Annotated in this window: 58 protein-coding genes, 2 pseudogenes and 1 riboswitch (1 of these 61 cut by a window edge); of the genes and pseudogenes, 53 read left to right on the top strand and 7 right to left on the bottom strand. The window is 61.9% G+C overall.

Annotated features, from left to right (window positions below; genetic code table 11):
- The 5 genes from LB555_RS27420 to LB555_RS27440 form a co-directional block, all read left to right on the top strand.
- Positions 1 to 553 (top strand): terminase (locus LB555_RS27420; RefSeq protein ID WP_224684197.1); only part of this gene is annotated, 553 nt, incomplete at its 5' end.
- A 344-nt stretch (positions 554 to 897) separates the two neighbouring features.
- Positions 898 to 1,758 carry a hypothetical protein gene (locus tag LB555_RS27425; protein ID WP_224684198.1) on the top strand — a complete coding sequence of 287 codons (861 nt, stop codon included), beginning with the start codon at positions 898 to 900 and terminating at the stop codon, positions 1,756 to 1,758.
- Positions 1,759 to 2,099: 341 nt separating this feature from the next.
- A complete protein-coding gene (locus LB555_RS27430) occupies positions 2,100 to 2,384 on the top strand; it encodes a hypothetical protein (RefSeq protein ID WP_224684199.1) in 285 nt (94 codons plus the stop codon).
- 708 nt (positions 2,385 to 3,092) lie between these two features.
- Complete coding sequence (locus LB555_RS27435) at positions 3,093 to 5,546, top strand: hypothetical protein (RefSeq protein WP_224684200.1); 2,454 nt, start codon at positions 3,093 to 3,095, stop codon at positions 5,544 to 5,546.
- Entirely contained in the window at positions 5,546 to 5,974 is a 429-nt protein-coding gene (locus LB555_RS27440) for a hypothetical protein (RefSeq protein ID WP_224684201.1), read from the top strand. Before LB555_RS27435 ends, LB555_RS27440 begins: the two co-directional genes overlap by 1 nt.
- Before the next feature lie 161 nt (positions 5,975 to 6,135).
- Here the strand turns inward: LB555_RS27440 and LB555_RS27445 are convergent, their stop codons facing one another.
- Positions 6,136 to 6,549: a hypothetical protein gene (locus LB555_RS27445; RefSeq protein ID WP_224684202.1), complete on the bottom strand. Its 414-nt coding sequence runs from the start codon at positions 6,547 to 6,549 to the stop codon at positions 6,136 to 6,138.
- A gap of 59 nt (positions 6,550 to 6,608) precedes the next feature.
- Here LB555_RS27445 and LB555_RS27450 point away from each other — a divergent pair, with 59 nt between their 5' ends.
- Positions 6,609 to 7,178, top strand: a complete 570-nt coding sequence (locus LB555_RS27450) for a hypothetical protein (RefSeq protein ID WP_224684203.1) — start codon at positions 6,609 to 6,611, stop codon at positions 7,176 to 7,178.
- Positions 7,179 to 7,394: 216 nt separating this feature from the next.
- Here the strand turns inward: LB555_RS27450 and LB555_RS27455 are convergent, their stop codons facing one another.
- The gene (locus tag LB555_RS27455) at positions 7,395 to 8,015 is read right to left on the bottom strand and encodes a class I SAM-dependent methyltransferase (RefSeq protein ID WP_224684204.1); all 621 of its coding nucleotides are present in this window, start codon (positions 8,013 to 8,015) and stop codon (positions 7,395 to 7,397) included.
- 300 nt (positions 8,016 to 8,315) lie between these two features.
- On the opposite strand from LB555_RS27455, the gene LB555_RS27460 reads away from it, so the two are divergent.
- The 4 genes from LB555_RS27460 to LB555_RS27475 all read left to right on the top strand — a co-directional run bounded on the left by LB555_RS27460 (position 8,316) and on the right by LB555_RS27475 (position 13,602).
- Entirely contained in the window at positions 8,316 to 10,091 is a 1,776-nt protein-coding gene (locus LB555_RS27460; protein WP_224684205.1) for a portal protein, read from the top strand.
- On the top strand, positions 10,088 to 10,411 hold the full coding sequence (locus tag LB555_RS27465; protein ID WP_224684206.1) for a hypothetical protein: 324 nt from the start codon (positions 10,088 to 10,090) through the stop codon (positions 10,409 to 10,411). The genes LB555_RS27460 and LB555_RS27465 overlap by 4 nt, the downstream gene beginning before the upstream one ends.
- A gap of 264 nt (positions 10,412 to 10,675) precedes the next feature.
- A complete protein-coding gene (locus tag LB555_RS27470) occupies positions 10,676 to 13,177 on the top strand; it encodes a hypothetical protein (RefSeq protein ID WP_224684207.1) in 2,502 nt (833 codons plus the stop codon).
- Entirely contained in the window at positions 13,177 to 13,602 is a 426-nt protein-coding gene (locus LB555_RS27475; RefSeq protein ID WP_224684208.1) for a hypothetical protein, read from the top strand. Before LB555_RS27470 ends, LB555_RS27475 begins: the two co-directional genes overlap by 1 nt.
- Before the next feature lie 454 nt (positions 13,603 to 14,056).
- On the opposite strand, the gene LB555_RS27480 is transcribed toward LB555_RS27475, so the two are convergent.
- Positions 14,057 to 14,371, bottom strand: coding sequence for a YMGG-like glycine zipper-containing protein (locus LB555_RS27480; RefSeq protein WP_224684209.1), 315 nt, complete (start codon positions 14,369 to 14,371; stop codon positions 14,057 to 14,059).
- Between the two features lie 311 nt (positions 14,372 to 14,682).
- Between LB555_RS27480 and LB555_RS27485 the strand changes: the two genes are divergently transcribed.
- The 15 genes from LB555_RS27485 (at position 14,683) to LB555_RS27555 (ending at position 27,440) form a co-directional block, all read left to right on the top strand.
- Positions 14,683 to 15,255, top strand: coding sequence for a hypothetical protein (locus LB555_RS27485; protein WP_224684210.1), 573 nt, complete (start codon positions 14,683 to 14,685; stop codon positions 15,253 to 15,255).
- A 72-nt stretch (positions 15,256 to 15,327) separates the two neighbouring features.
- Positions 15,328 to 16,239 (top strand): hypothetical protein, encoded by a 912-nt coding sequence (locus tag LB555_RS27490; RefSeq protein ID WP_224684211.1) that lies wholly within the window; start codon positions 15,328 to 15,330, stop codon positions 16,237 to 16,239.
- Between the two features lie 84 nt (positions 16,240 to 16,323).
- Positions 16,324 to 17,313 carry a Coat protein gene (locus LB555_RS27495; protein WP_224684212.1) on the top strand — a complete coding sequence of 330 codons (990 nt, stop codon included), beginning with the start codon at positions 16,324 to 16,326 and terminating at the stop codon, positions 17,311 to 17,313.
- Positions 17,314 to 17,557: 244 nt separating this feature from the next.
- Positions 17,558 to 18,391 carry a hypothetical protein gene (locus LB555_RS27500; protein ID WP_224684213.1) on the top strand — a complete coding sequence of 278 codons (834 nt, stop codon included), beginning with the start codon at positions 17,558 to 17,560 and terminating at the stop codon, positions 18,389 to 18,391.
- Complete coding sequence (locus LB555_RS27505; RefSeq protein WP_224684214.1) at positions 18,384 to 18,959, top strand: hypothetical protein; 576 nt, start codon at positions 18,384 to 18,386, stop codon at positions 18,957 to 18,959. Before LB555_RS27500 ends, LB555_RS27505 begins: the two co-directional genes overlap by 8 nt.
- Entirely contained in the window at positions 18,949 to 19,554 is a 606-nt protein-coding gene (locus LB555_RS27510; RefSeq protein WP_224684215.1) for a hypothetical protein, read from the top strand. The genes LB555_RS27505 and LB555_RS27510 overlap by 11 nt, the downstream gene beginning before the upstream one ends.
- A gap of 394 nt (positions 19,555 to 19,948) precedes the next feature.
- On the top strand, positions 19,949 to 20,548 hold the full coding sequence (locus LB555_RS27515) for a hypothetical protein (RefSeq protein WP_224684216.1): 600 nt from the start codon (positions 19,949 to 19,951) through the stop codon (positions 20,546 to 20,548).
- Positions 20,548 to 23,016, top strand: a complete 2,469-nt coding sequence (locus LB555_RS27520) for a hypothetical protein (protein ID WP_224684217.1) — start codon at positions 20,548 to 20,550, stop codon at positions 23,014 to 23,016. Before LB555_RS27515 ends, LB555_RS27520 begins: the two co-directional genes overlap by 1 nt.
- 88 nt (positions 23,017 to 23,104) lie before the next feature.
- On the top strand, positions 23,105 to 23,803 hold the full coding sequence (locus LB555_RS27525) for a hypothetical protein (protein WP_224684218.1): 699 nt from the start codon (positions 23,105 to 23,107) through the stop codon (positions 23,801 to 23,803).
- Between the two features lie 3 nt (positions 23,804 to 23,806).
- Positions 23,807 to 24,322, top strand: a complete 516-nt coding sequence (locus LB555_RS27530; protein WP_224684219.1) for a hypothetical protein — start codon at positions 23,807 to 23,809, stop codon at positions 24,320 to 24,322.
- A gap of 14 nt (positions 24,323 to 24,336) precedes the next feature.
- Positions 24,337 to 25,320 carry a hypothetical protein gene (locus LB555_RS27535; protein ID WP_224684220.1) on the top strand — a complete coding sequence of 328 codons (984 nt, stop codon included), beginning with the start codon at positions 24,337 to 24,339 and terminating at the stop codon, positions 25,318 to 25,320.
- A 113-nt stretch (positions 25,321 to 25,433) separates the two neighbouring features.
- Positions 25,434 to 26,588, top strand: a complete 1,155-nt coding sequence (locus tag LB555_RS27540; RefSeq protein WP_224684221.1) for a hypothetical protein — start codon at positions 25,434 to 25,436, stop codon at positions 26,586 to 26,588.
- Positions 26,588 to 26,818: an HNH endonuclease gene (locus LB555_RS29510; protein ID WP_411970820.1), complete on the top strand. Its 231-nt coding sequence runs from the start codon at positions 26,588 to 26,590 to the stop codon at positions 26,816 to 26,818. The genes LB555_RS27540 and LB555_RS29510 overlap by 1 nt, the downstream gene beginning before the upstream one ends.
- Positions 26,815 to 27,117: a hypothetical protein gene (locus LB555_RS27550; protein WP_224684222.1), complete on the top strand. Its 303-nt coding sequence runs from the start codon at positions 26,815 to 26,817 to the stop codon at positions 27,115 to 27,117. The genes LB555_RS29510 and LB555_RS27550 overlap by 4 nt, the downstream gene beginning before the upstream one ends.
- Before the next feature lie 8 nt (positions 27,118 to 27,125).
- Positions 27,126 to 27,440, top strand: coding sequence for a hypothetical protein (locus tag LB555_RS27555; RefSeq protein WP_224684223.1), 315 nt, complete (start codon positions 27,126 to 27,128; stop codon positions 27,438 to 27,440).
- 154 nt (positions 27,441 to 27,594) lie between these two features.
- Here LB555_RS27555 and LB555_RS27560 read toward each other — a convergent pair whose 3' ends face one another.
- Positions 27,595 to 27,933, bottom strand: coding sequence for a hypothetical protein (locus tag LB555_RS27560; RefSeq protein ID WP_224684224.1), 339 nt, complete (start codon positions 27,931 to 27,933; stop codon positions 27,595 to 27,597).
- A gap of 83 nt (positions 27,934 to 28,016) precedes the next feature.
- Between LB555_RS27560 and LB555_RS27565 the strand changes: the two genes are divergently transcribed.
- The 6 genes from LB555_RS27565 to LB555_RS27590 all read left to right on the top strand — a co-directional run bounded on the left by LB555_RS27565 (position 28,017) and on the right by LB555_RS27590 (position 32,546).
- Positions 28,017 to 30,602, top strand: a complete 2,586-nt coding sequence (locus LB555_RS27565; RefSeq protein WP_224684225.1) for a hypothetical protein — start codon at positions 28,017 to 28,019, stop codon at positions 30,600 to 30,602.
- A 248-nt stretch (positions 30,603 to 30,850) separates the two neighbouring features.
- Positions 30,851 to 31,585 carry a glycoside hydrolase family 108 protein gene (locus tag LB555_RS27570; RefSeq protein ID WP_224684226.1) on the top strand — a complete coding sequence of 245 codons (735 nt, stop codon included), beginning with the start codon at positions 30,851 to 30,853 and terminating at the stop codon, positions 31,583 to 31,585.
- A gap of 2 nt (positions 31,586 to 31,587) precedes the next feature.
- A complete protein-coding gene (locus LB555_RS27575) occupies positions 31,588 to 31,788 on the top strand; it encodes a hypothetical protein (protein ID WP_224684227.1) in 201 nt (66 codons plus the stop codon).
- The gene (locus LB555_RS27580; RefSeq protein ID WP_224684228.1) at positions 31,785 to 32,024 is read left to right on the top strand and encodes an ABC transporter permease; all 240 of its coding nucleotides are present in this window, start codon (positions 31,785 to 31,787) and stop codon (positions 32,022 to 32,024) included. The genes LB555_RS27575 and LB555_RS27580 overlap by 4 nt, the downstream gene beginning before the upstream one ends.
- Complete coding sequence (locus tag LB555_RS27585) at positions 32,009 to 32,203, top strand: hypothetical protein (RefSeq protein ID WP_224684229.1); 195 nt, start codon at positions 32,009 to 32,011, stop codon at positions 32,201 to 32,203. The genes LB555_RS27580 and LB555_RS27585 overlap by 16 nt, the downstream gene beginning before the upstream one ends.
- 25 nt (positions 32,204 to 32,228) lie before the next feature.
- A complete protein-coding gene (locus tag LB555_RS27590; protein WP_140620677.1) occupies positions 32,229 to 32,546 on the top strand; it encodes a hypothetical protein in 318 nt (105 codons plus the stop codon).
- A gap of 157 nt (positions 32,547 to 32,703) precedes the next feature.
- On the opposite strand, the gene LB555_RS27595 is transcribed toward LB555_RS27590, so the two are convergent.
- Positions 32,704 to 33,411, bottom strand: a complete 708-nt coding sequence (locus LB555_RS27595) for a hypothetical protein (protein ID WP_140876260.1) — start codon at positions 33,409 to 33,411, stop codon at positions 32,704 to 32,706.
- Between the two features lie 199 nt (positions 33,412 to 33,610).
- Between LB555_RS27595 and LB555_RS27600 the strand changes: the two genes are divergently transcribed.
- From LB555_RS27600 to LB555_RS27610, 3 genes are all read left to right on the top strand, one after another.
- On the top strand, positions 33,611 to 35,158 hold the full coding sequence (locus LB555_RS27600; RefSeq protein WP_224684230.1) for a glycosyltransferase family 39 protein: 1,548 nt from the start codon (positions 33,611 to 33,613) through the stop codon (positions 35,156 to 35,158).
- Positions 35,159 to 35,325: 167 nt separating this feature from the next.
- Positions 35,326 to 35,844, top strand: a complete 519-nt coding sequence (gene msrA / locus LB555_RS27605; RefSeq protein ID WP_140620653.1) for a peptide-methionine (S)-S-oxide reductase MsrA — start codon at positions 35,326 to 35,328, stop codon at positions 35,842 to 35,844.
- A gap of 338 nt (positions 35,845 to 36,182) precedes the next feature.
- The gene (locus LB555_RS27610; RefSeq protein WP_224684231.1) at positions 36,183 to 37,235 is read left to right on the top strand and encodes a formyltransferase family protein; all 1,053 of its coding nucleotides are present in this window, start codon (positions 36,183 to 36,185) and stop codon (positions 37,233 to 37,235) included.
- Positions 37,236 to 37,293: 58 nt separating this feature from the next.
- On the opposite strand, the gene LB555_RS27615 is transcribed toward LB555_RS27610, so the two are convergent.
- Positions 37,294 to 37,602 carry a hypothetical protein gene (locus tag LB555_RS27615; protein ID WP_140718388.1) on the bottom strand — a complete coding sequence of 103 codons (309 nt, stop codon included), beginning with the start codon at positions 37,600 to 37,602 and terminating at the stop codon, positions 37,294 to 37,296.
- Positions 37,603 to 37,876: 274 nt separating this feature from the next.
- Positions 37,877 to 37,990, top strand: a riboswitch (TPP riboswitch).
- Between LB555_RS27615 and LB555_RS27620 the strand changes: the two genes are divergently transcribed.
- The 17 genes and pseudogenes from LB555_RS27620 to LB555_RS27695 all read left to right on the top strand — a co-directional run bounded on the left by LB555_RS27620 (position 37,981) and on the right by LB555_RS27695 (position 51,505).
- Positions 37,981 to 38,589, top strand: a complete 609-nt coding sequence (locus tag LB555_RS27620; RefSeq protein ID WP_015317050.1) for a YkoF family thiamine/hydroxymethylpyrimidine-binding protein — start codon at positions 37,981 to 37,983, stop codon at positions 38,587 to 38,589. Its footprint overlaps the riboswitch before it by 10 nt.
- Positions 38,552 to 39,415: an ABC transporter permease gene (locus LB555_RS27625; RefSeq protein WP_181173088.1), complete on the top strand. Its 864-nt coding sequence runs from the start codon at positions 38,552 to 38,554 to the stop codon at positions 39,413 to 39,415. Before LB555_RS27620 ends, LB555_RS27625 begins: the two co-directional genes overlap by 38 nt.
- The gene (locus LB555_RS27630) at positions 39,412 to 40,179 is read left to right on the top strand and encodes an ABC transporter ATP-binding protein (protein ID WP_224587967.1); all 768 of its coding nucleotides are present in this window, start codon (positions 39,412 to 39,414) and stop codon (positions 40,177 to 40,179) included. The genes LB555_RS27625 and LB555_RS27630 overlap by 4 nt, the downstream gene beginning before the upstream one ends.
- Positions 40,172 to 41,188, top strand: coding sequence for an ABC transporter substrate-binding protein (locus LB555_RS27635; protein WP_224684232.1), 1,017 nt, complete (start codon positions 40,172 to 40,174; stop codon positions 41,186 to 41,188). Before LB555_RS27630 ends, LB555_RS27635 begins: the two co-directional genes overlap by 8 nt.
- A gap of 252 nt (positions 41,189 to 41,440) precedes the next feature.
- Positions 41,441 to 42,079, top strand: a complete 639-nt coding sequence (locus LB555_RS27640) for a methyltransferase family protein (protein WP_224587972.1) — start codon at positions 41,441 to 41,443, stop codon at positions 42,077 to 42,079.
- A gap of 405 nt (positions 42,080 to 42,484) precedes the next feature.
- The gene (locus LB555_RS27645; RefSeq protein WP_015317055.1) at positions 42,485 to 43,129 is read left to right on the top strand and encodes a hypothetical protein; all 645 of its coding nucleotides are present in this window, start codon (positions 42,485 to 42,487) and stop codon (positions 43,127 to 43,129) included.
- Positions 43,130 to 43,359: 230 nt separating this feature from the next.
- Complete coding sequence (locus LB555_RS27650) at positions 43,360 to 43,524, top strand: DUF3309 family protein (RefSeq protein WP_023769518.1); 165 nt, start codon at positions 43,360 to 43,362, stop codon at positions 43,522 to 43,524.
- A 231-nt stretch (positions 43,525 to 43,755) separates the two neighbouring features.
- Positions 43,756 to 43,930: pseudogene (locus LB555_RS29405) on the top strand (ABC transporter permease); the annotation flags it as partial.
- 57 nt (positions 43,931 to 43,987) lie between these two features.
- Positions 43,988 to 44,104: pseudogene (locus LB555_RS29410) on the top strand (spermidine/putrescine ABC transporter ATP-binding protein); the annotation flags it as partial.
- A gap of 77 nt (positions 44,105 to 44,181) precedes the next feature.
- Complete coding sequence (locus tag LB555_RS27660) at positions 44,182 to 45,432, top strand: aconitase X (RefSeq protein WP_015317058.1); 1,251 nt, start codon at positions 44,182 to 44,184, stop codon at positions 45,430 to 45,432.
- The gene (locus LB555_RS27665; protein WP_015317059.1) at positions 45,429 to 45,869 is read left to right on the top strand and encodes an aconitase X swivel domain-containing protein; all 441 of its coding nucleotides are present in this window, start codon (positions 45,429 to 45,431) and stop codon (positions 45,867 to 45,869) included. Before LB555_RS27660 ends, LB555_RS27665 begins: the two co-directional genes overlap by 4 nt.
- A 246-nt stretch (positions 45,870 to 46,115) precedes the next feature.
- Positions 46,116 to 46,712 (top strand): thioredoxin family protein, encoded by a 597-nt coding sequence (locus LB555_RS27670; protein WP_224622483.1) that lies wholly within the window; start codon positions 46,116 to 46,118, stop codon positions 46,710 to 46,712.
- Between the two features lie 34 nt (positions 46,713 to 46,746).
- Positions 46,747 to 48,372 (top strand): FAD-binding protein, encoded by a 1,626-nt coding sequence (locus tag LB555_RS27675; RefSeq protein WP_140876247.1) that lies wholly within the window; start codon positions 46,747 to 46,749, stop codon positions 48,370 to 48,372.
- Entirely contained in the window at positions 48,369 to 48,695 is a 327-nt protein-coding gene (locus tag LB555_RS27680; protein WP_015317062.1) for a ferredoxin family protein, read from the top strand. Before LB555_RS27675 ends, LB555_RS27680 begins: the two co-directional genes overlap by 4 nt.
- A gap of 13 nt (positions 48,696 to 48,708) precedes the next feature.
- A complete protein-coding gene (locus LB555_RS27685) occupies positions 48,709 to 49,545 on the top strand; it encodes an ABC transporter ATP-binding protein (protein WP_015317063.1) in 837 nt (278 codons plus the stop codon).
- 12 nt (positions 49,546 to 49,557) lie between these two features.
- Entirely contained in the window at positions 49,558 to 50,454 is an 897-nt protein-coding gene (locus tag LB555_RS27690) for an ABC transporter permease (RefSeq protein WP_140876245.1), read from the top strand.
- A gap of 31 nt (positions 50,455 to 50,485) precedes the next feature.
- Positions 50,486 to 51,505 carry an aliphatic sulfonate ABC transporter substrate-binding protein gene (locus LB555_RS27695; RefSeq protein ID WP_140876243.1) on the top strand — a complete coding sequence of 340 codons (1,020 nt, stop codon included), beginning with the start codon at positions 50,486 to 50,488 and terminating at the stop codon, positions 51,503 to 51,505.
- 56 nt (positions 51,506 to 51,561) lie between these two features.
- Here the strand turns inward: LB555_RS27695 and LB555_RS27700 are convergent, their stop codons facing one another.
- A complete protein-coding gene (locus LB555_RS27700; RefSeq protein WP_224684233.1) occupies positions 51,562 to 52,590 on the bottom strand; it encodes a LacI family DNA-binding transcriptional regulator in 1,029 nt (342 codons plus the stop codon).
- A gap of 355 nt (positions 52,591 to 52,945) precedes the next feature.
- On the opposite strand from LB555_RS27700, the gene LB555_RS27705 reads away from it, so the two are divergent.
- The gene (locus LB555_RS27705) at positions 52,946 to 54,559 is read left to right on the top strand and encodes an extracellular solute-binding protein (protein WP_140620628.1); all 1,614 of its coding nucleotides are present in this window, start codon (positions 52,946 to 52,948) and stop codon (positions 54,557 to 54,559) included.
- Positions 54,560 to 54,641: 82 nt separating this feature from the next.
- On the top strand, positions 54,642 to 55,264 hold the 5' portion of the coding sequence (locus LB555_RS27710) for a carbohydrate ABC transporter permease (RefSeq protein ID WP_224684234.1). 238 nt of this gene lie beyond the right edge of the window; the window shows 623 of its 861 coding nt (coding positions 1–623); it begins with the start codon at positions 54,642 to 54,644; its stop codon lies off the right edge, out of view.

The following is a 55,264-nucleotide window of genomic DNA, read 5'->3' on the forward strand; positions in this document are numbered from 1 at the left end:
GCGCCTCGGGGCGCTCGATTTCGGTTGGGACCATCCTTCGGCCGCCGTCGAGCTCGCCTGGGATACGGAGGCCGATGTCGTCTATGTCACCAAAGCCGCCCGCGCCTCGCAGCAGACGCCGGCGATGCAGGCGCTGACGCTGAAACCCTGGGGCGAATGGCTGCCCTGGGCATGGCCGCGCGACGGCCGCCGCGAGACGCTGGAAGGGGCGGGCACGGCCCTCGCCAAGCAATATGCCGCGCATGGGCTGAACATGCTGCCCGGCCACGCCCGCTTCGCCGACGGTTCGGTCTCGGTCGAGGCCGGGCTGATGGAGATGCTGGACCGCATGCAGAGCGGCCGCTTCAAGGTGTTTTCCACGCTCTTGCCCTGGTTCGAGGAATTCAGGCATTTTCACCGAAAGAACGGCCAGGTTGTAAAACTGCGCGACGATTTGATGGCCGCGACCCGCTACGGCGTGATGATGCTCAGGGAAGCGATGGTGGATCCGGCGGAGTTCAAGGCGGTGCGGCGCAAGGCGGGGCAGAGCGATCCGCTGGGGGCTTTCAGGTAGGGGCGGGCTCTCCACACATGGTCGTTCTCTAGCTCGACCCGAGGGGCGTCTCCTCAGGTCGCGCCATGAATCCTATCGTCCGCGCGCACCGCTTCGCTCCTTGCTGTGCTCGGGACTGACGAAGGACTGACGAAGGCAATGCGCCGCTGACTTTGTCATCCCGGCACGCGCTTCGCCGCTCTCTCCAAATCCTCAGTCGAACAAGAGTCCAGAACGCAGCGTCGGCCTGCACGATTTCGCGGCAATACGAAAGCCGCTAGTCGGGAACGATCCACTGCAGACGTTGGGACAATTCAGCGACAACCGCTAACTCTTCCGCAATCGGCATCATGTAGAGGCGAAGAATGATACGACGTTCCTTGTCTTCGTTCGTTTTTCTCACTTGCCTCGTGATGCTTGGCACCATCTTGGAATCGTGCTCGCCCTCGCCAAAACATGTCTCGGATGCTGACATCGATTTTCTCGCGTCCGATGCTCATGTCGTTGTCGGCGGCGTGCCTCTCGTCTTGCCCTTTATTTCGCTCACCGGTTATGTCGCCGCGAAGCCGTCATTCTCGCTCAACAGACAGCAAGATCGCCAGTCGGCGACAGATCGCCTGGAGGCGTTTCGCAAGGCTGCCAGCAACCCGCAAGCCGCGCCGACGATCGATCAGCTTGAGATTGAGGTGTATGCATATGGATGGAATGACCTCGACCCGCAGCCGTTCAAAAGGATCTGTGCTCGCTTAAGCCGGCAATGGTCCAAATCCGTTTGCGACGACCCGTGGGCGGCGCTTAAACAGGCGATGCCCGGTAATGGCTTTTATGTTGTCGACGACAGGAAATTCGATGCGTTCGACAACCATTTCACCGTCGGCGGCGAACGCGTCTCCGACCAACTCCATTCGATGCAACTGAATGCTAATGAAGCATCTGTCGTTTGTGATCGGACCCTCGAGCCCTCTAAAATCACTTTTTGTACGGCAGCAATACCAATCAAGCAGCATCTTGCCGCGGTATGGACGGTTTGGGATAGCACTGGTGAGACGCATTCTCGGCAGGCTGAGCGGGAAGGCAAAGCCATCACGGCATTTGTGCGCCACGCTATCGGGCCGTCGGAGGACTTCCCGGCTCTTGTCGCCGAGGTATGCGAACTGAGGAAACCGAAGAGCAGTGTCGGGCCGGGTGGCAACCCTTGCGGTAGTCCTATTTCAAAATCGCACTAAGTCCGTTTCGACTCAATCTCTCGGTCAATCCGCATTTATGCGTTCACGGCCTAAGTGATCTTTTGGCGGCAGCGCCCGGATGCCGGAGGCAATTCGCGATATGTGGCAAGGAATCTCAAAATCGCCCGCGACAACAATGTAACGCTCACGCCTCAGCAATTTGCGGAGATGTTTGTGGATAACAACTTCGCAAGTTGAGCCGCCTCAAACTTTTATAATATGTTCTGTGGAAATGGCGGTGCGGGACCAACGTGTGACAAATGCGTGGGGGTGGTACCGAAGAGCTGACTGTTCGGAAATTTTGGATGTTATTCTTCGATAAACAAGGGTAGGGGGATTAGATGGGTGCAGGTTCTGCTGCGATGCTGCTCGGGGCGTTGGTTCCGACATTTTTGCTGAGCCGTTTGTTGCTTTGGATTACAAAGCGTTGGAACGGCGGCGTGGCGCGCCTGTTGCTCGTGCATGTCATTTGCGGAGCGCTCGCCGTTATCGCCGCGGCTTACGGCTACGCGGATACCGGGGCGCCGGACTGGTCTCGCGGCCCGGTCTATATCGTTGCGCAGTTGATCTGGCTGGTGGTCGATTTTGTGCGCGGCCGCCGTGGGCAAAGCCAGCCTGCGAACTGATGGCTCGCAAGCGCTGAAGACCAAACATTGCAATGCGCGGCGCTGAGGCCTGGATTGTGCTTGTGCAAATGGCTAACCACGTTCTATCCGGGGCCGGCTGAATTCCGTCGGTGACCGCAACCGCAGACGTGCTCGATGAACGAGAATGGGCCAATTCGGCAATGAGTAGGTGAACTCGACCTGCCACTGGATCTCGGCAGCAGAACGTCTGGCCTCCGTATGGGTGGAGGAGGAAGATTTGCTTCCGTGCTGATCGGAGAACGTGTTAATTAGGAATTTGCTCCTCTCTCCTGTTGACGGCGTGAGGGCAGCAATGGTACACAATTATCCGTGGTGCTGATTTGCGCCAACGACCCGCCCTTGAGGCGGGTTTTGTTTTTGGGCGAGGGCGCCAGCGGTCCCTGCCGCCAGACCAGCTGATCTTCTCAAACAATCCTTGGGTCCGCACCGTAGGGACGCTCGAGAGTCCCGGCATGGATCCCTTGGGCTGCGGAGCAACTCCAGGGGTCTGCGCCGCGTCGCTACGCTCCTTGCTCCACCCGTAGATGACCAAAGTCGTTCAGGACGTCTCATACACCGGCACGCCTCTCAAGACCCTTCGATCCGATAAACCGCAAAACGCGCGCCTGCCAGCGTGCGATCCGGCCATGCCGCGATCGCCGGCGCCGCGCGCCTTTGTTCGAAGTCAGCCAGGTAGGGAACACCTAGATGGTCCACGTCATCCCGCTCTCCATTGCCCAGCGCCGGCTCGATACCGGCAACGCGCCGCAAGACCTGCAGGGATCGCCAATCGGCGGCGCCATGCAGGGGCTGGGCGATCACCTTTCCGCTGTCGCCGAGCGCTACCAGCAGATGAAGGACCAGCAGGAGGAGTTCGACGCCGAGCTGGCACGTCGCCGGTTCAACGGCCAGATCGCGCAGGCGGAAGACGAGGTGACGGCCAAGGCGCCGGCCGACGGTGCCGGCCTGCATGAGGCCATGTATGGCCAGGTCGATCCCTACAGCGGCCGGGTGGTCAAGACCGGGCTGTTCGACAAGCTGTTTGCCGCCGCTCTGCCCGGCATGCCGGAGAGCCAGCGCGCCGCTTTCGCCCGGCAGAAGGAAGCGCTGCGTCTAACCGGCGGGCGACGCATGGCGGCACGGCAGCTCCAGCGGCGCAAGGATTATGAACAGGCCGAGGTCGACACGGCGCTGAAGACCAGCGCCATCGCCATCGGCAACGCCAACCCCGAAGATCACGTCACCTTCGAAGCAGCCCGCCAGCAGGGGCTCGACCTGATCGACAAGATGGGCCTCGACGCGGGAAACAGAGAACAGAAGGTGAAGGACTGGTTCGGCACCGCGGCGAAGGCGCGTTTCGAGGCGCTGATCGCCAGGGACCCGAAGCGCGCGCTGGAGATGTTTGGGGCAGCGGCGCCGGCCTCCGGCAGCGGGGCTGCGGGCGACAGCGCGCAAGCCGCAGATAGTTCCTTCTCGGGCAGCCCGAACATGGCTGCGGGGAAAGGTGACCGTATTGGCACGCAGTCACTGGATGAGCGCATAGCGCAGGCGTTCATGGACGATCTTCCGCGGGAGGAACAGGACGCGCTGGCCTTAAAGGCAAAGGCAGCCAAGTTCACGCAGGACATCGAGACGCGCGTTGCGCTCGCTCGCGCCGAGGCAGAAGCGCCGGACGAAATCGCCCGCACAGGCATCTACTCGGGCAGTATGCCAGGCAGGGATGCCTACAGAACCATCTATGGCCTCGATGAGGGTGACAGGCGCCGGATGGTTCTTGAATGGCGGGCCGATGTCGGGAAGCGGATTTTCGACATGGGCACCATGCCGAACCAGGCGATCCTTGCCGCCCTTCGCGATGCCGATGCAGGGTCGAACACATCGCCGGAGGACCAGGCGCTCCATGAGGCAACCACTGTCGCGGCAAAGCTGGTCCTGGAGAGGAGACGGGCCGATCCAGGTGGCTACGTCAGTGAATTGTCTCCAGAGATCTCCGCTGGCTGGAAGGCTGTACTTGGCAGTGGGCCTCCCGATCCAGCGGCATATGACCAGGACATCTACGACAGAACGCTGGCCTTGTCTGTCGCCCAGCAAAAAGCATTGGGCGTCAATGATGAAGATCTTCGGCCCGTGCCGTTCTCCGTCCTCCTCAATCTTGCCGACCACCGCGACAGCGGAAGCGTGGACCTCATGGACAATTACGCGAAGGCAAGCGCGTTGTTCGCTGGCACGAAAAATCCTGTCGCGCGGGCAGCTCTGGTCCGGGAATTGGATGACGCCGGTCTGAGCGGGATTCTCCCCGGCGGAAAGCCGGGCTTTTCGGCCGGCGAGGTGTTTCGAGCGGACGCCAAAGCGCTTGGCAAGACAGCTGCGAATGCCGGGATCGCGGTAGCCAACGTAAATGATTGGATCGCCTACGGTATGTCCGGAGGAACGATCAGCCCTCCAGACTACAAGGATGCCTACTACAAGCCGGAGAACAATGTCGAGAAGGTGATGATGCGTCAGGGAAGTGACGCATTGGGCTGGGCGATGCCGGGGCCAGGGGTTGGGCGAGCTGTTGAGAGGGCGATACCACAAGCAATTGAGTTAATAGGCCCTGTCAGGGCGGCGCAAGCAGAAGGCCGCATCGCCAACAGGCGGCCCGGCGAGCTAGCTGAGGAAGGAGAGGCACTCGTTGGCGGTCTGGACAACGAAACGTTCCGATACCAGCAAAAGCTGGCTGGCTTCGCGTTCCAACCAGTCCCCAAATCCAAACGAGCACTTGACAATGCGATGCTGGGCGCAATGCTGGCTAGGGATCAGGCACGAGTCAAATATGATGGGGCAACAGTAGGGTGGGAGCCCTCAAAAGACTATCGCGCAATATTCTTCCGCCGAAATCCCAATCTGAACCCCAACGACTATGTGGTTCACCATGGAGGTGAGCAGCAGATCATAGATCGATATCCAGGTTTGTTTGCTGAGGAAGAACTAAATTCAATCGAAAATTTGCGAGGGATACACAAAAAAATTGACGTAAATTTACACAAAAAAGTTATCAGAGCCGAATGGAACGATTTTCTCAGAAGTCATCCAAGGACAACACGTCGGGAATTTTTTGAAAAAATAACTGAAGTTGATAAAAAATATGGTCATCTTTTTGATCCGCCAATAGGTGAGTGATGGAATATTTTTACATAAAGCCTGATGTCGCAGGTGGAATAGGTCGTGGCACCATCATGGACACAAGCGTTCATCCCCCTGTTGTAAGCAAACTCATCTACCAGATGGAAGGATGGTTTGGCGATGCTATCATAACCACCTTCCCGTGCTTTCTTGTCGTGTCTTTAGTCAAACAAGCCTTGCAGAACATCGGCTCTTCGGGTGCGAGCTTCGCCCATGTCGAAATCACGAAGTCAGATGACTTTCTGGAACTGCAACCCGCCGTACAACTCCCGCAGTTCGTATGGTTGAAAGTGAGTGGAAAGGCAGGTCATGATGATTTCGGCATCGCTCGCGATCTGCGCCTGGTTATATCGGAGCGTGTACTAGATATACTCGACTACCTTGGTATTCCATCCGCAACGGTTGAGCCCTACGACGGCCGATAGACGCTTTAGTTCACGCCGAAGTAATTGCGCTTTCGACGCGAGTATCAAATGGAGTGTATGGCTGAAGGTGAACGGGAAGGCTGGCCACGATTTCGGAATAGCCAAGGACTATTCAGCGTCTCCGAACGGGTTCTCGATCCACTTCGTCGCCATGCATCGCTCTAAACGTGCACCGAAATGCCCATCCTTTTGATGAATTCAAAAACAGGGTCAGCAGACACCAGGGCTATCGCTACGATCAGCGAGATCCAGAAAGAAGTCATGAGGAACGCCGCGGTCATCTGAGCGTCCTGTGTTCCCTTGCGGGGAAACATTGCTCTCCAGGTCCAAAGAAATATCCGCCACAAATCCAGCAGAGCGGGGGCGGTTTTCGTCACGAGGATTATTGAGACGAAAATTCTGAACCCGTGGTCAAATGAAGTCTGCGGATTCTCCAGTCTTCGCCAGACGATCGCGCCGGTCATTGCCAACAGCACCATCCGTGCCGACACCGACAGTAGTGCTCCGCAGAGGCCAAGAAGCCGCTGCCTCCGGTCGCTGTGCCATTCTACGTTGTCAGGAAATCTTGAAAACACTCTCTCCCCCTGGCTCGACCATTAGCAGGTTGCGGAGCGAGTAGAAATGAAGCAGCGCGATGACGGTTCGAATTGTCGGCGCCACGCTACGCGATCTCTCCTACGTCGCCGCCAATTTGCGCCCCGAGGACCGCGCCGAGATCGACTGCCAGCTCGACCAATGGTCGCCGGCGCTGCTGGCGCTGACCGCTTTGCAGGGCTTTGCCTATGTCGCCGAGCTCGACGGCAATCCGGAAGCCGGCTTTGGCGCGGCCGAGCAGCGCGGCGGGCTGTGGATCGCCTGGAGCTGGGGCACGCGCCGCATGAAGCGCTGCGTGCCCGGCATTACACGGTTCTTTCACGGCGTGCTTGGGCCTAAGGTCGCGGCGCGCGGCGCCTGGCGCGTCGAGGCGCGGGCGCTTGCCGGCAATGAACTGGCGCTGCGCTGGCTTGGCCGGCTGGGCGCCACGCGGCGCTGCCTGCTGCCGGGTTACGGCAAGAACGGCGAAGATTTCTTCCTCTACGACTGGACAAGAGAAGGCTGGAACCATGTGTCTGTTTCAAAAACCACCGGAACTGAAGCCATTGCCGCCGGCACCGACCGTGCAGGACAAGGATGTGCAGGCGCGGGAAGCCGCATTGCGGGCTGAGCTCGAACAGCGCCAGGGCACCGCCGGCACCATCAAGACCGACCTTTCGCCGAGCAATCTGGGCGGCCAGCGCCGCGTGCTGCTGGGAGTATGACGCCATGACCGCGATGAAGCGCAGTTTCAGAAAGCGTGTGCTGGACTGGTGGTACTGGCGCCGGCACGCAAGGCTGACCAAGCGGCGGTGATGCAACCGCTCTGTCCCCGTGGCGGGATCGGCTAGTTGGCCTTCCTCGCGAACGCCCACACCATCACCGGGTATTCCTCGTCGTTGCTGAGATCGCGCCACAGGCCATAGGCGCGCACGGGGCCGCCTATGTGGGCGCGGGCGCAGGCCTTGTTGCCCCAGCCGTGGACCTTGACGTTGGCTTCGGGGAAGCCGCCCTCGACCATCAATTGCTTCAGGCCGGCGGGCGTCCATCTGTTGTAATCGTGCGGCCGGGCGTGGACCCGAAACAGGAAGGGCGTCGCCACCATCGCCCAGCCGCCGGGCCGGGTCATGGCATGGATGTTCCGGACTGCGGCCGCCGGTCGCTGGACATGTTCCAGCACCTGGTCGGCGATGACGATGGAATATTCTTCCTCCGTGCGATCCCGGCAGATGTCGAAGGCGGGGAAATCGACCGAGCGGTAGTTCGGGCACATCGCCCGCCAGGAGCGGTTCCAGCCGGGCGAAATCTCGATCACGTCCGAGGCCTTGCGGTTTCCCGCTTCGAGGAAAAGGCTGAACGCCTCGATCTGGCGGATGCGCAGCCAGTTGCGGCTGTCATAGCCAAGCAGCCGCTTGGCCGCCTGCTTGCCGCGATTTTTCAGGGTGCCGGCAAGGCTCGTCGTCGTCACATCGACCTCCTTCTGCCCGCCGTGAAACGCTCGTAGCACCGCCAAGTGGGCAAAAGATGACAAGGCGGTTGAGCGGAGGGCTGGTGCTTGCGCACCCCCCTTTGTCCTGCCGGACATCTCCCCCGCAAGGGGGGAGATTGGATGCCATCACTGCTTTCGCCAATCGCCGACGTCGTGGAGTGGGGCCGCCTATGAAGCTGCCGATCTCCCCCCTGTGCGGGGGAGATGGCCGGCAGGCCAGAGGGGGGCTGTCCCTCGGCATTTCCAATGAAAACGCTAGCGCCAACCAGTGAGATTCCCATGACCGATTCCCGCGCCCGCGATATTCTTTCGCGCCAGTCCGAGCTCGAGACCGAACGCAGCCAGTACGAGGCGGTGTGGGAGCAGGTGGCGGAGTTCTGCGACCCCGACGCCCCCGACATCTGGAACGGCCGGCGCGGTGGCGGGCCGGATTCGCAAGCCGAGCGGCAGGAGCGGCGCGGCAGCCGCGTCTACGCCAACACCATCAATTCGGCCGCCAACAGGCTGGCCGCGGGACTGGAAAGCCTGATCATACCGCAGTCGGAAAAATGGCATGGCCTGTCGACCGCCGCCATGAACGACGAGGAGACCGACGAGGAAAAGGAATGGGCCGAAAGCCTACGCGATTTCCTGTTCTCGCTGCGCTACTCCGCCAATTCCAACTTCGTGCCGGCCACGCAGGCCTGCCTGCGCAATGTCGTGCGCTATGGCCCGGCCTATCTCTATGCCGAGGAAGGCTTTGGCGGCACGCTGATCCGCTATGCCTCGATCCCCGTGGTCGAGGGCTACCTCTCGCGCAACCGCTGGGGCCAGGTCGACATCTTTCATCGCCGCTACGAGCGCACGGCGCGGCAGGCCGCGCAGCTGCTCGGCTACGAAAAACTGCCGGCCCGCATCAAGGTGCTGGTCGACGATCCGGCCAAGTGCGAGGAGAAGATCTCGCTGATCCAGTGCATCCAGCCGCGCGATGAGCGCAAGATGTACGGGCAGGGCGGCGGTTCCCGGTATCTCGACATGGCGTTCGCCTCCTACCATGTCATCGAGGACGAGGAGGAGATCGTCAGGGAAAGCGGCTTCCGCACTTTCCCCGTCTCAACCTTCAACTGGCGCCGCTACGAGGGCGATCCCTATGGCGTCTCGCCGGCCATCGAGGCGCTGACGACGGTGCGCGAGGAAAACGCCGTGCGCCGCTCCGGCCTGCGCGCGCTGCAGCAGATCACCGATCCGGCGACCGCCTCGAAGGCCAGGCTCGACTATGTCCCGGTGCTCAATCCCGGCGAGAACTATCCGGGCCTGATCGACGACAATGGCAGGCCGCTGATCCAGCCGATCGCGACCGGGCAGAACCCGACCTATGCCTTCAACTACGCCCAGAGCCGCGCCGACGAGATCCGCGACATGATGTTCGTCAATTTGTTCCAGACACTGGTGCAGAACCCGCAGATGACGGCGACCGAAGCGCTGATCCGCCAGGAGGAGAAGGGCGCGCTGCTCGGTCCCTCGGGCTCGATCATCCAGGCCGGCTTTGCCAGCAATCTCGACCGCGAACTCGGCATTCTCGAAGACAAGGGCCTCTATGACGAGGACAGCCGCTTCGTGCCGCCGGAGAGCCTGGCCGGCAAGGCGGTGCGGCCGACCTTCACCGGTCCCCTCGACGTGCTGCGCCGCTCGGCCGAGGCACGCGACACCATCCAGCTGGTGACCACGGCCATGCAGATGGCGCAGTTCGACCCTGATGTGATGGACAATATCGACAGCGACGAGGCGATCAAGATCGTGCAGAGCGCGGGCCGCAGTCCGCAACGCATCTTCCGCCGCAGGGAGGAGGTCGACGGTCTGCGCGATGCCCGCGCCAAGGCCCAGACAGCGCAGGCCGGCATGTCTGCGATCGCCACCGCCGGCAAGGCCGCCAAGGATGCTGTGCCGGCCGCGGTACAGGCCCGCGACAGCGGCCTGCTCGATGGGCTGCAGGCAATGATGCAGGGCGGTGGTCAAGCTGCGCCGGCTGCCGACACCGCCGTCCAGGACGCGATGCCGGCGGGTGGCGGCGCATGAGCCGCAAGCGTTTCGCCCACGCGGCGCAAAATGGCGGCCCCGCCAGGGCGCGCGAAGCGCTGGCCAAGGCCTATCTCCGGGCCTTTTCCGGCGAGGACGGCGAAATGGTGCTGGCCGATCTCGCGGCGACGGTCGGCTATTACAGGCGCCCGTCCTATGGCGAGTGGATGGCGCGGACCAGGACGCCCGCCGGCTTCGAACTGCACAGCGCACTCAGCAATGCGCGCGCCGAAGTGGTGCAGCATATCATGGGCTTCCTGACGCTGGACGAAGCGCAGCTCGCGGCCCTGGAGAAGGCGGCGCGGGCGGAAGAGAGATGAGGCGCTGAAGCTGCGGCCCTCGCCCCGTTTACGGGGAGAGGATGCCGGCAGGCAGGTGAGGGGCGGCGCCGGCACTCGATCATTCGCGCCCCGCCGCGCCTTCGGGCACCTTCTCCCATGAACGACGTGACGTCGCTCCCACGCGACCCTCCGGGCGTCCAAGCTCCAGCCGAAAACCCACCATCCGCGCTCCCGAACAGGCTGCCATCCCGGCGGTCCGTCGCTGCGCGCGCCTCTCAAAGCCAGCCGAGCAGGGAACAGCCAATGGTCCACATCATCCCTCTTTCGGTTGGCCAGCGCCGGCTCGATACCGACAATGCGCCGCGATACCCGCAGGGTTCGCCGGTCGGCGGCGCCATGCAGGGTCAGGACGAAGGCCTCTCCGCTCTCGCCGAGCACTACCGGCAAATGACAGAGCGGCAGGAGGCGTTCGACGCCGAACTGGCGCGCCGCCGCTTCAACGGCCAGATCGCTTTAGCCGAAGACGAGGCGACGGCCAACGCGCCGCCCGACGGTGCCGGCCTGCACGAGGCCATGTATGGCGCCGTCGACCCGCGCAATGAGCGGGCGGTCAAATCGGGCCTGTTCGACACGCTGTTCGACGCTGCCGTGCCTGGTATGCCCGAGAGCCAGCGCGCCAACTTCGCCAGGCAGAAGGAGGCGATGCGTGCGGTTGGCGCGCGGCGCATGGCCCAGCGGCAGCTTCAGCGGCGCGACGACTATGAGCTGGCCGAGGTCGAAACGGCGCTGAAGGCCGACGCCATCGCCATCGGCAATGCCGATCCCGATGATCACGCCAGCTTCGAAGCGGCCAGGCAGCAGGGGCTCGATCTGATCGACAAGATGGGGGTCGACCCCGACATCAAACAGCAGATGGTGAAGGACTGGTTCGGCACGGCGGCCAAGACGCGGTTCGAGGCGCTGATCGCCAAGGACCCGCAGCGGGCGCTGGCGATGTCTGGGGTGGGGATGCCGGAAGATCCTTCGGGTGGCGATACCTCCGGATCTGTCCCGTGGATCGGCGTTTCGGGCAGCTCAGATGCGACGGCCGCGAAAGGCGATCGCATTGGCAAGCCAGATGAGCGATTGGAGCAAGCGTTCGCGGACAGTGTTCCGGCGCGCGATCCGATAGTTCTCAAGCCCGCAACGGGCTATCTCGCGGACCTATCTCCAGATGATGTCCGGCGGCTGATTGACCGGGCACACGCAGCGAATACCGCCCAACTGATCGAGGCGCGCACCAATATCACTCTCGCGTCGCAGACCGCCCCTGACGCAATCGCCAACACGGGTATCTACGCCGGCAGAATGCCTGACCCTGCGGACTTCGCCGCCGTGTATGGCACTGAGGAAGGCGGCAAGCAGTACCAGGATTTTATCCAAAAGATCGATATCGGCCGTCAAGCCTTTGGCATGCGGACCATGCCCAATCAGGCGATCCACGCAGCCCTACGCGATGCGGAGCCTGCACCGAGCAGCTCCAAGGAGGAACAGACACGCTATGGAGTTACAGCTGCCGCTGCCCTCAATACTCTGAGTATGAGGCGGGCGGACCCTGCAGGCTATGTTCGAACCGTCTTCCCCAATGTTGACGCCGCATGGAGGGCGGCAAAGTGTCCAGACAGCAAGCCCGGGACCAGCGATTCAGAAGCGTACAGATGGGCTATCGCAGTCTCCGTTGCGGCCCAAAGGCAACTGGGCATCGAGACCCCTCAACCCCTACCGAAGGCCGTTGTTAAAAGTATAGCTGATACCTTTGGCAACAAAGACTTGCCGCAGGGCAAGAAGGACATAATTCTGCATGACCTTCTGGCAGCGACGCCCGATCCAGGTGTCCGAGGGGCTCTGTCTCGGCAACTAGATCAGGCTAGCCTTTCTGGACCGGCTCAAGTCGACCCGATCGTTAATACTGCGACGGTGCAAGGACGACTTCCATCAGCGCCGCCTAGCGAAGCCCGGTCTGCATTCCAACGAGTTCCAGAGGACTTCGGTAACTATCTGAGCGAGGGTTTCGAGGCCCTAGGCCGAGTCCCGCATGACATTGGGCTGGGTCTCCAAGATCTGCTCGATTCCCCTTTGGGCTTCCTTGAACAACTGCCGGCTACCCCCGGCTCGGGGGCGGTTGCTGAAGGGCGCTTAGCATTAGAAGCAGTGGGCGAAGCCGTTGCAAAAGGCTTGGCCATGGTCCGCGGCGGGACGGGCAAATTTGCCAAGCCGCTGGAGGAACTCGCTCCCGGTGGTTCGCGTGCCACGTCAGAGCTTGCTGCTGAGCGTGCGGTGACTCGCCAAGTCGTCGAGACGAAATCTCTTGTTAAAGCAGCAGAGGATGCCGCCTACCGCGTTGGCACTGGCGCCAAACCTGACAACGCAGAGCTTCTTCAGATCATAAAGTCGATCGCAAGAGACCCTTCTAAGGTAAGGTATCCAGGAGCATCGTTTGGCAAGGCTCTTTCAAAAAATTACCGCAAAACGTTTCTCGACGCGAATCTGAAACTGGAAGGTAAAGTTGTGGTCCACCACGCGGCTGAGCAGCAAATCTTGAACAGATATCTAGGGCTTGTGACGGAAGAGGAGATGCACTCGCTTCAGAATCTGCGTGGAATTCCTAAGAGCCTGGATAACCTCTTGCACAACAAAATTTTCCGGTTCGAGTGGGACGAATTTTATGCATCGCATCCTCAGCCCACTCGTCAGCAGGTGCTGGAATATGTCGAGTATATCGACAAAAAGTACGGACATCTGTTCAACCCTCCAATAGGTGAATAATGAAGTATTTCTATATCAGACCTGATGTGGCTGGTGGGCTCGGTAGAGACACGGTTTTGGACCCCAGTGTCCATCCGCCGATTGTGACCAAGCTTCACTACGTGGTAGAGGGCTGGACCGGTGATGTGCTGGTTACGACGTTCCCGTGTTACCTCGTCACCGAAGAAATCCAGCGTGCATTGGAGCAGATAGGCTTTTCAGGTGCGACGTTCGCTGAAGCCGAAGTGACAACATCCGAAGAGTTTCATGAATATCAACCTGGGCAGGAACTTCCACCTTTCGTCTGGTTGAAAGTGAATGGGAAGGCTGGCAGCGACGACTTCGGGATCGCAGCCAACTATCGCCTCGTCATCTCAAAACGCATTCTTGATTTGCTGGAATCATTCGGAATACCGTTTGCAGTGGTCGAGCCCTACGAACAGTAACGGGATCGCGCCTCAGTTGTCTCGGAATTACGGTGACAGTGCACTTTGGAGGCTGCAGCCACGTGATTGAAGTGAACGCTCCAGACTGAGTCATGGGAATGAGTGCACTGTAAGCGTCGGTTCGTGCGCCGACATCAGCGAGTGTCAGGTACAAAGCCGAATGCAATGCCTACCGGCCACGACGTGGATCATCTACACGACTTACAGTTGGGAGGTGCTGAGGCGACGCACAATATGGCTCCGCTCGAAGCTCCAGGCTGAGACACGGAAATGAGTGCACTGTCACCGTAATATTGGTGAGTCAGATCGTCCAGCTTCACCGCTGCGGTTGGCCGCAGTTCATCAATACAGCACGTCGTTCCTCATCTTGCGAAAAAAAATCGCCGAGATTTGAAAAGGGGACCTTCTAGCCTAGGCGGCCCGGCAAAGTGTCAACCCTGCCGGGGCGCCGCTTTCAATAATTGCCGTTGTAATAGCGGTCGTCGCAGGGCGCGGTGTAGATGCGGCCATGGCGGTCCTGGTAGCGGCACATTTGTTCGCCGCGACGCTGCGGCGTGGTCGCGCTGCCGACGACAGCACCCAGAAGAGCTCCGCTGGCCGCACCGATGAGCGTGCTTTCGGTGTTGCCGCCGATCGCCTGGCCGACGAGCGCGCCGCCGGCGCCGCCGATCAGCGCGCCGGTCCCGGCCCGCTGCTGGCCTTCGGTCTGGGCGCAGCCCGCAAGTGCGGCGGTCATCAGCACGGCGGCAACGGCTTTGTGAAAGGTCATGTGATATCTCCCTTAAAGCTCTGAAATCCCTATCGATCTCCCGTGCGTGCGCATTGCGGCGGAACGGGGGCAGGGGCTCTCACGATATAAGACATGGTTTCTCGGCCGTTGATGGACCGAGCACGCGCAAACATCTTTGTCGAACAAGGCTGTAGCGCCGCCACCTGCCAAAATGATTCAGCCTTTGATGGTTTGCCCTGGCCTGGGCCGGCCCTGCGTTGTCGCCGTGGGCTTCGTCATTTGGAAAGCCAAGCAATGGTTTCCCGCGCGCGCTGCACCCGCCATTCCTCACCCCACGATGGAGAAATGACATGACCCGAGGTCTTCCCCGCACGCTTGCCCGTGCCGCCGCCCGCGAGGCCGGCCTTGCCCCGCCCAAGCTCGGCCTGAAGGCCGTGACCACCGGGCAGGGCGGCTCTTACCGCACCGTGTTCACCTTCGCCGGCATGCAGGTGCCGGTCACGGACGCGCTGGCCTATGCCGGCCAAAAGATCTTCGACTTTTCCGACGGCAAGGTGCGCATCAAGGGCGGCACGGCCAGGCTGCAGTTCGCCGTGCTGACCGCCCGCGCCTCGACCATCAACGACAATGCGGCACTGACCTGGTCGCTGGGTTCGGCGGTCGCGTCCAGCGCCACGCTGGCCGGTACCATGGTCAATGTGCTGGCCTCGACGGCGCGCACGCTGGATGGAGCCGGCGCGGCCCTGTCGACCGCCTCGACCGCCGATGTCGCCGCCGCCGCGACGCTGGATGGCACGGCGACGCCGGTCGATCTCTACCTCAACCTGGCGTTCGCCACCGGCACGGATATCGACGCTGACGGGACGATTGCCGTGACGGGCACGGTGACGCTGCTGTGGGAGAATTGGGGCGATAACATTTAGCGATCTTCCGCCTCGTGGGAAGATTGGCAGCTTTGCCGCAGGCTCATTTCTAACCGCAAAGGAAAACATCATATGACAGATCTGGCAGACGCCGGGTCCGTGGCGGCGCGCGCGCAGCCGGCGGGCAACCCAGTACGGCCACCGGCAGGCGCGGAAAGCGGGTCCGCCGCGGCGACCGGCAAAAGTTGGTTTGACGGTCTTTCCGAAGGCAACCGCAAGCTTGCTGAAGCCAAGGGCTGGACCAAGGCCGAAAACCTCGATCGGGTTTTCACGTCCTATGCGGAGCTGGAGCGGCAGCAGGGTGAAAGCTTGCGCGTTCCGGGCCCGGACGCATCTCGGGACGACTGGGACAAGTTTCACGCCCGGCTGCCCGAGACCATGCGTCCGGTCACCTCGTCCGAGAAGGTCGAGTACCGCCGGCCGGAAGGCCTGCCGGAGAACTTTGCCTATTCGGACGAGCTCGCCAATGCGTCCAAGGCCTGGGCGGTCGAAGCGGGTGCAAGTCCGAAGATCGCGCAGGCCTACCACGACAGGTTCGTCGGCTACATGGCCGAGCAGGCGCAAGCGCAGCACATCGCGCTCGCCCGTTCGGTCGAAGCCACGCATGACGACCTCGTCAAGGACTGGGGGCCGACCGACAGCGACGGCTTTCGCCAGAAGCTTGAGGTCGCCAACCGGGCGATGAAGAAGCTTGGCCTGGTCGACGCCTATAAGGAGAAGGGTATCCTTCTGCCTGACGGGGCGCTGACCGATCCGCGGATCGCCAAGGCGTTTCAAGCCATTGGCGAAGCGATGTTCCAGGAAGACACGATTGACGGCGGGGCGCGTTCGAGCGGAGGCAATCCGTTCAAGCGCAATGCCTCCGGCGAACGCAACCTGACGGCCATCTCGGCCCTCGTCAAAAGCGACCCCGCACGTGCCCGGCGGCTGGCCCGCGAGGCCGGAGAAAACCCCGACCGCTGGATGCCGAACAACCCCCTCTAAGCTGTGCCGATATTCAGGTGATCCGGGCCTGACCTGAATCTCAACACACCTTCACCACCTAACCAACCCCTGAAGGAAGATAAAATGACAGATGCCTACACCCGTATCGCGGACGCGATCGTTCCGTCCGTCTATGCGCAATACGCTTTCGAGGAACACGTCCAGTCGCTCGAGATCTACCAGGCCGGAATCCTGTTTTCCGACCCGGCCATCTCCTCGAAACTGTCGATGGGCGGCCGCTCGGTCGACATGCCCGGCTGGAAGGATCTCGGCAACGATCCGTCCGAGCCGGTCAACGACGATCCCGCCGATTCCATCGAGATGAAGAAGATCGGCTCGCGCCGCGAGGTCGCCGCCCGCAACGTCCGCGCCCAAGCGTGGGGCGTTCCGGACCTGACCTCGATCCTGGCGGGTGATGATCCGCAGAAGCTGATCGTCAAACGGCAGACCGAGTACTGGCAACGCGCCAACAAGCTGACCCTGCTCGGCATCCTGAAGGGCGTCGTCGCCGACAACATCGCCAACGATGGCGGCGACCTGGTGCGCACCACCGGCGCCTCCATCGTCGACACCGACATCATCGAGGCCGCCTACCTGATGGGCGACCGCGCGGACAAGTTCAAGACGATCTGGATGCACTCCAAGCAGATGAAGGCGCTGAAGCTCGCCGACCTCATTGACTATGTGCCGTCCTCCGAGCAGGGCGGGCCGCTCATCCCCTACTACATGGGATTGCGCTGCGTGGTCGACGACGACATTCCGGTGGCGGCGGGCGTCTACACCGCCTTCATGTTCAAGGACAAGGCAATCCTGTGGAACGAACTGCCTGTGAACACCGAGGGCGGGCCGCTGGAGTTCGACCGCAAGCCGCGACAGGGCCATGGCGGCGGCGTCACCGAAATGGTCGGCCGCCGGCATTTCGTCCCGCATGTACCCGGCACCCGCTTCCTCGACGCCTCCTCGGCCGGCGAATTCGCCACCGATGCGGAACTGGCGCTGGCGGCGAACTGGGACCGCACCGCGTCGAGCGTCAAGACCATGACGTTCATCGCGCTGAAGACGACCGAGGGTTGACAGCGCTGAGGCCGGGGGCGGGGGCGTCAGCGCTCCCGCCTCGATGTCCGGCGTCTGTTCCCGCAGAGGGGTGAGTCGTTAAGTGCCCGCTCGGCAGTTTCAAGGCCTCTTGAGGCAGCTTACGCGCCGCCTGTCGTCCGGTTGTATTCAAGAAGCGTTGCCATCTCGGAGGCGACACATAGACGGCGCACCAAAGAGATGACTCGAGGGGCAGATTTGGAAATCTTAACCGCTGACATCATATATGGCTGATGACATGGATTGCAAAAGGCCAATCAATAATGCATTTTCCCGGCAAAAGTGGGGGACGATTGCGTGGCATTCGATGAGTAACTGGGATGCTATGTCCATACAAATGGTATGGTTCGCCAGCGACGCTCGTCGAGCAAACGCGGCCAAGCTCTACTCCACTTTCGTAGGAACTGATCCGGATTCGTTTCAATCGAGTAAGGTGCCGACTCCGCCAATCCCAAATTTGTCAGCGGCATCCGGCAATGTGGGCGACCGAACATATAGCGTTACGGTCCAACCTAGCCGTGTTGATCTCGTTGTGCAGCGCGCGAACGACGTCGGTTCTGACCTCCCCGACCTTTTGAGTAATCCAGATCAGATTATTCTGGAACTTGCGAGTAAGGCTGCGCTAATAGGAGCGGAACTGAGTTCAGTGAGTAGGCTTGCACTTGTCACTACACTATATCGTCCTACGGACAGCCATGCCGCCGCCAATGAGATCGTCGCTGGAATGGTTGGCTTGGAGTTGCCCCGATCTGATGTCACTGACTTAGCCTTTCAGGTTAATGCCCGTGTACCGCTGGACAGTACGTCAGGTGTAGTAGTTAATAGATTCCTCAAATTTGGTGTTGCGGCATTTCACTCAGTGACTTTTGATTTCGCAAATCAAGCCATTGCAAATCGAAATGTAGAAACTTTCGGTGCAAATTTGGTGGTTGACGTTAATATAGTTCCGCATTTTCAGCCTCTGACGCCAGAATTGCAGTCCCAGATATGGACAAAGCTCGCTGACGAGACGGCGGTCGTTAGGTCAACCGGTACATTGGGCAGTCTTTGGCATGCGTAATTCTTCAAATTTCCGCGGCATTTCGTATTTGGCTTTGGTCGAGGATGACCTAGGTAAGTCGACACCAGACAGCGACCAGGTTGAGTCCTCCTCCAAAAGTGGGAACAGCACGCCAATTTTGAACTGGCATTCATCACTAGCTCCAACTGTGAATCTTCGCTGCTTTGTGACTGATCCGAGTTCGCAACCGCCCGATGATGACGCAATGAAATTTCTATCGCTCTATTCCGCGATTGATGAAATGCATTCGTTTCCTTTAGGATTTCCCGAAAGAATTGACGAAGAAACTGCAATTGACGCCGAGCGTGTGCTTTCTTTTATTGATGTTTCGGGCATCGATGCCCCGACCATCTTTTCTCACGGCGGCGATGCTGTTGTTTTCAGTTGGGACCTGGCTAAGATCAATAGATACCTAACCATAAGCGGGGGAGACGCTGCCTTTTTGGACGTCAACAAACAGAACAAGATGCAGTGTCCTTACCAAATCGTCCCCCTAGATGGCCCCGAAATCTCAACTTGGTTGAGGCGCTTGGGCGCGCCCTCCAAAGCTGCCTCGAATGTTGAGTGATGACGAAATAATTTACCGCTCGGCTCTGTACCCACGGATGGTAAAGTCCGGGGTTGTAGCCCCTGAAAAAGCCGTTTCAGACTTCTTTCGTGAAGCGGATGCAAACGGCAACACGATTTATACGATTTCTGTCGGGCGCGGGACCCTGTTCCGTTCGCTTGATCACGTCCACGACTACGGGTGTCGAGTGGCCGCAAACACAAACGAAGAACGAGCGAAAGAAAAAGGTTCGCCACTGGAACGACCGGGACAAACGGTCCACTACTTGGGTTCTTTCAAGCTGGCAGTATCAGATGTACTCGCCGCTCCTCGAAGGCTAGTTGACCTTAGCGTCGTCCACCATCCCCTACCTGGCTTGGACGAGCACTGCAACATTGTGATGCAGAGGAACGCCATCGAAGCACGCAAATCGGAGGTCAGCGCGGAACGGACGAGCATTTTGGTTCACTTACGGCTTTCGCTCTACGATCCGGAACCCCACATCTGCGCGTGTGATGTCGATCTTATCAGTACTTTTGGAGACGTCCGCCTGACATTAGCGCCTGCGGGTGAGAGTGGTGAAATCCCGCTGACCAGTGATCGCCGCAAGGATTAATTCGGGAACTGATGGTAGCTGCGCTACGAGGAGATGCGCTGGGTCTCCTGCTACATGCGCCGGACGGCGGCACCAGTCAATTTCCTGCCCCGGGCTCTGCCGCAATGGGGCGGAAAATTCGACCTCTATTCCTTCCAATTTTTATCGCAAAACTCTGACTGCAACGCCGTCGCCATCTCGCTCGGTGATCTGGTGAAAGCTGGATAGCGGCGACACCATAGTCCTGCTCCCTCGTTAGTTTTTAATGGGAACAAGAGTCCGCGCTTCGACCGTGCGTCACACGTTCTTATGCGCCATTTTGCCGACAAATCGTTTGAAATCCCCAACTGCCTTGCATCGGTGTTTTGCCATTGAGGCATCAACATCACGATTAGACCCGCTGACGGAGGCTGACATGGCCATCACCCCGACCGATATTGCCAACATGGCGCTCGCCGTGCTCGACGAGGCGCCGATCGACAGTCTCGATCAGGACGTCAAGGCGGCGCGCCTGCTGAACCTGCATTTCGACCTGACGCGCGAAGCGGAGCTGACCAAGTGTGCCTGGGTGTTCGCGATCCTGCGCGCCACGGTCGCCGGAGCAAACACCGGCGGCGGCGATTGCGGCTTGAACGTCGCTTACGAACTGCCGGCCGATTGCCTGCGGCCGCTGCCGCTGACGCATAATGGCGAACCGGACGGCGTGCCGATCTCCTGGCGCCAGGAGGCGGGGCTGATCTATTCGGACCAACCTGGTCCGCTCGCCATCCGCTATATCGCCAACCTCACCGACCCCAACGACTGGGACGCGCTGTTCACCGAGGTGCTGGTGGCCGCGCTTGCCATCAAGGTCGCGCATCCGCTGACCCACAAGTCGGGCATGATCGACATTGCGCGCTCGGCCTATGACCGGGCGCTGGACGCGGCCTTCAACGGCAATGCCGTCCAGCGCGGCGGTCGCCTCTACAGCGCCTCGTGGTCCAGCCAACGCGGCGACAGCAGGGGAGCGCGCTGATGGCCGCGCTCTATCCGGTTCAGGATGTCTTCACCCGTGGCGAAATCAGCCCGCGTTTGCATGCCCGCGCGTCGCTCGACTTCTATCGGGCGGCGCTCGCCAGATGCGAGAACTTCGTCACGCTGCCGCATGGCGGCATCCGCAAGCGCGGCGGCACCTATTTCGCCGGCGAGGTCAAGACATCGGCCAGGAAGACGCGGCTGATCCCGTTCATCTTCTCGGCCGAGCAGGCCTATGCGCTCGAATTCGGCGAGCAGTATATCCGCGCCTACGCCTATGGCGCGCGCGTCGGTACGGTGGAGGTGGCTTCGCCTTATCTGGAGGCGGATCTGTTCGAGCTCGCCTATGTCCAGTCGGCAGACCAGATGTGGATCACGCACAAGGACTATCCGCCGAAGGTCCTGACGCGCACCGCGCACACCGCCTGGGCTTTGACGGATTTCACGTTTCTCGACGGCCCTTATGACGAGATCAACACCACACCGACGACGCTGACCCCGGCGAACACCGGGCATGCCACGCCGAAAATGACCGCAAGCACCGCGCCGAGCGGCAGGGTGAGCGATGACGGCACGGGCACCAATACGTGGAGGGTGTTCGACCGCGACATCACGCAGGAGATCAAATTCGCGACCGGCAGCAGCGGGTTCGTCCAGTATCAATTTCCTGCCGGCCAGGGCAGGGCCGTCAATGCCTACTGGCTTGCCGCGTCGGACAATGTCTCGTCGAATTCCGATATGCCGACGCAGTGGACGCTGTCGGGATCGAATGACGGGACCAATTATGTGTCCCTGGACGGGCGATCCGGCGAGATCGGTTGGTCCGGTTCCGAAGTGCGTTTCTACGACTTCCAGAACAAGACCGCTTATGAATATTACAAGTTCGCCTTTTCGGGCGGCGGCGGTGGCGATGCGGTGAATTGCAGTGTTGCCGAGATCGCCATGGCCGAGAGCGGCGACACGATGGCGCCCTTCGACCTGACGGCATCTTCCGTCGTCGGCATCAATGACGACGCCGGTTTCCAGCCGGCCGATGTCGGCCGCTCGGTGCGCCTGCTTGGTGCCGACACCATGTGGCGCTGGGCCAGGATCACCAGCGTCACCAGCACCATGGCGGTCAAGATCAGGCTCTTTGGCCATGCGCTGCCTGACATCTCGCCGATCACCCGCTGGCGGCTCGGCACTTTCGTGCCCGGCAAATATGTCGAGGCGGGCTCGCTCTATGAGGAGCGCCTGGCCTTCAGCCGTAAATTCTCGGTCTATGCCTCGGCCACCGGCGACTTCGACAACTTTACGCTCGGCGAAAAGGATGACGATGCGCTGGAGTTCGTCCAGGCCGGCGGCGGCCAGGCCAACGACATCGTCTGGATCGCCGATTCCGACGGCGCGCTGCTGATCGGGACGTCCGGTGGCGTGCGTGCCTTGTCGGGCTCGGGCATCGATGAGGCGCTAACGCCGTCCTCGTTCAAGAACCGGCGCTCGCGCACCTTCGGTTGCGCCCGCATCCGTCCGGTCGATGCCGGCCAGTCGTTCCTCTATGTCACGCGCTCGCGCAAATCGATCGCCGAGCTGACGCAGACCGCGCAGAGCCGCTTTTCCTCGGACGATGTCGGCCAGATTTCCGAGCACATCCCCAAACAGGGCGTGGTGGAGCTTGCCTTCCAGACCGACCCCGACCCGTTGCTGTGGTTTCCGCTCGATAATGGCGAGCTTGGCGGTTACACGCACCAGCCATCCCAGGATGTCAGGGGCATGCACCGGCATCGCCTGGGTGGCGGCTTCAGTGGCGTTGGCTGGGCGGTTGTCGAAAGTGCCGCCGTAACGCCCGGGCAGGACGGCAATGACGATTTGTGGCTGGTGGTCAAGCGTACCATTGGCGGCATGACCAAACGCTATATCGAGATCAAGACCGCGCCGTTCGAATATGGCGCCGTCGCCGACGCCTTCGAGGTCGATTGCGGCCTCACTTACACGGGCCTCGCGGTGACCACGGTGGGCGGTGCGATGCATCTCGCCGGCCAGTCCGTCGATGTGCTGGCCGACGGCAAGGTCTATCGCGGCCTCGTCGTCACCGGCGGCGGCACGGTAACGCTGCCTGGCGGCTCGGCCGCCGCCCAATGGCAGCTCGGGCTGTCCTACGCGGCGGGCGCCGACACGCTGGAGCTCGATGTCGGCGGCCGCGACGGCTCCATCGTCGGCCGCCGCAAGAAAGTGGCGAAGGCGATCCTGTCGCTGCTCGAGACCGACACCACGGGGCTGGAAGTGCAGTCCCTGATGCGCGGCCGCTGGGAGCCGGTGCGCCTGCCTTCGATCGTCGCGCCCGACGGGCGGGCAACGCTGTTCACCGGCAATGTCGAAGTGCCGATCGACGACAGCTGGGAAGGGCAGGGGCGAGTGCGCATCCGCCATGTCAACCCGACGCCCTGCACGATCAGGGCGTTCACGCCCGTGTTCGACGCCGAGCCGTAGGCAAAGCCAACGCCGGATGTGCCGATCTCCCCCTCGTGGGACATGGCAGCTTCGCCGGCCGCTCATCACCCCACAAGGATCCTTCCCAATGACATCCCTCCATGCCGAGCAACTCGGCAGGGCGCGGACGGCTGCCGAATACGCGGTCGTCATCGCCTTGCTCGACACCGACCTCAACAATGCGTTCACCCGCAAGGCCGAACTGGCCGAGGCCGAGGACCGCGCGGTCTTCGGCGACGGCGATCTTGCCGTGGCGCGGGCCGCGCACGATGATTGCAACGACCGGATCGCGCTTCTGGAAAAAGCCATCGATGCCGCCGGCAAGCGATGCGCGGAAGCCGCGCGCAGCGAAGCCCGTGCCGACATCGCCGCGCTTGGCGAGGAGACCAAGGCGAGAGCAGCCGTGCTTGGCGAGCGCTGGCGCGGCGTTCGTCTGCTGGTCGAGCGGTTGCGCCAGGAATTGTTCGAGGCCGATACGCTCGCCCGCGCCATCGCCACCGCCAACGGCCTGTTCGACGCCGCCGGCGTCACCGAGATGAAGGTGAACCTCACCACCACCCGCCGCGCCGCCATGGCCGGCCCGCGGGCCGCGGCGCCCGCCCGGCTCAGCCGGCCGGCGCTGCAGGTCGACAGGCTGCTCATCTCCTTCCTCAGTCCCGGCGGCACGCTCGATCCGCGCCCGCCGCTCGGGGCGCCGATCAAGCGCTCCGAAGGCAATCGCCCCGGCGTCAGGAGCCCCAAAGGCAAATTCACTCCCGCAAGCAAACCCCTTGGCGAACGAGGCTGAACCATGTGCACACTTGCCCTTCTCGGCACGGCTCTTTCGGTCGGCGGCACGCTGGCGGAAGGCCAGCAGCGCAAACAGATGGCCGACTACCAGGCCAGGACCTATGAGCAGCAGGCCCTGGCCGAGGCGCAGAATAGCGCCCTGGAACTGAGCCGGGAACGTCACAAGCAGGATCTCCTGCAGGCCCAGGCTCGCGCCAAGGCCGGCGCTTCCGGCGTCGGCATTGCCGGCTCGCCGGCCGAGGTGCTGGCGGCGAATGCCCGGCAGGGCCAGGCCGACCTCGACGCGATGCTGTACGGCTCGCGGCTGCGCCAGAACAACCTCGACGATCAGGCTGCGTTGTCGCGCTTTTCCGGCAAGCAGGCGGTGGGGGCGTCGATCTTCAGCGCTGGCAGCGCGCTCGTTGGCGGACTCTCCAAAATCCCGGATCCAACCAAGGCGCCGGCCTTGAGCGCGGTGGCCGGCACGGTGCCGAAGCGGTCGGTGGTGTTCCGCGGTTCGCTGCTTGGCGCGCAGTAGGAAAGGGATGATCGATGGCCCATGTCATTCCTCTCTCCGTCGGCCAGCGCCGGAGTGATTCCGGCAATGTGGTTTCTGCTTCCGGCGGATCTTCCGTTGGGGGCCCAGTGCAGGCCGACGCGTTTTCGGCCATCGCCGAGCGCTACCAGCAGATCAAGGACCAGCAGGAGGCGTTCGACGGCGAACTGGCGCGCCGCCGCTTCGCCGCCCGGATTACACAGGCCGAAGACGAGGCGACGGCCAACGCGCCGCCCGACGGTGCCGGCCTGCACGAAGCCATGTATGGCGCCGTCGACCCGCGCGATGGCCGGGCGGTCAAATCGGGTCTGTTCGACACGCTGTTCGACGCTGCCTTGCCTGGTATGCCCGAGAGCCAGCGCGCCAACTTCGCCGGGCAGAAGGAGGCGATGCGTGCGGTTGGCGCGCGGCGCATGGCCCAGCGGCAGCTTCAGCGGCGCGACGACTATGAGCTGGCCGAGTGGACCAAGGTCGACACCATGTCGACCGCCGCAATCGCAAATGGCGACCCGAACGACACCGCGAACTTCGAGGCGATTCGCCAGAGCGGCTTCGACCTGATCGCCAAGATCGGCAACCCGCTTATCAGGCAGACGGCTGAAGCCGCCTGGCGCACCAACACAGCCAAGGCGCTGGTCCAGGCGATGATCGCCCAGGATCCCAAGCGCGCCGCCGAGATGTTGGGTCAGGCGCAAGCTGGAAGCCGGACCAAGGACGATGCCGTGGGGGCGGTAGGTGTTCAGCAGGCAAGTGCCACAAGTTCTGCTCCGTCAAAAGGCGACAGCGCCGGCAAGCCTACGCCAGTCGAGCGAGTGGCGCAGGTTTTCCGAGACGACATTCCGTCTGAAGACCGGCCGGTTTTGGCCCAGCAAGCCCAGGCTGCCGACGCCGCCAAGCAAGTCGAAATGCGCACCAGCATCGCCTGGCCGAACAGAACGCAGCGGCTGCCATCAGGGACACCGGAACCTATTCCGGTCTAACCCCGACCCCCGAGCAGTTCGTCGCTCTCTATGGCGCTACCGAAGGCGTCAGGCATTTCCAGGCCTTCAATCAAGCGCTCGATATCAGTCGCCAATTCTACAGCATGCGCGGCATGTCGAACGATGCCATCCGAGCCAAGGTCGGAGATTCTGCCCCCAAGGGGAACAGCACGAACCCCGAGGAATACAAGGCACGTCATGATGCCATTGTGACCGCAGCCGACCTGACACTCAGAGCCAGGCAAGGAGATCCGGGCGGCTATGTCCGCAAGACATTTGCGAACCTGGACGCAGCCTGGAACAACCTGTCGAAGCCGGAAGACTACCGGGCGGCGATCATAGGCTCGATCGCCGCCCAGCAGCAATTGGGTTTCGAGGTCGTACAACCGCTGCCCAATTCCGTGGCGGGCAGCGTCGTCGTCGGACTAAAAAACGGAACCAAACCGCAAGATCATACCCTAGAGAACATCTTTGCTGCGCTGCCTACCGAAGCTGCCCAACAGGCAATGCTGGACCACCTGGTTCAAACAAGTGCAGCTCAGACGGAGAGAAGCCTAGCTGAGCGAACACGGCGCGATTGGATAGTCGACCCCAAAATGCTGCTTGATTTGGGTAAAGCAGCCGAGTTGGGTTTGCGGGATTCGAATACAGAAGTAACGAATTACATTCCTACGCCTCAAGATAAGCTTGGCTATCTTATCGCCGGTGATAGTAAGCCAAACAGCGTCTGGCGTAGTCTAGCGCGGGTGCTGGTTGGCTCCGAGGGAGCCGGCGAGCAAGGCATCTCGTTGCTGGGCATCACGCCCATGGTCGCGGCCGATAAGGCTGTTGCGTCCGCGATGTCCGGCAACGTCGGCGACACGGTTCTCAATACCTTAGGGGCTATCCCCGCTGAGCAACTGGCGTCCGTCGGCCTGCGACAAGCCGGCAAGATTGCAGGGCCTCTTGTTAAGGAACTCTCTCAGGTATTAAAGCGGCCTGACGACCTAGCTGAGGGGGCTGAGGCGCTTCTGCGCGGAAGCAGCGGCAAGCTCGCCGACTCGACTGAGGAAGTCCTTTCCGAAGGAGCAGACCTTTACAAAGGTGTAGACGATTTACCTGCGCCCAGGTCCGAATTGTTCACAGAAGAAGCAGGTGACGGCGCTAGTCGAGGGCCGACCGGCCAATTCTATAGTGTGGTGTTCGAAACAAGGCTGGATTCTTCATTGTATCCAAACGTTTCGCGTTCCGCCACTTCCAGGCAGCCAACGAAGTCCTGTTGGTTCTGATGGAAAGAGAGCCGGATTTCGCGAAAATTATGGAAGACGCAGGCATTATCCTTCAGCGGACAAAGAGGGGACTCGTTCCCCGAAGAGCGCCGCCCGGGTACACGTGGCATCACGCCAAAGAACCCGGCGTGATGCAACTAGTCCCTAGATCGCAGCATGATCCCGGGACTATCTTCCAGAAAGCATTGCACCCGAATCGCAAAGGAGGATTTTCCTTATGGGGAAAATGACCAAATTGATCGACATCGTTGGCCGGCTGTCTGAATATGACAACGGCGATGAAGATGAGGACATGGCTTACACGATTTATGCGTCGGAGCCTTGGACCGAGGATTCAGATGCGATGGTTGCGATTGCCCCGGAAGATGCGTTGGTGCCAGCGAAAGCAGCCAAGGCAGGCCTGACATACTTCATCGAAATATTCATCGCGATCGAATTTACCGAGGCTTGGGTTGCGTCGCTGGAAGAGAAGCCCAGCCTGTCGGCCATCTGCCAACGGCTCATCGAATACGCCACCAATGATGCGTGAGGGGAAAAATGGCGACGAACCCACGTTATGACGAAAAACCGCTGCTGAGGCTTCTTGAACTATACGTGCTCAAGGCGATCGGAGAACTCTCTCAGGAATCGGAAGATGGCCTGAGAGCGATGGGTCCTAAACTGCAAGCCGTCTATGGCGGCGATGGACGTTGGGACGACGCAGTCGCCAAGGCTCTTCACATGCCTGACACGATGCCTGAGGCAATCCGGGATATGTGGACAAGGAACCTGAAAATCGCCCACGACAACAACGTAACGCTCACGCCCCAGCAATTTGCCGAGATGTTCGTGGACAACAACTTCACGAATTAAGCAGACCTTCCTTTCAGCCGGTCTGACAAGAAATTGCAGTGATAGTGCACTTTAGGGATATCGCCCATGTGAATGGAGTGAATCTCCGGAGTGCACTGTTACCGTAACTGCAGACCAGACGGGCTGCGATGTTGCAATCGGCTCGGCTGGTCTCTTACTGTTTCATGATGGCGCGTACTTTGACGATCATCGAAGCGTTGGACTTCAACTGAGAGGCATGGGCTTTGCGCATGTGTCGATCGGCGATCTCCTTGTATGGAAGGACTGATCGTATCACCCGCTCGTATGCCGCATCTTGGCTGGCGCACAATTGCTGGGCTTTTCTTGCCAGCAATTGCGGATTGCCGGGCTGAGCCGATAGTTTCGCCGACCACAGCAGATTGCATTGGATCAACGCGCTCTGTCGGGCGCTGATCCTGGGATCGACAGACGCTGCCGCATCGGCAGTAAGAAGCGTAAGCCCCACCAGTATTGCTAGTAAAAATCGCTTCATTGCGCCCCAAATGCGGCTAGACCGACCGTATCCCTATCATCTTTTTAGTCCGGTCCGCCCGGAAGTCCAATGGAGCAAGCCTCATGGCCCGACCCGCAACCGCCGCCGTTCGTCTCCTGACAGGCGAGCGCGAACCCGTGCGCCTGGCAACCACGGCGAACCTGGAGACGGTACTCGTCGACGGCGTGGCGTGGCTAGAAGGCCTCAAGTCCATCGACGGCACCCAGACCGCGGTTGGCGACCGAGTGTTGGTCAAGGACCAGAACGACGCCAGGCTGAACGGCATCTACACGGCCTCGCAAGGTTTCTGGTATCGCGCAGCCGACGCCCGCACCAGCCGCACCATGCAGAAGGGCACGACGGTGCATGTGCAGGAAGGCGCGGTGTCGGCCGGTTTCGTCTATGCGTTCCAGACGCTGGCGCCGGCCGTCGGGCGCGACGACATCGCGCTTGCCTTCTTCAGCTCCGACGATCTTGTCGGCGACGCGATGGCGGCGATGAGGGACGAACTGGCCGGCGTCATCGCCGAGGCGGAGCGCGCCCGCGACCTCGCCCAGCAATATGCCGCCGACGCTGCCATGGTGTCGGGCGTCAATGTGCCGATCTACGTGTCCGTGGCGACAGCTGCCGGCGCCACCATTGCCGCCGGCGTCAAAGCCATCCGCACGCAGTTCTACGCCCCGGTCTTCAACACGCCGGCAACCCTCGTCGGGGGCGCCAACTACGCCCGCATGTCGCTGGCGGCAATCACCGCCGGCGGCTACCCGGCGCTGGCATATTTCCGCTCCACCGATCGCTTCATGCCGGATGGGACCGTGGATACGGGGAGTGGAGGGTATTGGGTGCTGAGGGAGAGTGTAGCCAGCGCGACGATGCTCGGTGCCTACGAAGGTCTCGTTGACAACGCGGCTGCGTTAAACGCACTCGGCTCTTATTGCCGGATCACCAGTGCCGCTCTCGTCCTGCCCGCCGTCGCGACATATTACATGGTTGGTTCTTCAATCGACTGGCGTGATGTAGGCGAGATCAATGGCAAGGGCGCGCTGATACGTGGCGCCTTTGATGGCCTTTCAGCGGTCCGTGTCGGTGGGGCCGGGGCCAATATTTTGCGCCGTGCGAAGATTTGGCTGGAGGTCCAGAACACCTCGGATAAATCAATTATCGCGAACACGCGGGGGGTTCATTTCGGCGGTATGGCAGAAAGCAAGCTTTGGCTGCATGTGCGCGGGTTTGACGAAGGTCTCTATTTCGACGGCGTAGCGAATAACACCAATTGGGTGAGCAACGAGTTCAACATTCTTACACTCTACAATAATGGCTCGCATGTTCATTGCGATCTCGCTGGCTCGTCGTATTTTGTCAATTGCCAGTTTCGCGGCGGAACCTGGTACATCGGCACCAATCAGAAAGTGATCGGGCGGGGAACGGTCAAGCTGACCTTGGCAGGGACTGCCGCCATTGAGGAGGTGCTCATCGATGGTCCGCAGATGGGAATTGACGGCGCGTCTGCAGGCGTCGGCCATGCGATCTTCGTACTTGCTACCCTAGGGAGCACAAGCAATCTGACTACGGTATTTTTCAGGAATGCGCGTATCGAAACCTACGGTGCATTCACTAACACGCCTGCTTTGATCAATGTGCCGTCAGCGACTGGCTTCGCCTCATTCAATATCGACCTTTTGTCGGCATCAGGCATTGACGATGCAAACATCGTCTCACCCGATCTAAAACGCATCTTTGTCACACTCCGTGACATTTCCAATAGGCCCACAGGTGGCGCGAACCTCGTGCGGCGGTTTGAGGGAGCAAAGTTCTTTCCCATCCAGGCAGAGGGACGCATAACGGTGCCTGGCGTAGTGCTATATGACAGTGCGACTGGCGGCTATGCTGCACCGTCACCCTTCCTGACGAATGGTGTTACAGCGCGCACGTCGCGTGCCAACGGCGACGGTCAGCTCTTGGTGTCGAGTTCCGGCCAAGCAGTTGGCCATATTTATAAGAAGGCGAACACTACTCAGGCCGCCTTCCTTAGCTTCCTCAATGGCTCGCGCCCCGTCACGGTTGTATGCTTCGACGCCTCTGGCGGAGTGCTTTCTGGCAATACCCCATACTATGCCAAGGGTAGCAACGGTCAGTCGATCGTTCGGACGGGCGCGGCGGTCTATGAGTTCTCAACCAACTGGCTCTGGATACATCCATCGGTCGCCTCTTTTTTCGTCGGGGCTTCTGGCTGGATAGGCGCGGCGATCATCGAAGGTATCGATTTCGAACAAGGTTTCGCTGCGCCAATGCAGCGCCAACGGGACTTTGAAACCGACATTAGCCGGCTTTGCTACAGCGCCAATATGGAGAGCTATTTGCCTCTCGGTGCCACGATCGAGCGGAATGGTTTTCCGGGATATCGAAATACATTCCTCCTGAAAACTGCGCTCAGTACTGCGTCGCTCTCGGGAGCGACCACCATCGACGTTGTGAACGCTTCGGGAATCGCTAGCGGCGACCGGATCGGAATTGAGATTGATACGGTCATCATTGGCGCTGAGCGGCAGTGGCACAATACAACCGTGAACGGCGCGCCAGTTGGCAATACTGTGACGCTAGCGGCTGTATTACCTGCACCCGCCGCCTCAGGCCGGGCTGTAAGACTCAACCGTTGGGTGACACGATGATTTCTTCCGCAGAAGGAGGAGGACTTCGTCGCCGTCGCGCGGCGCCAATGTAGTTTCTCATCCGAAACCCGTTCGTCCTCGAATTGAATTTTTCTATCACGTGCCGGCCCGCGTGCAAGGCGGCATGCCAGACAACGCACAGTTACCGAGGGCTGGTGCGCTTGTCGTAGGGATTGGGATCCTGGGCGAGAGCACGTACCGACTTCCTGCGTCGACCAAAGCCATCACAACGCGAAAGGGAAATACCCATGGACCGCAATTTCGCGCGGGCGCTTGCGCTCGTTCTGAGATCCGAAGGTGGCTGGTCAGACAATCCGGCCGATCCGGGCGGCGCCACGATGAAGGGTGTCACGCTGGCGAACTTCCGCCGCTACGTGAAGGCCGATGCCAGCAAGGCCGATCTGCGCAAGATCGGGGATGACCAGGTGGCAACGGTTTTTCGCCGGTTCTATTGGGATGCCGTGCTGGGGGCCGAGTTGCCAGATGGCGTCGACTGCGCCGTGTTCGATTTCGCGGTGAACAGCGGACCCGGCAGGGCAGCGAAGTATCTGCAAGCGGTGGTGGGAGCTGCCCAGGACGGGCGCATCGGGCCGGCCACGCTCGCCGCGGCCAGGGCAAAACCGGCCGGCGTCGTGATCGACGGGCTCTGCGATGCGCGACTGGCGTTCCTGCAACGCTTGCCGACATGGGCGACATTCGAGCGCGGCTGGTCGGATCGGGTCAAGTTGGTGCGGGCGCAGGCCCTGCTGATGTCGGCGCCGGCGGCTGTACCCGCGCGGCCTGCAAAACCGTCGCCGCAAGCAGCTCCGCCAAACGCCGAAACGCCCGTCGATACCGTGCCGGCGGCCGAGCCGGCGTCGTCAGCGCCCGACAATTCCGGGATGCCGATGGCCGCGAAGACCAGCGGTATCATCGCCGCCTGTGTGCTCCTCATCTTCGCCGCCTGGCATCATATCGCCGATGCCCTTGAAGGGATGTTCTGACCATGGCCACAGTTACCCAGCCGACCAGCCGTCCAACCAACAAGCTGACGGCCGCCACGATCGCCGCCGCGGCCGTCTCCGTTGCGGGCGTCGTCGTACGCAATTTCTGGCCATCCTGGTACGACGCCGAGACATGGGCATCGCTTTTGCCGATAGCGGTCTTTGCCGTTGGCTATCTCATCAAGGATGAGCCAAACCGATGAGCGCGCTAATGTCTTTCCTGCTCACCAATCCGACCATTCTAGGCGTTGGCGCCGCTATCCTGGCGGCATTCGGCTGGGGCGTTCGCCAGCGGCTGGCCGGCGAACGCGCGGAGCGCGCGCGACAGGCTGCCACCGAGACGGAGGCGCGCGCGATTGCAGACCAGGTCCAGAACGATATCGGTGCGCTGCCGTCCGCCGCCGCCCGAAAGGAGCTCAAATCATGGGCAGGGGATTGATGCTCGCCTCGGTCGTGGCCGTGATATCAGGCTGTACCACTGCCAAGAGCGGATTTTGCGCGGTGTCGAGCCCGCTGCGCCTGTCGGTGGCCGCGGTCGATGCGCTGTCGGATGGCGAGGTCAAGGCGTTGCTGGCTCACAACCGCAAGGGCGAAAGACTGTGCGGATGGAAGCCATGACGATGGTCGCGAGGACGGTCAAATGATGCACGATCTCTTCGACCTGCTCGGCATCAAGGGGCCTGTCGTTGCCGCCGGTCTCGCCGGCGGCGTCCTGCGGGCTTTGTCGCGTCACCGCTACAAGCTGCGCGAAATGGTCGCGTCGCCAATCTGCGGCGCGCTTGCCGCCGCCTATTTGACGCTGCCGGTGGTCCAGTATGCCCGCGCCACCGGGCTGCCGCTGGCCAGTGACGACACGACGACGCTGGCGGCTGCCTTCCTCATCGGCGTCTGCGCCATGTGGATCTCGGATATTCTGTTCGAGGTGATCGTGCGGAAGTTCGGGCCAGCCCCGGAGGACTGACGGCCGGCCCTGCTTTGGGACCGGCACCTGACGGCTCGATCGAACCACAAGCCCGCCTTGGCTCACGCCAGGGCGGGCTTTCTTGCGTTTTCGGGCCGCTCATCGTTCACGGATACGAGGCCCGGCTCCTCTTCGGCGCAAGGTCGGAAAACCGTACTCAGGCCAGGATGTTGACGGCGCGGGCCGCGACCAGCGCGATCGTGAGCAGCGAGATCATCGCCTCCGCCATCATCAAAAGCTTGGCGCGCTGGGAAAGCGGCAAGGTGTCGGTTGGTGAAAACGCCGTCGCATTGGTGAAGGCGAGGAAGAAATAATCAACGAAGCCAGGTAGCCAGTCGCGGATCTCGCGATCGTCCAGGGTCATTTGCGGAAACAGGAAATCGGCATGGGCGCGTTTGACCAGTCCGCAGGTCGGCGGCCCGCCGCGATCGGTGCTCCAGAACCACAAGGCGAAGACGATGATGTTGGTGAGCCAGATGTTGAGCGCGTCGACGAGCAATGTCTGACCGCTGCTGCCGGCATGTCCCGCCAGCAACACGCGCACCAGCAGCACCAGCGAACCGCAGTTCATGACGCTGACGACGCCGGTCATTACCAGGGCCGTCCTGCGGATCATGACGCGAAAACGGCCGACGAGATACCAGTGCTCTTCCTCGACCGCTTTCTGGGTGGCGACCTGCGTCCAGGCGGTGGCCACGGATAGGGGCACCAGCAGGGCGGCCTCCAGCGCCGGCGCCAGCCAGCGAGGGCCGAACGAAAGATCGTTGATGACCAGAAGCTGCAGGCAGATGATGACGAGGACAGCCGCGCGCGCCAGCCAGAAGTCGAGCGCGCGGTGATGGATGACGGCATGCTGGTGACGCATCGAATGTCCGGGATGCTGAAGTGGGATCAGGTGTGCGGGCTGTTTTGCCCGGGGAGGGCAATAGAACGCCGAGATTCCCGCTCAAGTCTTGGTATTGCAATGGCACGCAAGTATACTTTTTTGTAAGCTTTGACCTTGGGGCTATTCGGCAAACCGGGCGATGTGATTTAAGCGCGGCATGGCGGGAATTGACGACTCCATGGATCGTTGGGTGCCGGCAGCACTGCCTGCCGTGGGCCTGGACTCGTCATTGGTCTGGTCCGCGCTGCTTCGGCACCCTTGGGGTTTGCTGGCACTTTTGTGCCTGGTGCAGATCCTGTGCTGGACCCTGGTGCCAACACTCATCGATCCCGCACCGCCCGGCGACGTCGTGGAAGGCTTCATGTGGGGCCGCGAATGGGTGCTTTTGACCTACAAGCATCCGCAACTCCCCGGCTGGCTGCTCGAGACCAGTCATCTCCTGACCGGATCGTTCCGCTGGCCGCAATATCTGCTGGCCCAGCTGACGATCTCGGCCACTTTCGTCCTGGTCTACCTGCTGGCTCGCGACACGCTCGGCCGCGACAAAGCGCTGGCCGCCGTGCTTTTGATGCCGTCGGTCTATTTCTTCGGCTGGCCGACGCCGCAATTCAATCACGACTATGCGCAGATGCCGTTCTGGGCGGCGATCTGCTGGCTGCTGTGGCGCGCCAGCCGCGGCGGCGGGCCGGGCTGGTGGCTGGCGCTCGGATTGGTGTCGGGCGTTGGGCTCTACGCCAAGTTTTCCACCGGCTTGCTGCTTGCCTTCGGCGGCCTCTGGCTGCTGTGCGACCCACGTGCGCGCAGCCGGCTGGCGACACCCTGGCCATGGCTTGGCCTGGCTGTGTTTCTCGCCGCCGCCGCGCCGCTTGCCATCGCACTCTACCGCATCGATTTCCTGCCTTTGACCTATTTCGCCGGCCGTGATGCATGGGTGAGCGAGCACCGGGCGCGGCTCTATTATATCGGCGTCCAGATGGCCGGCCTTTCCGGCTTTCTCCTGGTGTTGGCGCTATCAGGGCTGTTGCGGCGCTCACCAGCCCCGCAAATGCCGGTCGAGCGCGACACGCTCGTCTATCTCTGCTGGATGGGGCTTGGGCCGGCGGCGCTGATCATGATGGTCTCGTTTTTCACTGGCACCGGCGAAGCCTGGGGCGCGCCGATGTACAATCTTGTCGGCGTCGTCGCGCTCGCCTTTCTCGGTCACCGGCTCGGTGCCGTCGAGATGAGGAGGTTGGCGATCTGCGCCTTCATCTGCATCGTCGCCATGTCGGGCGCCTATGGGGCGATCCGATGGACGGACTGCAATGTGCGGGGACGCATGGACGCCGTCTGCTGGCCGGCGCGGCCGATCTCGGACGAGGCCGAGGCAATCTGGCACGCGGCGGCGCCGGGCAGGCTCGACATCGTCGGTGGCGACACCAATCTTGCCATGCTGGCTGGCCTCAACGCCTATGACAAGCCGTCTATCTTCACCGATCTCGATATGCGGTTCGCACCCTGGATCACGAGGCAGCGGTTGCGCGATCACGGCATGCTGATGGTCTGGTCGGGTCGTCACGTGCCGTCAAGATTTCTGGCGTGGGTGGACAATATCCCGGTCAAGACCGTTCTTTTCAACTGGTCGCGCGAGGCACCGCCGGTGGCGATCAGCTTTGCCGTCATTCCGCCCGGCACGCGATATGTGCCGGCTGCCGCCAGCAGCCGGACCCGGCATCCGCGCAGCTAGGGTGAGCGGCGTCGTGCGATCCCCCTATAATACAACCGGACGGCCGCTCGTCTGACTGGACGAAGCTGGCATCAATGCCCATTTATGCACTATCCAAGTTTGTGCCGCGCAATTCCCGACGGAGAGCCGCTACACTTCCCCGGAATTGCCTTTTGAGGAGACGTGACATGGCGACTTCGAGCGAACGTGCAGTGCTTGCCGGCGGCTGCTTCTGGGGCATGCAGGATTTGATCCGGCGCTTCCCGGGTGTCCTTGCCACGCGTGTCGGCTACAGTGGCGGCGACGTGCCGAACGCCACCTATCGCAATCATGGCACCCATGCCGAAGCCATCGAGATCACCTTCGACCCGGCGAAAATCAGCTTTCGCCAGCTTCTGGAATTCTTCTTCCAGATACATGATCCGACGACGCGCAATCGCCAGGGAAACGATGTCGGCATGAGCTATCGCTCCGCAATCTACTACACCGATGAGGAGCAGAAGCGTGTGGCGGAGGACACCATCGCCGATGTCGACGCCTCCGGCCTGTGGCCCGGCAAGGTCGTCACCGAACTTGCGCCGGCCGGAGCGTTCTGGGAGGCCGAACCCGAGCACCAGGACTATCTCGAGAAATATCCCAACGGCTACACCTGCCATTTCGTCAGACCAGGCTGGAAGCTGCCGGTTCGTGAAAAGGCGGTTTCATAAGGTTCACCAGCCGTTTTGGCAGCAGGTGGGGTATAAACGCCCGTCGATTGCCAAGGATCATACGCATAGGGGCTGTTAGCCGCCGTGGCGGTTGACAGTTCGTTGCGTTGCTGGCCAACTGTGTGGGTTGATCGATCATCGGGGATGAGCATGAAGAAGATCTACGAAAAGCCGGTGTTGGTGAAGCGGGAAAGACTCTCAAGTGTTGCGGCGGGACCGCTTTCTTCCAAGGCAACCTGACCGGCCAGGCCGGCTTTCGGGCCTGGCTGGCCGAGTTGTAACGGTGATCGAATTGCTGGTGCGGGCAGGCTACGTCTTGCCCCGCTGGGCTTGAGAAGATGATTTCTTCCGAACCCGCGGCCCGCGCCGGGCAACTCAATGCAATTTTCATCCTGGATGTTTCTGCTTATACCGGGCCGCTCCTTTCCGGATGGATCGAGGCGGGAAACCGTGTTGGTGCGATCATCGTGCCTGGTTTTCAACGCCCATCCAGAGGCTTCAGCATTGGCAATTTTCGGCGCAGGCTGAGGCGCCGGCTTTTGCTCAGGCGCCATCTCGGCAACACGCCGGTAAAGCTGATCGAATTCCGCCGGCCTTACGACTGGAACGAGCTTGCCCGGCAATTGCCTGACATCGCCGCGGATGTGCTGATCTGCTTCGCTTTCCCGACCTTGATCCCGCAGCAGCTGCTCGACCTCTTTCCCAAGGGCGGGCTTAATTTTCATCCGGCGCTGCTGCCCAACTACCGGGGGCCGCATCCTCTCCATCGTCTTGTCGCGGATGGCCAGCATGCGGTCCATGGCGGCGTGACACTGCATAAGATGTCGGCCAATTTCGACGACGGCGACATCCTCGGACAAGTGCCGTTCACCGAAGCAGACTGGGCATCGCGGCGGGATATGGTGGACGGCGTGGCGAGCGCGATGCGCCGGTTGGTGCGTGAGGTGGTGCCAGCCTATTGCAAGAATCTGGTGTCGGGGATGCGGCAGCCAGCCGGTGATTTCGTCTGGGCTCGACTTGAGCGGGACCACATGGCGATTTCGTCCGACATGTCGATCGGGCACGTTGCCCGGATGTGGCACGTATTGGGCGCTAAACCCGGTATCTATCTGGATGTCGCCGGCCGCAAGGTCAGGCTGGCCTTCCAGGTCAGGCGACTGGGTCCGCCAACCGGAAAGGGTCCCGTAAGGCGGTGGGGGATGGTGGAGTTCGATCTTGCCAATGGCCGGGTTCGGCACCTCACCTACGGGCGCCTGCTCAAACGGCTGATGAAAATATACGCCTCATTCCCACGCCCCCGGGCCGGCAAACCGTACGCTGAATTAAGGGTCTTTGGCCGGGTGGGCAGTGAAGCGGCACCAGAGCCGCAAGCGGGTAGTCGCGGACACTGAATCCCAATAATGGGAACCGCGGAAACTGCGTCCGCGGTTCTCATATCGCGATGGCAAACTACTTTCCGCAGTTGTTGTCGTTCACGGTCGGCGCGGTGGCGTTGCCATTGGCGTCCGTCTGTGCACCCTGCGGGTTGGTCGGGCAATTCTTGTCCGCATTGGAATTCATGTCGCCCGGCGTGGTGGTCGTGCTGTTGGTCGCGCCCGGATCGATCGTACTGGGTGAAGCCGGGGTGCTTGGGTCCACAGTGACGGACTTGCCGCTACCGCCGGGCCCATCCGCGCCCGCTGCGCTATTGCTTTGTGCCATGGCGGATGTTGCAACGGCAATGGTGAAGGCCGAAGCCGCGAGGATTTTCATGAACATGATTTGTCTCCATTTTCTGTGAACTCGTCGCCGGGAACGGTGCACGGTTTCGCGGAAATCATGAACCGCTCAATCTCTTGTTTTGACACAATCCCGAACGGAAAATTGGTCCTGGAATCGCGTCCAGCGACTGGTGGGACAACCCCTCGGAATGGCGAAGGTTCCAGACAAATTTCCGCGCCGGCGATGTCCAATTGCCCTGGAGCTCGGGCAATGCTTTAGCGCGGCTTGCCAAAAAACAGCTTTCCCAACCGTCCGAATGATGCTTTAACGCGCCTATCCACAGGGGTGCTCCGTACGGTCGGGGCTGAGACGGGGGCGGCAAGCCCACAGACCCTAGAAGCTGATCTGGGTAATACCAGCGGAGCGAGGCGGGCGATGTTTTCAGGCGCACAGGTTTCCCTATATCCAATGGCCGACGATTTCGTCGGCATCATTCTGGGCGCGCTCGGCGCGCTCGATCCGTACCGCGACAAGCTCAGGATCGAGACCGACGACATTTCGACCTTGCTGGTCGGGCCCCCCGAGGTGTTATTCCCTGCGCTGCGCGACCTTTTCGTGGCCGCGTCTGGCAGCGGCAGGCATTGCGTGCTGTCAGCCACCATTTCGCGTGGCTGCCCAGGCGAGCCGGATGACCCGATCTGCCGCTCCGACACGTTCGGCGGACCTGCCGGGCCACTCGGCCCGCGCAAGCAAGCCGCCATCACCGCAGTGCGCGGCGCGCCGGCCACTGGCCAGCCGGCGGCGGCGCAGTTCTCGCTCTATGTGATGGGCACTGACGACCACATGGACGAAATCTATGGCTGCATAGATTTCCTGAAGCAGTCCGGCGTCTACGATCGCTCCAAGAATTTCTGCACCAAGCTGCGCGGCGATGCCGGCGCGATCTTCTCGGCCCTCGATGAAGCCTTCTGCCGCTTCGGGCCCGGCGCCGGCCATGTAACCCTCGATGTCACGGTCTCGGCCAACAGTCCCACCGCCGTCTGAACCGCTCGTGGTCTCATCGTCATTCAACCCGCGTAACGTCGCGGGCTTCTTCGCAAAAACAGCGCCGGCCGTGATATCGATCGGTTTGGTGCTCGTGGCCTGGGAACTGTACGCAAACATTTCCGGCATCAAGCCGACGGTTCTGCCGGCGCCCTCGCGCGTCTTCGAACAGGCGATGCTCAATCGGGAAGCCTTGGTCGACAACGCCATTCCCACGGTCCGCGCCACGCTGATCGGTTTTGCCTGTTCGCTCAGTGCCGCCTTCGCCCTGTCGATGCTGGTCGACTTCTTCCAGCCTTTGCGGCGAGCGCTGTTTCCCATCTTCATAGTCAGCCAGACTTTGCCGCTGGTCGCCATCGCGCCATTGGTGGTGCTGTGGTTCGGCTTCGGGCTGGCGCCCAAGATCGTGCTGGTGGCGCTGGTCACCTTCTTCCCGATGCTGGTCGCGCTGGTACAGGGCTACGAGGCTACCGAGGTGGAGATCGGTCAGATGCTGCGTGCCATGGGAGCAGGGCGTTGGCGGGTCTTCATGCTGGCACGATTGCCTTCGGCGCTGCCTTATTTCTTCGCTGGCCTCAGGATATCCATCACCTATGCCGTCGTCGGCGCCATTTTCGCCGAATATGCAGGCGCGGCCAAAGGGCTGGGCATCTACATGCTCAACGCCAAGAACAATTTCCGTCCCGACCTGGTGCTCGCCGCCGTCTGCGTCAGCGCAGCGCTCACCCTTGTCCTGTTCGGGCTGACGATGCTGCTGCAGCGTCTTGCCATGCCCTGGGAACGAGCCGCTGGCAGGCAAGGCGCTGGAAAAGGTCCAGAAGCATGAGCCGGCTCGAATTGCGGCATGTTCGCAAGGCGTTTGGCGGGCTCGATGTGCTCGCCGACATTTCGCTTCGTGTCGATGCCGGCGAATTCGTCTCGATCCTTGGACCTTCGGGAGCCGGCAAGTCGACGCTGTTCCAGCTTCTGACCGGCGCCGAGCATGGCGAGGGTGAGATGTTCTTCGACGGCGTGCCGCTCGACGATCACGGCAGGCATTTCGCCTTCATGCCGCAGCGCGACGCGCTGATGCCGTGGCGGCGCATCCTCGACAACACCACGCTCGGACTCGAGGTGCAAGGCGTCAGCCGCAAGGCGGCACGGAAGCGTGTGGCTCCGCTGATTGCCGAGTTCGGCCTTGCCGGCTTCGAGTGGCACTTTCCAGCGCAGCTCTCGGGCGGCATGCGCCAGCGCACGGCGCTTTTACGTACCGTGGTGCAGGAACGCGATATGTTGCTGCTCGACGAGCCGTTCGGCGCGCTCGACGCACTAACCCGTGCGGCCCTGCAGCGCTGGCTCGAACAGATGTGGCGGCACCACCACTGGACGGCGTTGCTGATCACTCATGACGTGCGCGAAGCCCTGTTCCTGTCCGACCGCATCTATGTGCTGTCCGCGCGGCCTGCCCGGGTCGTGCGCGAGATCAAGGTGCCGCTGCCGCGCCCGCGCGATTCCGCCAGCGCGGCCACGCGGCAGGCCGGGGCACTCGAGGCCGAGATTCTCGACATTTTGCTCAACCTCCAGCCATCCGAAGGACATGACCATGATTGACTTGACGCGCAGGCAAGCCCTGCTGCTCACCCTTGCCGGCAGCGTACCGCTGATCACCGGATCGAGCCGTTCCTTCGCGGCAACGCGGACGGTCACGGTCGCCCTCGACTGGACGGTCAACACCAACCACATCGGCCTGTTCGTCGCCCGCGATAAGGGATTTTATCGGGAAGCCGGCATCGAGGTCGACATCCTGCCGTACAGCGATACCGGTGCCGGCACGCTTGTCGCCAACCATGTCGCCGATTTCGGGATCAACGGCACCATCAGCCTGTTCACCCAGAAGACCGCGGGGGCCGATCTGAAGGGCGTCTATGCCGTCGTGCAGTCCGAGACAGGCCGGCTGGTGTTCAATGCCGCGCGCAGCGAAATCAAAAGCCCGAAAGATCTGGATGGCCTGACCTATGGCGGTTTCGGCAGCGCCTGGGGGACCGCGCTGATCTCGACCATCATCCGTCACGACGGCGGCAAGGGCGATTTCGAGACGGTGACGCTGGGCACTTCCGCCTACGAGGCGCTGGCCAACGGTTCGGTCGACTTCACGCTGGAAGTGTCGACCTGGGAGGGCGTCGAAGCCGAACTCAGGGGCGTTAAGCAGCGCAGTTTCGTCTATGCCGACCATGGCGTCCCCGATGAGCACACCACGCTTATCTCTTCGAGCGAAGCGTATCTCCAGGCGAACCCCGAATTGTCGTCATCCTTCATCCAGGCAACGCGGCGCGGTTACCAATTCGCCGTCGATCATCCAGGGGAGGCCGCCACGCTGCTGATAGCCGCCAACAAGGATGCCCTGACGAATCCGGCCTTGGTCCACGCCTCGCTGAAGGCACTGCTCGAGGGCAATTATCTACGCGGGCAAAATGGTGCCATCGGGACGTTGGACCCTGCCAAGATGGAAGCGATCGGCAACTACCTCTTCGCCGCCGGCATTCTGCGCGACGCCGACGGTAAGGTTCTGCCGCAGAGCCCGGATTTCGCCAGGTATTTCAGCAACGCATTTCTGGGGTAGCTGGCCAATCCCTTAAGGAGAGGATCAACTCGGGCGAAACCCATTCCTGGCGATCCTCGAAGCGGAGACAATCTGCACGGCCGTGCCTTGTGTCTCTTTCGGCGGCGCCGTCGCCGTTTCTGATGCCGATATGATCTTCTCGGTTAACCGCACAGCAATGGTTGCGTGCAAAGGTCCCTCCGAGGGATGATCGGGGTTCTTGCCTTGCTTGCACCAAAAAGCGAAACGCTTCCGCGCGTCAACCAGGGCGGGATGATATCCGAAGCGCGCAAGCGCGAGATCCTGGCCGACTTGCGCGAAGGCTTCTTTCGCATTTGTGCGCTCGCATGCGCCGCGCTGTTTGTGTACCGGGGCGTGTATCACTTCGTGCAGGATCCCACCCGGTTCAATATCGCGCTCGTGGCGGTCTCCGAGACGCTCACCTTTACCTGGCTGCTGCTATCGCGGCGGCCGGTGACGCGTGACTGGAGCCCGCTTGCGGTAGTCGCTTCGGTGACCGCCAGTTTTGGTGTCGCCTTGATCACCATGGAACCGGGCATCCCCATCATCCCCATCTATGTCGCCGCGCCGCTGCAGTTCCTGGCACTGTGGTTCGTCATCTGGGGAAAGCTGTCGCTGGGTCGTTCCTTTGCCATCCTGCCCGCCAATCGCGGCGTGATGACCGGCGGCGCCTACCGCCTGGTGCGGCATCCGATCTATGCCGGTTACCTTACCGGCCATGTCCTTTACCTGCTGTCGGCCTTTTCCTTCTACAATCTCGCCGTCTATGCGGTTATCACCTATCTGCAGGTGTACCGCATTCTGCGCGAGGAGGCCTTGCTTGCCGCGGAACCGGAGTACCGCTCTTATATGGAGCGCGTGCGCTATAGGCTGTTTTACCGGATATTCTGAAGGCCAGACTGTCACGCGAGAGTGGCCGGTCCTGTTTGATCCAGAGTTGGCCAACAGGGCTCCTTAGCGGCTAGTGGTCCGGAACTGCTCCGCAGGTGAGGTGCTGTATCCTGGCTGTTCGGTAGCAAGCAGCCTGGCACCAAATCATCGGCTCTCCAACAGCTGGCTCTAAATCGTTTTTTCTCGTAAACTTCTCAAAATATAGACATTGCAAACGTCTGCCATTAGATATTTTCTACAAGTATATTATATTTTTATTATCATTACCGCTTTCTTGTTTCGACAGTTAATACCATGCCGCTCACATGTATAGCGTGAGTTGAAACTCAAAACTCTCTTCGACGTAGTTGCCATCGCAATCGGCTGCATGCCGACTGCCTAGCGCAACGACAACAGGAGAGTGTTATGGCCTTTACCATCAAGACAGTCGCCAGTGTGTTGGCGGGTAGTGCAATAGTCTTGGTTCTGTCCGTGCCAGCAAACGCAGCAGGTCTTGGCGTCGGTGTCGGCGCCTCGGTTGGCGGTAGCGGCGGTGTCAATGCCGGTGTCGGCGCCTCGGTCGGCGGCGGTGGCGGCATCAATGCCGGCGTCGGTGCCTCGGTCGGCGGCAGCGGTGGCGTCAATGCCGGAGCCGGCGCCAATGTCGGCGGCTCGAGGGGCGTCAGCGCCGGGCTCGGCGCGTCGGTCGGCGGCAGCAATGGCGTCAATGCAGGAGCCGGCGCCAATATCGGTGGTTCGGGCGGCATCAACGCCGGGCTCGGTGCCAATGTTGGCGGAACGGGTGGCATCAATGCGGGGCTTGGCGCCAGTGTTGGCGGCGCCGGTGGCATTGGTGTCGGCGCGGGCATCGGCAACGGCACCAATCCCAGCAATCCGTCCAACCCGAACAACCCATCCAATCCCAATCACCCCAACGTTCCTGGTGTCGTGGCCCAGATGTCAAGCTCGCAGGTGACGCGCATGAAGAAGCGCTGCGTCGATGTCCTCAGCAGCGAAGGGACCTATGACCGCGACTTGCGGCAGCTCTGCCTGCTGATCGCACGCCGCTGAGGCTGAGGGAGGTTGCGGAACCAGCCGTAGGCCTGACCGCACTCTCCTGGCCTCCGGCCGGTTGGAAAGCCCGCCGTCCAGGCGGGCTTTCTGCGTTGCGGGCTGTGTGTTCCGTAGCCGCAATAGTCCAGCGGAACGCCAGCCCCTCTAAAACGTTCATACCTTGCGACATCCGAAATGGCGCGATGTTGAACCAGCGCGAAAGCGCGCATTCAGGAGCAGGGAAGGCCATGGGTCTCGGAACGATACTTATCATTATTCTAATCCTCGCGCTGCTCGGCGGCTTCAGCGGTCTGGGCGGTGGCCCGTTCTACGGAACCGGTTACTATGGCGGTGGCGGTCTCGGACTTGTGTTGATCATCGTCATCATCCTTGTCGTCCTGGGACGCATCTAGCCGGCTCCTCTTGTGTCGCCGGCGTCGCGGTCCCGTGAGCGAACCCGCGCCGGCGTGCACTGGAATGTGATGGAAGCAGGCCGGCTTGTGATCATGCGCCCCGCAGGACGGCTGTATGGTGATTGCGGTCCACACCCCCCGTGGAAACAAGAGGAGAGGGTCCCACCCCTTCATCCTCCTCCAAGGCCCGCCCCGGTTCCCGGAGCGGGCTTTCGTTCTTCTGCAAAGCGATTGCCTTCGGTCTTTCTGCCGCTCTCGGCCACGGTCTTTTTTCTCCGTCATGACCGACCTGCCGCTGACGGGAAAGCCGTGGGCGTTCACGCTGGGCAATTACGCCGCCTTCTTCTCGCAGAATCTCTATCTGACGCTGCTGCCGGCTTCACTCCGCCTCGGCCTCGAGGTGACGGGCTATCGACGACTCGCTGATCGAAGCCGGGCGCTCGCTCGGCCTCGCGGCTGCGCCGGCCAGACGTTGAAAGTCATCGTCCAAAATACTGGCGCCGACAGGCTGGTGGAAGGTCAGGATGTGGTGCTGCGCTGGTCGCCGGAGAGCACAGTGCTGATTGCGGCGGCGGGCTGATCGTCGTTTCGGCTCTTGCCAGACCGCTGACAATGAGGAACGCATAGCCGGGCCCAAGTTAAGCCCGGAGCACCTTGATGACGTTTGACCTGACGGCCCGCGACCAATCCATGCTCGATGGCGAGCAAGGCCCAGCCGCGGCCGCCGCCATGAAAATCCTCGTCGCCTTCTCGAACGCGGTTGGGGCCGGCAGCCTGCTCGACATCTCAGGCGCTCATATCGATGGCTGTCTCTATCACGGCAAGGCAGGGCTCGATTTCGTCGAGCGGCTGGTCGAGGGAAGCGGACGTGTCCGAGTGCCGACGACGCTCAATGTCGGCTCGTTCGACCTTATCCATCCCGGCATGGTCAAGATGCCGGCGGCTGAAGAAATGCCGGCGCGGCGGTTGATGAAGGCGCATCTGGAACTTGGCTGCCAGGCCACATTCACCTGTGCCCCCTACCAGACGCGGTTCCGGCCTGAATTCGGCCAGCAGATCGCCTGGGGCGAGTCCAATGCCATCGTTTTCGCCAATTCGGTGATCGGCGCTCGCACCAACCGCTATGGCGATTTCATCGACCTGTGCTGTGCCATGACGGGTCGCGCACCGGGCTGGGGCCTGCATCTCAGCGAGAACCGGCGCGGCCGCATCCTGTTCGAGCTGGATGTTGCCGACGGGGAGCCGAGCGACAGCCTGTTCGTCGGCGTCGGGCTGATCATCGGGCAAGCCAGTGGGGACCGCATTCCTGTGATCGTCGGTCTGCCGCAACCGCGCGACGAGGACCAGTTGAAGGCGCTGGGCGCGGCGGCGGCAACGACCGGCGCGGTGGCGCTGTTCCATGCGGTCGCGGTCACGCCGGAAGCGCGGACGCTCGACGAGGCGTTCCATGGCCATGCGCCGGAAGAGACGATCCGCATCAGCCGCGCCGATATCGACCATGCGCTGGCCAGACTGTCTGGAGTGCCCGACGGCGCGCTGCTTTCAGCCGTGTCACTGGGCACGCCGCACTTTTCCCACCAGGAATGGATGCGCCTGTTGCCGCTGCTGCGTGCGGTGGCGCCGGGCAGGGGCATCCCGATCTATGTCAACACCGGCCGCGCGACGCTGACACGATTGCAGGAGGAGGGGGCATTGGCTGGCATGGAGGCGTTCGGCCTGGTCCCGGTCGCTGACACCTGCACCTATGTCACCTCGATTCTCGAGCGTCTCGACGGCGTGGTGATGACCAATTCCGGCAAATGGGCGCATTATGCGCCGGGCAATATCGGCGTGACCGTCGCCTTCGCCGAAATGAAGGATTGCATCCGCTCCGCCGCCGCAGGGCACGTCGTGCGGAGCGGCTCATGACGCGGTCGATTGAAGTGAAGGTCGTTGAAAGAGCCGGCACATTCCAACTGGCGGGTGCCGCCGAGGGCGAGGCGCTGGTGTTCTCGCAACCGCTCAGCTTCTGGGGCGGCATAGACGCCGAGACCGGCGACATAACGGATCGTTCGCACCCAGGCCTTGGCCAGAATGTCTCCGGCAAGATACTGGTCATGCCGAGCGGGCGAGGGTCCTCGTCTTCTTCCTCTGTCTTGGCCGAGGCAATCCGCAGGGGCACGGCGCCGGCCGGCATTCTTCTGGAACGGCCGGACCCGATCCTTGCCGTTGGCGCCATCGTCGCCGAGTTCCTCTACGCGATCAGCATGCCGCTGGTGGTTTGCGACATTGGGGGCATTGTTTCCGGCGAGCGGATCGCGATCGGTATCGGGGCAGATGGTGAGGCGGTCGTTCGCAAGGTCTAGGACCATGCGTTCCTGAAGCTGGCGCGGGAGCTGCAGATTGAAGTCGCCGCTGCCAGAGCCATGTTCCCTGGCCAAATCGCGTTTCTTCCAAGACAGCCTCATCTCGAACAAACGTGCCGGCGCGGCCTGAAACATTGGCACGATATTCTAAGCTGCCCGGTTGACCGCAGATGCGCCCTCAGGCGTATAATCCTACTAAGTTTATAGAATAAGTACCTGCATGAAACCGCTGCAACGGAGACATCGATGCCGCAAACCGAATCCAACCCGATCGAGCTGGGCACCAGGGCCGCCGATTTCCTGTTGGCCGACGCGCAAGGCGTGCTGCACAAGCTTGCCGATTTCGATGCCAAGCCGGCCCTGCTCGTCGCCTTCATTTCCAATCGGTGCCCCTTTGTCGTGCTGATCCGCGAGCAGCTTGCTGCATTCGCCAGGGACTATGCGCCGAAGGGCCTGCAGGTGCTAGCGATCAACGCCAACGACCATTTAGAGCATCCCGAGGAGACGCTCGCGCGGATAGGCGAGGAGTCCGAAAGGTTCGATTATTCCTTTCCCTATCTGAAGGATGCGTCGCAGCAAGTGGCCAAAGCCTATGGCGCGGCCTGTACGCCTGACTTCTTCCTGTTCGGCGCCGACCGGCGCCTTGCCTATCACGGCCAGTTCGACGATGCGCGGCCGGGCAACGGCAGGCCGGTGACTGGTGCTGATCTGCGCGCGGCCGTCGACACGGTGCTGGAGGGCGGCAGGCCCGCCGCAAGCCAAGTGCCGTCGATCGGCTGCAACATCAAATGGAGCGCCGGGAACGAGCCGCTGTGGTTCCCGGGTGCGGCCCGCGCCGCATAACGCCAGCCGCCTCACACTCCTTCGCCGAGCATCCATGCCCAAATCGCAAAAATCAGCTTCCGATGCCTTGCAGCTCCAGGTCGACGTGCTGGTGCTGGGCGGCGGCCCGTCCGCAGCCTGGGCAGCCGTCGCGGCCGCGGAAAGCGGCGCCAAGGTGGTGCTGGCCGACAAGGGCTATCTCGGCACCAGCGGCGCGACCGCGCCGTCGAACACCGGCACATGGTGCGTGCCCCCGGGCGACAACAGGCATGCGGTGGTCGAGCGGCGCTGGCAGCGCACGGGCGAGCTCGCGGACCAGCGCTGGATGCTGCGCTGCGTCGACACCGCCTACCGCAATTTGCTCAGGCTCTCGGAATGGGGTTATCCCTTCCCGAGCGAGGATGACGGCCGGCTCTACATCGCCAATCTGCGTGGGCCCGATTATATGCGCTTCATGCGCCGCCGGGTGCTGCTTGCCGGCGTGACCGTGCTCGACCACCATCCCGCGCTGGAACTCTTGTCCGACGGCGATGCCATCGTTGGTGCCGCCGGAGTCGCCAGGCAGGCCGGCCACGATTGGCGCGTCGAGGCGGGCGCGGTGGTCCTGGCCACCGGCGGCTGTGCCTTTCGCGAGCGCATCCTCGGCGGCACGGGGCTGACCGGCGACGGCTATCTGATGGCGGCCGAGGCCGGCGCCCGCCTGTCGGGCATGGAATTCACCGGCAAGTATACGTTGGCGCCTTATGGCTCCTCGCTCAACAAGGGATTGCCCTTCCGCTGGGCCTCGTTCCACCGCGAGGATGGTTCGCCGATCCTGGGCTCTACTGGCGAACCTTTGCGCAACGGCATCGGCGACCGCGAGGAGGAAGTGGCCCGCGCGCTGATCGACGGCCCGGTCCATGCGCGGCTGGACCAGGCCGAACCGGCGCTACAGGGCTGGCTGCGCCAGGGCCAGCCGAACTGCTTCGTGCCTTATGACCGTGCCGGCATCGACCCGTTCAGCGAGTTGTTCCGTATCACGCTGCGCGCCGAAGGCACGGTGCGCGGCACTGGCGGCATCGACATCGTGTCCGACGATTGCGCCACCGGCGTGCCCGGCCTCTACGCCGCCGGCGATGCGGCCAGCCGCGAGATCGTGACCGGCGCCGTGTCGGGCGGCGGCGCCGTGAATTCCTCCTGGGCGCTGGCCAGCGGCTGGTGGGCAGGCAAAGGGGCTTCGACCCACGCGAAGCGGCGTAGCGGCAAAGCGTTTCGGGGCGCCGCACAACCGCTCGGTCAGGCCGGTCTGCGTCCGGCGGCGGCGCCGCGTGCCGGTATCGCGGCAGGCGAGGTCATTGAGGCGGTGCGCAACGAGGTGACGCCGCTCGATAAGAACTTCTTCCGCGATGGTGGCCGCCTTGAGAAAAGCAGCGAGCGGCTGGAGAGCATCTGGCGCGACGTGCGTGACCATTTCCGGGGCGAGGGGGCCGACCGGATTCGCACGCGCGAAGCGGCGTCGATCGCCGCAGTCGGGCGCTGGTCGGTGGCCGCGGCATTGCACCGTACCGAAAGCCGCGGCATGCATCGCCGCGTCGACCTGCCGGGCAAGAATCCGGCACTGGCGCATCGCCTGATCGTCACCGGTGTCGACGAGTTCCGCATCGAAGGGGCGCCCGGGCGGCTGGCGGAGCTGGCGTCGTGATCGAGATCGTCTCGGCCACGCGCTGCATTGAGTGCGACATCTGCGTCAAGGTGTGCCCGACCAATGTCTTTGACGCGACTGAGCATGGCGCGCCCGTCATTGCTCGCCAGGACGACTGCCAGACCTGTTTCCTGTGCGAAATCTATTGTCCGACCGACGCTCTTTACGTGGCCGAGGCAGCCGAAGGGCCAACCGGCATCACCGAGGCAGAGGTCGAAGCGCGCCTTCTGTTCGGCTCCTATGCCCGCGCACTCGGCTGGACACGCGGCAAGGCCGGCGGCTCCGAATTCGACCCGACGCACCGCATCCGCGTGGCGCAATAGGAAGCGACAAGACATGAACCGCATCGTCGTCAACGACATCAGCAAGACCTTCCAGCTCAAACCAGGACAGTTCGTCACCGTCGAAGGCGAGGCGACCGATCGCGTCACCGTTCTCGACGGCGTCGATCTTGCCATCCGCAAGGGCGAGTTTGTCACGCTGGTCGGTCCGAGCGGCTCGGGCAAGTCGGTGCTGCTCGACATTATCGGCGGGCTGACGCGGGCGACCGGCGGCGACGTCCAACTCGACGGCAGGCGCATCACGCGTCCCGATCCCAAGACCGGCTACGTCTTCCAGCAATATGCGCTGTTTCCCTGGCGCACGGCGCTCGCCAATATCGAATATGCGCTGGAAGTGCGCGGCGTGGCGAAGACGGAGCGGACGGCGACGGCCAGGCACCTTTTGTCGCTGTTCGGGCTTGCCGGCTTCGAGGATCGTTTCCCCAACCAGCTTTCCGGCGGCATGCAGCAGCGCGTGGCGATCGCCCGCGCGCTCGCCAGCAATCCAGAAGTGCTGCTGATGGACGAACCCTTCGCCGCGCTCGACCAGCAGACGCGCGAACTGCTGCAGGGCGAGTTGTTGCGCATCTGGGGCAAGATCAAGACGACGGTCATTTTTGTCACCCACTCGATCGACGAGGCGATCTTCCTGGCCGATCGCGTGGTGGTGATGACGGCGCGGCCGGGCGCGGTGAAGGAGATCATCGATATCGACCTGCCGCGGCCGCGCGACGGCGACATCCGCGCCAGCACTGAATTCAACGCGTATCGCGCCCGCGTCTGGGACGTGCTGCGCGACGAGGTCAACAGGGCGCAGAAGGACTGGACGCTGTCGCCGGCCTTCGGCCATTGAGGAGTTAGAACCATGGCCTATCTGACCGAAAAGTTCGGCCCTGCCATCGGGTTTCGCGGCGAGGCCGCCGTTGTCGCAAAAATTCCTGCAATCAAGGCGCGTGGCGCAGCCCAAGAGGTCAAAGCCCGGAGGAAAGAGACGTATGGCGGCACCTTCGTCTATGGCCTGCCGCTGCTCGGCCTGTTCTTCCTTTTGTGGGAGATTGCGCCGCGGCTCGGCTGGCTGAACCGCATCTTCTTTCCACCGCTGAGCGAGGTGCTGCTTGCCTGGTGGGACCTGCTTGCCTCGGGTGTACTGGTCGAGCATATCGGCATCAGCCTGCAGCGCGCGGCCATCGGCTTCGCGCTTGGCGTGTCGGTGGCCATCCCGCTTGGCCTGCTCATGGGCCGCTACTCTCTGTTCGAGAAGGTCAGTGACCTTTTGGTGCAGACGCTACGCAACACCTCGCAATTCGCGCTGCTGCCGGTGTTCATCCTTTTGCTTGGCATCGGCGAGGAATCCAAGGTGGCCATCACCTTCTACTCCTCGGTGTTCTTTCTCCTCGTCAACACGATCAGCGGCGTGAAGTCGGTCGATCCGCTGCTCATCAAAGCGGCGCGCTCGATGGGCACGTCTGACTTCGACCTGTTCCGGAAAGTCATCCTGCCGGCCAGCATTCCCTCAATCGTCGCCGGTGCGCGGCTGGCGGTCAAATCCTCGCTGTTCGCGGTGATCGGCGCCGAGATGCTGGCGGCCAAATCCGGCCTCGGTTTCCTCATCCAGAACTCGCAACTGATGATGGAAACGGCCGACATGTATGCCGGCATCCTGACGCTCACCGTCATCGGCCTGACCGTCAACTACCTGCTCGTCTGGTTCGAGCGCTGGGCGACCGCCTGGAAGGGCCAGTCCGAGCCTTCGCTCATTTAAGCCATTCGCTCCAAGTAGGAAGGATTTTCCCATGTCCAGCATCGCATTCGATGGATTTCGCCGGCTGTTTCTGAAGGGCGCCCTTGTGGTGGTGATCGGCCTTGGCGGCATGCCTGCCTTCGCGCAGGAAAAGCCCGACGTTATCCGCATCGGCAGCACGGCGCCCGGGCACCTCAAATTCATCCTCGCCCAGAAAGATGGCTGGTGGGAGAAGGAATTCGCCAAGGACGGAATCAGGGTCGAACTGGTGACCTTCAACGGCGGCTCGGAGGCGACGACGGCCTTGGCCACCGCCGCCATCGAGTTCACTTATACCGGCAACAACCCGGCGCTGCGTGTCGCCGCGTCCGGCGCCGACGTCAAGCTGATCGGCCTGTCGAGCTATGTCAGGGCGGGCGGCTCCTACATCGTCGTCAAGACCGATTCCCCGCTGAAGACGCTGCAGGACCTCAAGGGCAAGAAGGTCGCCTATCTCACAGGCACGGTGCGGCACTCCAATTTCAGCAAGGCGCTGAACAGTGTCGGCCTGACCACGAACGATGTCGAGGGTTTGAACCTGCCATTCGAGGCATCAGGCCCAGCCCTGTTGCGCGGCGATATCGATGCCATCGTCGAGACCGACTCGACGGCGGCCAAGCTCGTCGACTCCGGCGAGGCGCGTCTGCTCTACGACACCAGCACGCATCCGGAATGGAATGTGCCTAACGTCATTTCGGTCAACGGCGCCTTCGCGGCGAAATATCCCGATCTGGTCAAGCGGCTGCTCAAGGTCGACATCGAGATTTCGCGCTGGGCAGACGCCCATCCCGACGAGACGATCAAGACCTTTGTCGAGGCGACCAAATCGTCGGAGAAATCCGTGCGCAAAACCTATGCCGATGGCGCCTTCCACCAGGATCCGAAGCTCACCGATGATGCGATCGAAGCCCTGAAGGCCGAAGAAAAATTCATGGCCGGCGCCGGGCTCCTCAAGGGATCGATCGACTACGGCAAATGGGTCGACAAGAGCTTTGGCGAAGCCGCGTCCGCGGAAGTCGCCACAGTCCAGTAGACGGAAGGGTCGAGCCAGCGGGCGTCTCCGCACCGCGCCCGGCTCATCAGTACCGCTCAAATCTCCGGGATGTTCTCCTTGAAGATCACCTGCAGCCTCGGCTGGTGCAATTCATAGGGGAGGCCCCGGACGGCGTGGGTCAGGATGTTGAGCGCCTCACGCGCTTCGACGCGCGGGTTCTGGTCGATGACGGCGTCGAGCGTGCCGTCGAGCAGCAGTTCCTTGGTGCCGTCCGTCGCCTCGTGGCCGAGGAAAACCATGGATTGCGCACGGCCGCGTTCCTTCAGCGCACGCGCTATGCCGGTGTTGCCGGCGCCGACATTGTAGATCGCGGCAAGGTCGGGGTGGCGTTCCAGAAGGGCTGACGCCTCCGAATAGGCCTTTTCGCGGTCGTCCAGCATTTCGCGCATCTCGACGATCTCCAGATTGGGCGATTCCTCGGTCAATATGTGCCGGAAGCCCATCTCGCGTTCCTCGTGGCCACGATAGGACAGCGAGCCTGCAAACAGCGCCACCTTGCCGGGGCTGCCTGAGCCCATGAAACGGTTGAGCAGATAGCCGGCCAGCCGCCCGGCGGCGCGGTTGTCGATGCCGATATAGGCAACCCTTGGCACATGCAGGATGTCGGAGGCGATGGTCACCACCTTGACGTCGTTGGCCGATAGCGAGCGGATCGCCTCGCGCACCGTCGGATGGTCGAGCGCGATGACACCGACGCCTTGCGTCTGGCCGCGCAAATCCTGCAGCAGGCGGGCGAGCCGGTCGGGATTGAAGCCCTCTATGGTGGCGATATGGACGTCGAGATCGGGGCGCCCCAGGGCTTGTGCCTCGATGTGGCGGTGCAGCATCTTGATGAAGGAATTGGTGCCGGCCGGCAGCGCGAAGTCGAGCCGGATGACCTCGCCGGGCACCGGCCTGGGCGGAGCCCCGTTCGGGCCTTCGGCGATGTAGCCGAGGCGCTGCGCCATTTCGAGCACGATCTCGCGTGTGCGCGCCCGCACGCCGGGGCGATTATTGAGCACGCGGTCGACGGTGGCGGCGGAGACGCCGGCCTCCCGGGCTATGTCGGTCAGGGTGGAACGCACCGTCTTTCATCTCCTCAATGCATCAGGGATGACGCAGTGCCGGCTGGCGACCGTGGCACCAACGCCTCGCTGTCCGCGATTCTGATGGGAAATGATGTATCCGGCCTTGGCCGATGCGCAAGCCGCCAGGCTAAATCAACTCGTCCGGCACGATCATGTCGGAAAGGGAGATCACATTTCCCATCAAATCGACGCATTCGGAGGGGTCTATGAACCTTGGTATGACGCATTTCCTCACTCTATGCGATGTTGTGATGTATTTTGATTATTAATGATGTTGACAGCCTTCCGATCCTGCCGTCAATATCCCTCATGGGCTCGTGGAGGAAACATTGGGCCTGAGGGAGGAATTCCAATGTCTGATTTGATCCGCATCTCGCGGCGCCGGTTGCTGGCGTCCGGAGGAAAGGCGGCGGTGTTCGTGGCCGCCGCAGGTATCGCTCCGCAATTCATTCGTCCCGGTCGCGCCTTCGCGGCCGATGCGCTCGCACCTGGCATGATCGGCGGCCCGACGGGCTTCGACGGAGCCGAACGCTATCAATACGGTCCCGACACACCCGAGGGCCGCGCCATCGAGGCCGCCAAGGCTTTGAAGGGCGCCGGCAAGGCGCCGGCCAAGATCGTGCTTGGCCTGTCGGACGGCTCGATCGGCCAGCTCACCCAGCCTTTTCCGGCCGGGGCGCCGTCGATCAAGGAGCTGTGGGAAAAGGAAACCGGGATCCCGATCGAGATCGTCGGTCTGCCGAACGGCCAGGAATTCACCAAAACCATGCAGGACATCTCCACCAAGGGTGGGGCCTACGACATCTATTCGACCGAGTGGAATCGCCTTGGCGATCTCGCCGAGACCGGCGGCATCGCCAAGCTCGACGACTTCGTCGCCCAGTACAAACCCGAATGGGACGATCCCAAGACCGGCTATGTCGACGGCGCCAAGGGTGTATCGCTGCTCAACAAATATCGCGGCTCCAACTATGGGGTGTCGTTGGACGGCGACTTCCAGACCTGGGTCTACCGCACCGACCTGTTCGGTGACGAAGCCGAGAAGAAGGCCTTCAAGGACAAATACGGCTACGATCTGGCGCCGCCGAAAACCTGGAAGCAGCACGGCGATATCGCCGCCTTCTTCCAGCGTCCGGACAAGGGCCTGTTCGGCTCCACCGACCTGCGCAACCAGGGCTGGGGCTACACCAACTGGTATCAGCGCTATGTGTCGATGGCCTCGCCCAACCAGTTTCTGTTCGGCGATGACGGCAAGCCGCTGATCAATTCCGAGCATGGCATCGCCGCCACCAACGAATATGTCGAATCGCTGGTCCATCATTCGCCGGACGCGATCTCGTGGGGCTGGCCGGAGCAGTACGGCAATTTCGCCAAGGGCGGCGCGGCGATGACCTGTGCCTTCTCCAACCTGCCGAAATTCCTCGACAATGCCGGCAACAAGGACTCCAAGGTCACCGGCAAGATCGGCACGATGCTGCCGCCCGGCCGCGAGATCGACGGCAAACTGATCAGCCGCTCGGTATTGTGGTTCTCGCTGACCGGCATGGTCTCGTCGCAGTCGAAAAACCAGGAGGTCGCCTATCTCCTGCTGCAATGGCTTGGCTCGGCCCGCATCTATGCCTGGATGAGCGCCAACCCCGGCGGCTATCTCGATCCGTTCCGGCTTTCGGATTTTTCCGATCCGCTGGTGCGCCAGACCTACCACGCCTACCACATGGACGTGGTGCGCGAGACGGTCGCCCGCACGGTGCCGACCATCAACTATCCCGGCGCCACCGCCTTCCACAACGCGCTGGACGAAAACCTGATGGCCTCGCTGACCAAGGCCAAGACATCGGAGCAGGCGATGGCCGACACGGAAGCCGAGTGGAAGAAGATCGCCCGGCGCATTGGCGAGGACAAATTGCTCGAAGCCATCAGGACCAACAAGGAGGCATGGCCGACCGTTCTCGATCCGATCAGCTGATCCATCTCCCTGGATCAAAGCCGGAGGGGAGGAGCATCCGCTCTTCCCCTCCGCAACCGACGCCACCAGCAAAAGCAGCCAGATGAAGCGTTCCGTCCCCTTCGAGATATTCCGCTACGCCGCGATCCTCGCGGCGATGGCCGTCACGCTGGTGCCGATCCTGTGGACGGTGTCGATGGCCTTCAAGCCGATCGCCGAATGGTCGGCGACGGGTGCGGACCTGACATGGTGGCCGAAGAACCCGACGCTCAGCAATTTCCAGTTCGTGTTCGGCGAGTCCACCAACAATTTGATCGTCGCGCTCGACCGCACCGCGCTGAAGCCGATCCTATCGTCGCTTCTGTCGGCGGTATTCGGCACCGCGATCGCCATGTCGGCGGGCACCGCCGCCGCCTACGGCCTGTCGCGCTTCGGCTCCGGCCAGAACCTGCCGCTCGCGCTGATCCAGCTCAGGCTGTTTCCGCCGATGGCCGTCATGATCCCTGTGATGATCATGTGGGCCTTCCTGAATTTCACAGACAGCTGGTGGGGGCTGGCGCTGATCTACGGCATCGTCACGCTGCCGTTCGCTTTCTGGCTGATGAAGACCTTCTTCGACGACATGCCGCGCGAGATCGAGGAAGCCGCTTTGGTCGAGGGCTGCTCGCGGCTGCGCGTCTTCACCCGCATCACGCTGCCGATGATGCGCGCGCCGTTGGCGAGTGC

It is taken from the genome of Mesorhizobium sp. BR-1-1-10 (assembly GCF_020165595.1).
Taxonomy (GTDB): Bacteria; Pseudomonadota; Alphaproteobacteria; order Rhizobiales; family Rhizobiaceae; genus Mesorhizobium; species Mesorhizobium australicum.

What these genes read in the sequence shown, in the direction of transcription:
- LB555_RS27630 (WP_224587967.1), top strand. Translation starts at nt 39,412, where the DNA reads ATGAGCCGGCTCGAATTGCGGCATGTTCGCAAGGCGTTTGGCGGGCTC.
- LB555_RS29510 (WP_411970820.1), top strand. Translation starts at nt 26,588, where the DNA reads ATGGAAAGAGAGCCGGATTTCGCGAAAATTATGGAAGACGCAGGCATT.
- LB555_RS27620 (WP_015317050.1), top strand. Translation starts at nt 37,981, where the DNA reads ATGTTTTCAGGCGCACAGGTTTCCCTATATCCAATGGCCGACGATTTC.
- LB555_RS27505 (WP_224684214.1), top strand. Translation starts at nt 18,384, where the DNA reads ATGCGTAATTCTTCAAATTTCCGCGGCATTTCGTATTTGGCTTTGGTC.
- LB555_RS27480 (WP_224684209.1), bottom strand. Translation starts at nt 14,371, where the DNA reads ATGACCTTTCACAAAGCCGTTGCCGCCGTGCTGATGACCGCCGCACTT.
- LB555_RS27590 (WP_140620677.1), top strand. Translation starts at nt 32,229, where the DNA reads ATGCACGATCTCTTCGACCTGCTCGGCATCAAGGGGCCTGTCGTTGCC.
- LB555_RS27465 (WP_224684206.1), top strand. Translation starts at nt 10,088, where the DNA reads ATGAGCCGCAAGCGTTTCGCCCACGCGGCGCAAAATGGCGGCCCCGCC.
- LB555_RS27600 (WP_224684230.1), top strand. Translation starts at nt 33,611, where the DNA reads ATGGATCGTTGGGTGCCGGCAGCACTGCCTGCCGTGGGCCTGGACTCG.
- LB555_RS27560 (WP_224684224.1), bottom strand. Translation starts at nt 27,933, where the DNA reads ATGAAGCGATTTTTACTAGCAATACTGGTGGGGCTTACGCTTCTTACT.
- LB555_RS27510 (WP_224684215.1), top strand. Translation starts at nt 18,949, where the DNA reads ATGTTGAGTGATGACGAAATAATTTACCGCTCGGCTCTGTACCCACGG.
- LB555_RS27565 (WP_224684225.1), top strand. Translation starts at nt 28,017, where the DNA reads ATGGCCCGACCCGCAACCGCCGCCGTTCGTCTCCTGACAGGCGAGCGC.
- LB555_RS27575 (WP_224684227.1), top strand. Translation starts at nt 31,588, where the DNA reads ATGGCCACAGTTACCCAGCCGACCAGCCGTCCAACCAACAAGCTGACG.
- LB555_RS27475 (WP_224684208.1), top strand. Translation starts at nt 13,177, where the DNA reads ATGAAGTATTTCTATATCAGACCTGATGTGGCTGGTGGGCTCGGTAGA.
- LB555_RS27485 (WP_224684210.1), top strand. Translation starts at nt 14,683, where the DNA reads ATGACCCGAGGTCTTCCCCGCACGCTTGCCCGTGCCGCCGCCCGCGAG.
- LB555_RS27670 (WP_224622483.1), top strand. Translation starts at nt 46,116, where the DNA reads ATGCCGCAAACCGAATCCAACCCGATCGAGCTGGGCACCAGGGCCGCC.
- LB555_RS27490 (WP_224684211.1), top strand. Translation starts at nt 15,328, where the DNA reads ATGACAGATCTGGCAGACGCCGGGTCCGTGGCGGCGCGCGCGCAGCCG.
- LB555_RS27450 (WP_224684203.1), top strand. Translation starts at nt 6,609, where the DNA reads ATGACGGTTCGAATTGTCGGCGCCACGCTACGCGATCTCTCCTACGTC.
- LB555_RS27550 (WP_224684222.1), top strand. Translation starts at nt 26,815, where the DNA reads ATGACCAAATTGATCGACATCGTTGGCCGGCTGTCTGAATATGACAAC.
- LB555_RS27535 (WP_224684220.1), top strand. Translation starts at nt 24,337, where the DNA reads ATGGCCCATGTCATTCCTCTCTCCGTCGGCCAGCGCCGGAGTGATTCC.
- LB555_RS27520 (WP_224684217.1), top strand. Translation starts at nt 20,548, where the DNA reads ATGGCCGCGCTCTATCCGGTTCAGGATGTCTTCACCCGTGGCGAAATC.
- LB555_RS27610 (WP_224684231.1), top strand. Translation starts at nt 36,183, where the DNA reads ATGATTTCTTCCGAACCCGCGGCCCGCGCCGGGCAACTCAATGCAATT.
- LB555_RS27685 (WP_015317063.1), top strand. Translation starts at nt 48,709, where the DNA reads ATGAACCGCATCGTCGTCAACGACATCAGCAAGACCTTCCAGCTCAAA.
- LB555_RS27580 (WP_224684228.1), top strand. Translation starts at nt 31,785, where the DNA reads ATGAGCGCGCTAATGTCTTTCCTGCTCACCAATCCGACCATTCTAGGC.
- LB555_RS27660 (WP_015317058.1), top strand. Translation starts at nt 44,182, where the DNA reads ATGACGTTTGACCTGACGGCCCGCGACCAATCCATGCTCGATGGCGAG.
- LB555_RS27555 (WP_224684223.1), top strand. Translation starts at nt 27,126, where the DNA reads ATGGCGACGAACCCACGTTATGACGAAAAACCGCTGCTGAGGCTTCTT.
- LB555_RS27435 (WP_224684200.1), top strand. Translation starts at nt 3,093, where the DNA reads ATGGTCCACGTCATCCCGCTCTCCATTGCCCAGCGCCGGCTCGATACC.
- LB555_RS27640 (WP_224587972.1), top strand. Translation starts at nt 41,441, where the DNA reads ATGATATCCGAAGCGCGCAAGCGCGAGATCCTGGCCGACTTGCGCGAA.
- LB555_RS27650 (WP_023769518.1), top strand. Translation starts at nt 43,360, where the DNA reads ATGGGTCTCGGAACGATACTTATCATTATTCTAATCCTCGCGCTGCTC.
- LB555_RS27525 (WP_224684218.1), top strand. Translation starts at nt 23,105, where the DNA reads ATGACATCCCTCCATGCCGAGCAACTCGGCAGGGCGCGGACGGCTGCC.
- LB555_RS27690 (WP_140876245.1), top strand. Translation starts at nt 49,558, where the DNA reads ATGGCCTATCTGACCGAAAAGTTCGGCCCTGCCATCGGGTTTCGCGGC.
- LB555_RS27470 (WP_224684207.1), top strand. Translation starts at nt 10,676, where the DNA reads ATGGTCCACATCATCCCTCTTTCGGTTGGCCAGCGCCGGCTCGATACC.
- LB555_RS27615 (WP_140718388.1), bottom strand. Translation starts at nt 37,602, where the DNA reads ATGTTCATGAAAATCCTCGCGGCTTCGGCCTTCACCATTGCCGTTGCA.
- LB555_RS27695 (WP_140876243.1), top strand. Translation starts at nt 50,486, where the DNA reads ATGTCCAGCATCGCATTCGATGGATTTCGCCGGCTGTTTCTGAAGGGC.
- LB555_RS27430 (WP_224684199.1), top strand. Translation starts at nt 2,100, where the DNA reads ATGGGTGCAGGTTCTGCTGCGATGCTGCTCGGGGCGTTGGTTCCGACA.
- LB555_RS27645 (WP_015317055.1), top strand. Translation starts at nt 42,485, where the DNA reads ATGGCCTTTACCATCAAGACAGTCGCCAGTGTGTTGGCGGGTAGTGCA.
- LB555_RS27665 (WP_015317059.1), top strand. Translation starts at nt 45,429, where the DNA reads ATGACGCGGTCGATTGAAGTGAAGGTCGTTGAAAGAGCCGGCACATTC.
- LB555_RS27460 (WP_224684205.1), top strand. Translation starts at nt 8,316, where the DNA reads ATGACCGATTCCCGCGCCCGCGATATTCTTTCGCGCCAGTCCGAGCTC.
- LB555_RS27500 (WP_224684213.1), top strand. Translation starts at nt 17,558, where the DNA reads ATGGCTGATGACATGGATTGCAAAAGGCCAATCAATAATGCATTTTCC.
- LB555_RS27425 (WP_224684198.1), top strand. Translation starts at nt 898, where the DNA reads ATGATACGACGTTCCTTGTCTTCGTTCGTTTTTCTCACTTGCCTCGTG.
- LB555_RS27540 (WP_224684221.1), top strand. Translation starts at nt 25,434, where the DNA reads ATGTCGAACGATGCCATCCGAGCCAAGGTCGGAGATTCTGCCCCCAAG.
- LB555_RS27675 (WP_140876247.1), top strand. Translation starts at nt 46,747, where the DNA reads ATGCCCAAATCGCAAAAATCAGCTTCCGATGCCTTGCAGCTCCAGGTC.
- msrA (WP_140620653.1), top strand. Translation starts at nt 35,326, where the DNA reads ATGGCGACTTCGAGCGAACGTGCAGTGCTTGCCGGCGGCTGCTTCTGG.
- LB555_RS27530 (WP_224684219.1), top strand. Translation starts at nt 23,807, where the DNA reads ATGTGCACACTTGCCCTTCTCGGCACGGCTCTTTCGGTCGGCGGCACG.
- LB555_RS27705 (WP_140620628.1), top strand. Translation starts at nt 52,946, where the DNA reads ATGTCTGATTTGATCCGCATCTCGCGGCGCCGGTTGCTGGCGTCCGGA.
- LB555_RS27585 (WP_224684229.1), top strand. Translation starts at nt 32,009, where the DNA reads ATGGGCAGGGGATTGATGCTCGCCTCGGTCGTGGCCGTGATATCAGGC.
- LB555_RS27625 (WP_181173088.1), top strand. Translation starts at nt 38,552, where the DNA reads ATGTCACGGTCTCGGCCAACAGTCCCACCGCCGTCTGAACCGCTCGTG.
- LB555_RS27515 (WP_224684216.1), top strand. Translation starts at nt 19,949, where the DNA reads ATGGCCATCACCCCGACCGATATTGCCAACATGGCGCTCGCCGTGCTC.
- LB555_RS27635 (WP_224684232.1), top strand. Translation starts at nt 40,172, where the DNA reads ATGATTGACTTGACGCGCAGGCAAGCCCTGCTGCTCACCCTTGCCGGC.
- LB555_RS27495 (WP_224684212.1), top strand. Translation starts at nt 16,324, where the DNA reads ATGACAGATGCCTACACCCGTATCGCGGACGCGATCGTTCCGTCCGTC.
- LB555_RS27440 (WP_224684201.1), top strand. Translation starts at nt 5,546, where the DNA reads ATGGAATATTTTTACATAAAGCCTGATGTCGCAGGTGGAATAGGTCGT.
- LB555_RS27570 (WP_224684226.1), top strand. Translation starts at nt 30,851, where the DNA reads ATGGACCGCAATTTCGCGCGGGCGCTTGCGCTCGTTCTGAGATCCGAA.
- LB555_RS27595 (WP_140876260.1), bottom strand. Translation starts at nt 33,411, where the DNA reads ATGCGTCACCAGCATGCCGTCATCCATCACCGCGCGCTCGACTTCTGG.